Source organism: Eggerthella guodeyinii, from assembly GCF_009834925.2.
GTDB lineage: Bacteria > Actinomycetota > Coriobacteriia > Coriobacteriales > Eggerthellaceae > Eggerthella > Eggerthella guodeyinii.
Genome location: NZ_CP063310.1, coordinates 2,635,073 through 2,691,983, shown reverse-complemented (window position 1 = coordinate 2,691,983; position 56,911 = coordinate 2,635,073). Strand labels below are relative to the sequence as shown.

Genomic DNA, 56,911 nt, shown 5'->3' with positions numbered 1-56,911 from the left:
CCTGAACGCGCTGCCCGGGCACAACGTGCACGTGGTCACCGTCAACGACTACCTGGCGAAGCGCGACAGCGAGTGGATGGGCCAGGTGTACCGGTTCCTCGGCATGGACGTGGGCCTCATCCAGAACGGCATGCGCCCCGACAAGAAGATCCCCGCGTACAAGGCCGACGTCACGTACGGCACGAACTCGGAGTTCGGCTTCGACTACCTGCGCGACAACATGGTGACGCGCGCCGAGTCCCGCGTGCAGCGCGGCCACCACTTCGCCATCGTCGACGAGGTGGACTCCATCCTCATCGACGAGGCCCGCACGCCGCTCATCATCTCGGGCGCGGGCACGCAGGCGGCCGAGACGTACAACAAGTTCGCCCGCGTCATGGTGGGCCTCACGCCCGAGCTCGACTTCGACATGGACGAGGCGAAGAAGACCATCAACGCCACCGAGAGCGGCCTGGAGAAGATCGAGGCCATGCTCGGCATCGACGACATCTACGCCGACCCGTCCGGCCAGCTGCCGAACCACCTGCAGCAGGCTTTGAAGGCGCAGTTCCTGTTCCACCGCGACGTGGACTACGTCGTGGTGAACGGCGAGGTGAAGATCGTCGACGAGTTCACCGGCCGCATCATGGAAGGCCGCCGCTACTCCGAGGGCCTGCACCAGGCGCTCGAGGCGAAAGAGCGCGTGCTCGTGCGCGAGGAGAACCAGACGCTGGCCACCATCACGCTGCAGAACTACTTCCGCCTGTACGAGAAGCTCTCCGGCATGACCGGCACGGCCATGACCGAGGACGCCGAGTTCCGCGAGATCTACAAGCTGCCGGTCGTGGCCATCCCGCCGAACCGCCCGGTGGCGCGCAAGGACGAGGACGATCTCATCTACCGCACGGTGGAGGCGAAGTTCAACGCCGTGGCCGACGACGTGGCCGAGCGCAACCGTGCCGGCCAGCCCTGCCTCATCGGCACGGTGTCCATCGAGAGCTCCGAGAAGCTGTCGCGTTTGCTCGACAAGCGCGGCATCAAGCACGAGACCCTCAACGCGAAGAACCACGAGCGCGAGGCGCACATCATCGCGCAGGCCGGCCGCGTGGGCGCCGTCACCATCGCCACGAACATGGCGGGCCGCGGCACCGACATCCTCTTGGGCGGCAACCCCGACGTGCTGGCCGACGACGTGCTGCGCGAGCGCGGGTTCGACCCCGAGCTGCAGGAGGGCGACGAGGTGGAGGAGGGCCATGCGCCCGCTCCCTCCGCGGCCGATCGCGCCTCGGCGCTCGCCGAGGCGAAGCGCGTGTGCGGCGAGGAGCACGACCAGGTCATCGACGCCGGCGGCCTCACGGTCATCGGCACCGAGCGCCACGAGTCGCGCCGTATCGACAACCAGTTGCGCGGCCGCGCCGGCCGCCAGGGCGACCCCGGCGTGACGCAGTTCTACCTGTCGCTCGAAGACGACCTCATGCGCCTGTTCGGCGGCAACCGCATGGACTCCATCGCCCGCATGATGGAGAAGACCGACATGCCTGAGGACATGCCCATCCAGGCCGGCATGGTGTCGAAGGCCATCGAAGGCGCCCAGCGCCAGGTGGAGAGCATGCACTTCGCCGCCCGTAAGAACGTCCTCGAGTACGACGACGTCATGAACCTGCAGCGCGTCGCCATCTACAGCGAGCGCAACGCCATCCTCGACGGCAAGGACATGGACGAGCGCATCCCCGAGATCGTCAACGACGCGGTGGAGGCCGTCGTCGAGGAGAACTGCCCGGCCAAGGTGCCGAGCGACGACTGGGACGCCAAGGCCGTGGAGCTGTGGGCCGCGAACATGACGGGCCGCGACGACTTCAGCGTGGCCGAGGTCGATCACGACGACGACCCTGCGGTGCTGTCCGAAGCGCTGGAGGAGTATCTGGAGAACGTGTTCGCCGAAAAGTCCGAACAGCTGGGCGAACCGGTGATGAAGATGCTGGAAGGCCAGGTCATGCTGCGCATGATCGACACGCGCTGGATGGCCCACCTCCAGGAGATGGACTACCTCAAGGCCGGCATCGGTCTGCGCGCGTTCGGCCAGCGCGACCCGCTCGTCGAGTATAAGAACGAGGCCTACAACGCGTTCCAGAGCCTGACCGCGGGCATGTACGAGGACTACCTGCGCACGCTCTTGCGCCTGCAGGTGGCCGTGAAGCAGGAGCAGCCGGCGCTGGTCGAGGAGAAGAGCCCGCTCGACGGCAAGGTGAGCTACTCGTCTCCCGAGCAGGCGCTCGAGCAGACGGGCGTCGGCGCCGCGCGCAAGCAGGCGGCCGCGTCGGCGGCGTCGCCGAGCGGCGCCCCGGCGGCCCCGCCCAAGCCGGCGGCCGCGAAGCCCCAGACGTACACGAAGGACAAGGACGATCCCTTCGCCAACGTGGGACGCAACGACCCGTGCCCCTGCGGCTCGGGCCTCAAGTACAAGAAGTGCCACGGACGAGATCAATAAGGAATCATGGCTGACAGAGACGAAAAAGACTTGGAGCAGGTAGCGCAGCGCGTCGAGGCGGCGCACGGCTACCTGCACATCGAAGAGCGCGCGGTCGAGCTGGCGAAGCTCGACGAGGAGATCGCGCGTCCCGGCTTCTGGGACGACGCGACGCACGCGCAGAGCGTGTCGAAGCAGGCCAGCGTGCTGCGCGACACCATCGCCGAGTACCAGGAGGCGGCCGCGCTGCTCGAGGACGCGCGCGCCGCGTTCGACCTCGCGTCCGAGGACGAGCTGTTCGCCGAGGAGGCCTCCGCAGCCCTCGACAAGCTCGACGGGCTGCTCGACGCGCTCGAGATCAACTCGTGGTTCTCGGAGCGCTTCGACGGCGGCGACGCCATCCTCACGGTGCATCCCGGCTCCGGCGGCCTCGAGGCCCAGGACTGGACCGACATGCTCTACCGCATGTACGTGCGCTACGCCGAGAAGAAGGACTGGAAGGTCACCGTGCTCGACGTGGTGCCCGGCGAGGGCATCGGGCTGGACAAGGCCACCATCCAGATCGAGGGCCGCAACGCCTTCGGCATGCTCAAGAGCGAGAACGGCGTGCACCGCCTCGTGCGCATCAGCCCCACCGACGACAAGAAGCGCCGCCATACCACGTTCGCGGGCGTGGAGGTGCTGCCGGTGCTGCCCGACGACATCGAGGTGGACCTCAACCCCGCCGACGTGCGCGTGGACGTGTACCGTTCGAGCGGCCCCGGCGGCCAGTGCGTCAACACCACCGACTCGGCCGTGCGCCTCACGCACATCCCCACGAACATCGTGGTGACGTGCCAGAACGAGAAATCCCAGCTGCAGAACAAGGAAGCGGCGTTCCGCGTGCTCAAGGCGAAGCTCTACGAGCGCGAGGAGCAGAAGCGCCAGGAAGAGCTGGCCGAGCTGCGCGGCGACCGCATGGACAACACGTTCGGCAGCCAGATCCGCAACTACGTGCTGTACCCCTACCAGATGGTGAAGGACGTACGCAGCGGCATCGAGACCGGCAACGTCGACGCCGTGCTGGGCGGGGAGTTGGACGAGTTCGTGATCGGCTACCACCGTTGGCGAGTGTCGCAATGACGACCGCTTGAGGCGGCGCATCTTGCCTTTCAGAACCCGAGGGCTTTCGCACGCGGCCCACCAGGCCGCTTAGCTCAAGCCCTCGGAACCTTCAAGGCAATCTGCACCACCTCAAGCGGCCTGCGGTTCACTGTATTGAAAGGGCGAAAGGAAACAGCATGACCGAACTTGAACGGCGGGCGAACGAGATGCGCTCCGACATCGTGCGCATGATCGCGGAAGCGGGCAGTGGGCATCCGGGCGGATCGCTGTCGAGCGCCGACATCCTCGCGGCGCTCTACTTCGGCGGCGTGCTCGAGCACGATCCCGCGCGTCCCGACTGGGACGAGCGCGACCGCTTCATCCTGGCGAAGGGCCATGCGGCTCCGGCGCTGTACGCGGTGCTCGCGAGCGCGGGGTACTTCCCGCGCGAGGAGCTGCTCACGCTGCGCAAGCTGGGCACGCGCCTGCAGGGCCACCCCGACTCGAGCCTCGTGCCCGGCGTCGAGGTGTCCACGGGCTCGCTCGGCCAGGGGCTGTCCGTCGCGGCGGGCGCCGCGGCCGGCCTCAAGCTTGACGGCAAGGAGCAGACCGTGTTCGCCCTGCTCGGCGACGGCGAATGCCAGGAGGGCCAGGTGTGGGAGGCCGCCATGTTCGCGGCGCACCGGGGCCTCGACAACCTCGTGGCCGTCGTGGACCGCAACTGCCTGCAGATCGACGGCAACACGGCCGACGTGTGCGACCCGGGCGACCTCGTGGCGAAGTTCCAGGCCTTCGGCTGGGAGGCGGGCGAGGTGGACGGCCACGACATCCCCGCGCTCGTGGAGGCGCTCGCGGCGGCGAAAGCGGCCCGCGACGGCAGGCCCCACGTGCTGATCGCGCGCACGGTGAAGGGCAAGGGCGTGTCGTTCATGGAGAATCAGGCGGGTTGGCACGGCAAGGCGCCGAACGCCGAGCAGACGAAGACCGCGCTGGCCGAGCTGGCGGCGCTGAGCGGAGAGGAGCCCAGCCGTGGTTAAGCTGGCAAACGAAACGGAGTCCCAGGTCAAGCGCGCCACGCGCGCCGCGTACGGCGTCACGCTGGCCGAGCTGGCGAACGAGGGCCTGCCCGTGGTGGCCGTGGACGCCGATCTGACGGGCTCCACCACCACGAAGAAGCTCGCCGACGCGGGCTTCGCCGACCGCCTGTTCAACTGCGGCATCGCCGAGCAGAACATGGTGGACGTGGCCGCCGGCCTCGCCGCGACCGGCCACATCGCCTACACCGGCTCGTTCGCCGTGTTCGGCACGGGCCGCGCCTACGACCAGATCCGCAACACCGTGTGCTACAGCAACCTCGACGTGAAGGTGGCCCCCACGCACGCCGGCATCTCCGTCGGCCCCGACGGCGGCAGCCACCAGATGCTCGAGGACGTCTCGCTCATGCGCGGGCTCCCGAACATGCGCGTGCTCGTGCCGGCCGACTACGCCGCCGCCCGCGCCGCCATCCGCCTCGCGGCGAGCACGCCGGGCCCCGTGTACGTGCGCATGGGCCGCGCGTCGGTGCCGGCCGTCTACGCCGACGGGGTGGAGCTTGAGCTCGGGCGCGCCTACGTGCTGCGCGAGGGCGCGGACGCCACCATCGTCGCCTGCGGCGTCGAGGTGGAGCAGGCGCTCAAGGCCGCCGAGGCGCTGGCCGCCGAGGGCATCGAGGCGGAGGTCATCGACGCGTTCAGCGTGAAGCCGCTCGACGAGGACACCGTCCTCGCGTCGGTGGGGAAGACGGGCCGCGCGGTGGTCGCCGAGGAGCACAGCGTGTACGGCGGCCTCGGGTCGGCCGTGGCCGAGGCGCTCGCGCGCACGAATCCGGCCCCGGTCGAGTTCGTGGGCATGCGCGATCAGTTCGGCAAATCGGGCGAGTTCGAGGAGCTGCTGGACTACTTCAACCTGGGGTCGAGGGCGATTGTCGAAGCTGTGAAGAAGGTCATGGCCCGATAGTGCTTCTGTTAGAATCTATCCGTCTCAGTACCCTACTATTCGAACGGAGCACTCTGTGACGAACGACATCAGCCAAGGGGTTCCTGCGCGTCCCGTGCGACGCAGCGGCGCCCACGCGGCGCCCGCGCGGCAGACCGCGTCGCAGCTTTCTGCGTCGCTGCCGGTGCTGGAAGTCGATGACATTCCCCAGCAAACAGGCACGCCGGTCATCACGTTTGACCACGTGACCAAGGTATATCCCGCCCAGCCCAACAAGCCGGCGCTCAACGACATATCGCTGCAGATCTACGCGGGCGAGTTCATCTTCCTCGTGGGCCATTCCGGTTCCGGCAAGTCCACGTTCATCCGCATGCTCATCCGCGAGGTGAAGCCCTCGCAGGGCCACATCTACGTCGCCGACGAGGACCTGACCACCATGCGCAACTGGCGCGTGCCCTACCTGCGCCGCAACATCGGCTGCGTGTTCCAGGACTTCAAGCTCCTGCCGAACAAGACCGTGTTCGAGAACGTCGCGTTCGCGCTCGAGGTCATCGGCAAGAGCCGCCACGTCATCAAGACGCAGGTGCCCGAGGTGCTGCGCCTCGTCGGCCTGCAGGACAAGCTCAACAAGCGCCCCGACCAGCTGTCCGGCGGCGAGCAGCAGCGCGTGTCCATCGCGCGCGCCATCGTGAACCGCCCGCCGCTGCTCGTGTGCGACGAGCCCACCGGCAACCTCGACCCGCAGACGTCCCGCGGCATCATGGACCTGCTCGAGCGCATCAACCGCACGGGCACCACGGTGCTCGTCGCGACGCACGACCGCGAGATGGTGGACAACATGCGCCGGCGCGTCATCGCGCTCGACCGCGGACACCTCACCCGCGACCAGGATCGGGGGGTGTACGGTTTCGATGTCTAGTTTCTTCTACTTTATCAAGGAGTCCGCCAAGGGCTTCACGCGCAACCTGTCGACGGCGTTGGGGTCCATCGTGACCATCTTCCTGTCGCTGCTCATCATCGGCGTGTTCCTCGTCGGCGGCTTCGTCATCGAGAAGCTCGTGTCGTCGGTGGAGAACGAGGTGTCCATCACGGCCTACGTGGCCGACGACGCCTCCGACGCCGACATCCAGACGGTCGAGAACTTCATCGAGGGGCTCGACGGCGTGGCGTCGGTGGGCTTCACGAGCAAGGAGCAGGCGCTCGAGAAGTTCCGCGAGACGTCGACGTCCGACATCATCGACACGCTCGACGGCCAGAACCCGTTGCCGCGCTCGATCGACGTGGAGCTGTCCGACCCGCAGCTGGTGGAGCAGGTGGCGTCCGCGATCCGCGGCAACACCACGTACCAGCAGATCATCGGGTACGATACGGTCGAGCAGTCGCTCAAGTACGGCCAGCAGACGGTCGATCGCCTGTTCACGCTCACGAACTACGTGCGCTACATCGGCATCGCGCTCGTGGCGCTGCTCATCTTCATCGCGATGGTGTTCATCAACAACACCATCCGCCTGGCCATCCTGGCGCGCCGCAAGGAGATCGCCATCATGCGCCTCGTGGGCGCGTCGAACGGCTTCATCCGCGGGCCCTTCCTCATGGAAGGCGCGCTGCACGCCATCATCGGCTCGCTTTTGGCGGTGGGCTGCCTGGAACTCGTGCGCACGCTCGCGCTGCCGAAGCTGCAGAGCGCGCTCATGTTCCTCAACTTCGACCTGAGCCTGAACACCTTCCTGTTCATCTATGCCGTGCTCATCGGCGCGGGCCTGTTCATCGGCCTGCTCGGCTCGGCGTTCGCCATGCGCCGCTACCTCAAGGTCTAACGTGTTGAACGGTCATGGCCAAGCATACTGACACTTCGCAACTTGCGGCGTCCGCGCGTCGAGCGCGGGCCCGCAGCATGCGCCTCATCAAGGCGTGCATCGTCATCATCGTCGTGGGCGTCGCCTTCGTCGCGGGTTTCACCGCGCGAGGCGACGCTTCGCTGCTTGAATCGCTCGGCTTCACGTCGCTCGTGGTGGACGTCGACCGCAACCCGGGCTCCACGACGTCGGGCGACACCTACGACTCCCTCGGCGCGCGCGTGGAGGAGGTCGAGGGCATCATCGAGAACGACAGCCTCGACTCCTACGATCTGGGCATGGCCACGACCAACGTGCTGAACGCCCTGTCCGACACCACCGAGGACGATTACCTGCGCTACTACGACCCCGCGCGCTACGCGGCGCTGTTGCAGGACAGCGCCGAGCAATCGGCGGGCATCGGCGTGCTGTTCTCCGAGTACAAGGGCCGCGCCTACGCGGCCGACGTGTTCGAGGGCTCGGCCGCCCAGATGGCCGACGTGCGCAGCGGCGACTTCGTGGTGGCCATCGACGGCGACCGCGGGCACGAGTGGACCACGAACGAGGTGACCTCCGCGCTCAAGCGCGAGGAGGGCGACAGCGTCGTCATCACGTGGCGGCGCGCCGAGACCCTCGACGACGAGGGCGGCGAGGAGTTCACCACGACGCTCGTGTGCTCGAACTACGCGGTGAAGAACGTGGAGACCGAGCTTTCCGACACGGTGGGCTACATCAAGCTCAAGCAGATCACGCAGAACGCGGCCGACCTCGTGAAGAGCGCCGTGACCGATCTCGAGGCGCAGGGCGCCACGTCGTTCGTGCTCGACATCCGCGACAACCCCGGCGGCTTCCTCACGCAGTCGGTGGACACCGCCAGCCTGTTCGTGAAGAGCGGCACCATCGTGAAGATCCAGACGAAGGCGGAGGAGACGTCCAAGACCTCCTCGCGCCCCTACGTGACCGAGAAGCCCCTCGTCGTGCTCGTGAACGGCAAGACGGCCGCCTCGGCCGAGGTGCTGGCGGCGGCGCTGCAGGACAACCAGCGCGCCACGCTCGTGGGCTCGACGACGCTCGGCAAGGGGTCGGTGCAGGTGACGCGCGACCTGAGCTTCGGCGGCGCGCTGCGCTACACGGCGGCGTACTACAAGAGCCCGCTCGGCCACGACATCGACGGCGTGGGCGTCACGCCCGACGTGATGGTGGGCCTGGCCGACGGCGAGGACAACCAGAAGGCGCTCGCGATCGAAACCGCCCAGTCCCTCGTGAAGAGCTAGCCGTGGCGCGGACGCGTTCCCATACGCGCCGGCACCCCCGCAGCAATCCACGGGGCGTGCTCAGCGTGCGCGGAGGCGGTTTCGGCTTCGTGCAGACGGCCGAAGGGGAGTTCTTCGTACCGGAATCCAAGATGGCGGGCGCCTTCGACGGCGACCTCGTGGAGGTGGCGCCGCTGCCCGTCCAGGGCGGGCGCGCTAAGCAGCCGCACGAGCGCAAGGGCGACCTCCGCGCGGGTGAGAAGCCGGCGGCTCGCGTGCTGCGCGTCGTCGACCGCGCCCACGACACGCTCGTGGGACGCTACGAGGTGGCCGAGCCGTTCGGCGTGGTCGTGCCCGAGGACGTGCGCATCCCCTACGACATCTTCACGATGCGCGCCGACAATCCCGACATCGAAGACGGGTCGCTCGTGCGCGTGCGCATCACGACGTTCCCCTCGCGCTCCACGGCGGCCACGGGCGTGATCGAGGACGTGCTCGGGCGCGCCGACGACGAGCGCGCCGCGGTGGACGTTGTGATCGCCCGGCACAAGCTGGAAACCGCGTTCTCGGAGGGGGCGCTCGCCGAAGCGTGCGACGCCGTGCTCGACGAGGACGGCGCGCTGGCGTCCGGGTACCGCGACCTGCGGGATCGCTTCACGTTCACCATCGACCCGGCCGACGCCCGCGATTTCGACGACGCGGTCAGCCTGGAGCCCGTGGAGGCCGATGCGGCCCCGGAGCAGGCGGCGGGGGAGCGGGGCACCGGCATCCGCATCGTGGACGAGCGCGGGTTCGGGGCGGCGACGTGGCGTCTCGGCGTGCACATCGCCGACGTGTCGCACTACGTGGGGTGGAACTCCTCGCTCGACCTCGACGCGCGCAGGCGCGCCACGAGCGTGTACCTCGTGGACCGCGTGATCCCCATGCTGCCCGACGAGCTGTCGGGCGATCTGTGCTCGCTCAAGCCCGACGAGGCGCGACGCACGATGACCGCCGATATGTACCTCGACGACCAGGCGCGTCTCGTGGCGTACGAGCTGTACCCGGCGATCATTCGCTCGCATGCGCGCCTGGCCTACGAAGAGGCGCAGGCGCTGCTCGACGAGCCCGCCGACGACGGGCTGTCGCGGCGGCTCGCGACGCTCTCGCGCCTGGCGAAGCGGCGGTTCGCCGCGCGCGAGAAGGCGGGCGGGCTCGACTTCGACTCGGTCGAGGCGCGCGTGCGCCTCGACGACGAAGGCCGCCCGACGGGCATCGACCTGCGCACGAAGACCGACGCCACCTCGCTCATCGAGGAGGCCATGATCCTCGCGAACGAGACGGTGGCCCTGCACCTGCGCGACGCGAAGTTCCCCAGCCTGTACCGCATCCACGAGCAGCCTTCGGCCGACAGTCTGGCGGCGCTCGTGCCGGTGTTCCAGGAGTTCGCGTGGTTCGGCGACATCGACCAGGCGGACTTCGTCGCGGGCGAGGCGCACGTCGTCCAGCGCGTGCTCGAGGCGAGCGCCGGCCGGCCCGAGGGCGAGCTCGTCTCGTCGCTCGTGCTGCGCTCGATGAAGCGCGCCGTGTACCGCCCCGCCTGCGCGCCGCACTACGGCTTGGCGAGCGATGCCTATACGCATTTCACGTCGCCCATCAGGCGCTATCCCGACCTCGTGGTGCACCGTATGCTCAAGGCCCTCATCGGCGGCCGTCCGGAGAAGTTCGACCAGGAGACATCGGCGCTCGCGTGGATCGCCGAGCACTCCTCCGACATGGAGCGGGTCGCGGAGAAGGCCGCGCGCGAGTCGCAGGAGCTCAAGATGATCGAGTACCTCGAGCAGTTCATAGGCCGTACGTTCTCCGCGGTGGTGTCGGGCGTGGCGACGTACGGCGTGTACGTGCGCCTCGACAACACGGCCGAGGGGCTCGTCCCGTGCAAGAACCTCGGGAGCGAGTACTTCGCGCTCGACCCGGTGCAGCACCGCTTGACCGGGCAGGACACAGGCACGACGTACCGGCTGGGACAGCGGCTGCCCGTCGTGCTGACGGCGGCCGACCCGCGTGCGCGGCGCCTGGATTTCCGTCCCGCCCGCCCCGAGCGATAGCGGGCCGTGCGATGGGACGCGTGCGCGACGTCTTCGAGGCCATGGGCCGCGAGGTGCGCAAGAACAAGGGGTCGTTCACCGTGTACGTGGTGCTGCGCCTCATCGTGATCGCCTGCGCCGCGGGGGCGCTCGCGTTCGGCAACTACGAGGCGTTCTTCCTGTGCCTGCTCACGCTCGTGCTGCTCTTCGTGCCGACGTTCGTCGAGGTGAACTTCAGCATCTCCATCCCCGAGACGCTCGAGGTGGTCATCGCCCTGTTCATCTTCGCCGCCGAGATACTGGGCGAGCTGTTCCACTTCTACACCATCTTCCCGTTCTGGGACACGCTGCTGCACACGTTCAACGGCTTTCTGGCGGCGGCCATCGGCCTCGCCCTCGTGTCCATCCTCAACCGCTCCGAGCGCATCGCGTTCTCGCTGTCGCCGTTCTTCTGCGTGGTGGTGGCGTTCTGCTTCTCCATGACCATCGGGGTGCTGTGGGAGTTCTTCGAGTTCGGCATGGACCAGGTGTTCGGGCTCGACATGCAGAAGGACAGCGTGGTGACGAGCATCTCGAGCACGCTGCTCGACCCGTCCGGCTCGCAGCGCCCGCAGCGCATCGACGGCATCGCGTCGGTGGAGGTGAACGGCCAGGAGCTGGGCGTGGGCGGGTACCTGGACATCGGCTTGGCCGACACGATGAGCGACCTGTTCGTGAACTTCGTCGGCGCGCTCGCGTTCTCCGTCATCGGGTACCGCTACCTTAAGAGCAAGGGGCAGGGCCGGTTCGTGCGGCGCTTCGTGCCCACGCCCGCCCCGCACGACGACGCCGACGACGCCGAAGTCGCCGCCGTTGCTGCCGACGGCAAGATACTTTGATTATCTAACTAATTGCGGTATGATGCGGGTGACGTGAAACGACGAGCGAGAAGGAGGGGAGAGGATGGACGGTTCCGCCACGGGCGCCGGCGCGGCGCGCAAGCGGCGCGAGGAGATCGACGACTTGCTGTCCGGCACGTTCAACTCCATCCTGCGCATCGAGGAGCAGTCGCTCGACAACCGCCTGACGCACGGCCTCACCATCACCGAGGTGCACACCATCGTGGCCATCGGCCTGCACGAGCGCAACCCCATGAACGTGGTGGCCGCGCGCCTGAACGTGACGCTGGCCACGCTGACCACGGCGGTGAGCAAGCTGGCGAACAAGGGCTTCGTGGAGCGCACGCGCGCCGAGGACGACCGGCGCAAGGTGCTCGTGTCGCTCACCAAGAAGGGCAAGCAGGTGCTGCGCGCGCACAACCTGTTCCACCACCAGATGATCGACGAGGCGCTGGCCGACCTCACCGAGGAGGAGGAGCGCGTGTTCGCCGGCGCGCTGTCCAAGGTGAAGGCGTTCTTCGACGCGCAGGCGTGAGGGGCGCGATGTTTCACGTGAAACATCGGTTCGCGCGAACGAATGTTTCACGTGAAACATTCGTGCCGGAACGCGGCCGATGCGCTGGCGCGCAGAAATCGTGGAGGGCGCTTGGGAGCCCTTGCAATCGAAGGCCCGCCACCATACCATTACTCCCGTAGAAATACTTTGATTATCAAACTAAATTGCACGACGCGAAAGGAACTGGCCATGGCTACCATCGACACCGTGAAGGACGTCCTCGTGGAGAACCTCGATCTCGAGGCCGACAAGATCACCGAGGAGGCCACGCTCGAGTCGCTCGGCATCGACTCCCTCGACATGGTCGAGCTCATCTGCGACCTCGAGGAGAAGTGCGACATCGAGTTCGGCGAGCCCGAGGGCATCGAGACGGTGGGCCAGCTGGTCGCGCACATCGACTCGCTGTAACACGCGTTGACCGGGCCCCGTACGGGGCCCGTTTTGCCGAAGCCCGCGCGGCGGGCGCATGGGATACGTTTTGAGGAGCTGAGCCGTGAAAACGAGGATTACGGAACTGCTGGGCATCGAGGTGCCCGTCGTGCAGGGCGCGATGGCGCGCATCGCCGACGCGAGCCTGGCCGGCGCGGTGAGCGAGGCCGGCGGCCTCGGCATCATCGCGTGCGGCGGCGCGCCGCTGGCGTGGGTGGAGGAGCAGGTGCGCATCGCCCGCTCGATGACCGACAAGCCCATCGGCGCGAACGTCATGCTCATGGATCCGAACGCGGGCGAGACGGCCGAGCTTCTGGCGAAGCTGCGCGTCGACGTCATCACGACGGGCGCGGGATCCCCTGCGAACTACATGCAGCTCTGGAAGGACGCCGGCATCAAGGTGGTGCCCGTGGTGGCGTCGAGCGCGCTGGCCGCGCGCATGGAGCGCCTCGGCGCCGACGCCGTGGTGGCCGAGGGTACCGAGGCCGGCGGCCACATCGGCGAGCTCACCACGATGGCGCTCATCCCCGCGGTATGCGACGCCGTGTCCATCCCCGTGATTGCCGCCGGCGGCATCGCCGACGGGCGCGGCATGGCCGCCGCCTTCGCGCTGGGCGCCGAGGGCGTGCAGGTGGGTACCCGCTTCCTCACGGTTGACGAGTGCACCATCGCCGACGCGTACAAGGACAAGGTCATCGCCGCCAAGGACGCCGACACCATCGTCACGGGCCGCGGCAGCGGGCATCCCGTGCGCTGCCTCAAGAACAAGTTCGCCCGCACCGTGCGCAAGCTCGAGGGCGACGTGGCGGCCAACGGCGACGAGCTGGAGGCCATGTACGCGGGCTCGCTCAAGCGCGCCGTCGACGGCGACGTGGACAACGGCACGATGATGGCGGGCCAGTCGGCGGCGCTCGTGCACGAGCGCGCGACGGCGGCCGAGGCGCTCGCCGCCCTGGTGGCCGAAGCCGAGGCGCTCGGATGCCGCGACTTGGCCGCGATGGCCGACGCGAACGCCCGCCGCGAGCGCGCGCAGTAGAGGGGACCGCCGATGATCGAGACGATCCCCGCGGGCGCGCCCGTCTTCCTGTTCTCGGGCCAGGGCTCGCAGAAGCCCGGCATGGGAGCCGACCTCATGGACATGCCCGAGGTGCGCGCGACGTTCGCCTGCGCCTCCGAGGTGCTGGGCTTCGACGTGGCCGACCTCGTGCTCAACGCCGATGCCGCCGAGCTCAACGACACGCGCAACGCCCAGCCGGCGCTGTGCGTGCTGTCGGTGGCCGTCGCCCGCGCGCTCATGGCGCGCGGCGTGCAGCCTGCGGCGGTGCTGGGCTTCTCGCTCGGCCAGGTGAGCGCGCTCGCCGTGTCGGGCATGCTGACCGATGAGGCCGTGTTCGCGCTCGTGAAGGTACGCTCCCAGCTCATGGCCGAGGCCGCCGCCGCGCATCCCGGCGCGATGAGCGCGCTGCTGAAGGCCGACGAGGACGGCGTGCAGGCGCTCTGCGAGCAGTGCGCCGAAGGCGACGTCCTCGTGCCGGCGAACTTCAACTGCCCGGGGCAGATCGTCATCGCGGGCACTCCGGCGGCCGTCGAGCGCGCCGAGGCGGCGTGGGCCGAGGCGGGGAAGCGCTCGTCGCGCCTGGCCACCTCGGGCGCGTTCCACAGCCCGCTCATGGCCTCGGCTGCCGAGGGGATGGCCGCCTACCTGGAGAGCGTCGAGTTCTCGGAGGCGCGCGTGCCGCTCGTCTGCAACGTCACGGCCCGCCCGCTGTCCGCCGCCGATGCGCGCGAGAACCTCGTGCGCCATCTCACGAGCCCCGTGCGCTTCGACGCGAGCGTAGCCGCGCTCGCGGCCGCCGGCGCCGACACGTTCGTCGAAGTGGGCAACGGATGCGTGCTGGCCAACCTCGTGAAGCGCATCGACAAGACCGCGACGCGCGCCTGCGTCCAGGACCGCGCGAGCTTCGACGCGCTCCTCGCCGCGCAGGCCGCGTCCGATTCCGAATAGGAGCCCTTTCTCCCATGACCAACGAAACCGAAAGCCCGCGCCGAAGCGCGGTCGTCACCGGCTCGAACCGCGGCATCGGCCGCGCCGTGGCCGAGGAGCTCGCGCGCGCGGGCTTCGACGTGTGCGTGAACTGCTCGAGCGAGCGCGGCCTCGACGAGGCCCGCGCCTTCGCCGCCGCCCTCGAGGCCGACTGCGGCGTGCGCGCCATCGCGGTGGCCGCCAACGTGGCCGACGCCGCGGAAGCCGCCGCGCTCGTCGATGCCGCCCACGAGGCGTTCGGCCGCGTCGACGTGCTCGTGAACAACGCGGGCATCACGCGCGACGGCCTCGTGGCCCGCATGAAGGAAGAGGACTTCGACGCGGTGATCGACGTGAACCTCAAGGGCACGTTCAACTGCTGCAAGGCCGCGGCGCAGCGCATGATGAAGCAGCGCTACGGGCGCATCGTGAACCTGTCGAGCGTCGTGGGCGTGGCCGGCAACGCGGGCCAGGCGAACTACGCCGCCTCGAAGGCCGGCGTCATCGGCCTCACGAAGTCCCTCGCCCGCGAGCTTGCCGCGCGCAACATCACGGCGAACGCGGTGGCCCCGGGCTTCATCGCCACGGACATGACCGACGCGCTGTCGGAGAAGCAGCGCGAGGCCATCGTGGGCCGCATCGCCTCGAAGCGCCTCGGCGACCCCGAGGACGTGGCGAAGCTCGTGCGCTTCCTGGCGAGCGAGGAGGCCGGCTACATCACCGGACAGGTTATCTGCATCGACGGAGGTATGTCGCTATGAGCGAGAACAGCATGAGCACGGGCGCCACGCGCCGTGCGGACGGCACGCATCGCGTGGTCATCACCGGCATGGGCGCGGTGTCGCCGGCCGGCGTGGGCGTGGAGGCGCTGTGGGACGCGGTCATGGGCCGCACGTGCTGCATCCGCCCCATCGAGCGCTTCGACACGACCGACTTCGACGTGCACATCGCCGCGGAAGTGCGCGATTTCGACGCCGCCGAGCACGGCATCTCGAAGAAGGAGGCGCGCCGGTTCGAGCGCTTCGTGCAGTACGCCATCGTCGCGTCCGACGAGGCGCTGGCGCAGTCGGGCCTCGACCTCGAGGCCGAGGACACCACGCGCATCGCGTGCGTGTTCGGCACGGGCATCGGCGGCATCGACGAGCTGCAGAGCGGTTTCTTCACGCTGGCCGAGAAGGGGCCGAAGCGCGTGAGCCCGCTGTTCATCCCCACGATGATCGGCAACATCGCGGCCGGCAACCTCTCCATCCGCTACGGCTTGCGCGGCGAGTGCCTGAACGTCGTGACCGCCTGCGCCACCGGCGCGCACTCCATCGGCGCGGCCGTGCGCGACATCCGCCACGGCTACATCGACGCGGCGCTGGCCGGCGGCTCGGAGGAGTCCGTGTCGCCCATCTGCCTGGCCGGGTTCTCGAACCTTGGCGCGCTGTCGAAGGCCGACGACCCCTCCCAGGCCTCGCTGCCGTTCGACGCGCGCCGCGCCGGCTTCGTGGCGGGCGAGGGCGCGGGCGCCGTGGTCGTCGAGTCGCTCGAGCACGCGCTCGGCCGCGGCGCGACGGTGCTCGCCGAGATCACGGGCTTCGGCTCCACCGGCGACGCCTACCATATGACGGCTCCCGAGCCCAGCGGCGAGGGCGTGGTGCGCGCCATGCGCCAGGCGCTTGAGGAGGGCGGCTTCTCGCCGGAGGACCTGGGGCATCTGAACGCCCACGGCACCGGCACGCCCGCCAACGACGCCACCGAGTCCAAGGCGCTGCTGGCGCTGTGCGGCGAGGAGGCCGGGCGCGCCGTGCCGGTCACGTCCGTGAAGGGCACGACGGGCCACACGCTGGGCGCCGCGGGCGCCATCGAGGCCATCGTTACGGCGCTGTCCGTGATGAACGACTGCGTGCCGCCCACGGCCGGCTTCTCCGAGGCCGACCCGGAGTGCCCGGTGAGCGTCGTCACGGAGGCGAAGACGGGGTACCCGCAGAAGGTGGCGCTGTCGAACTCGCTGGGCTTCGGCGGGCACAACGCAACGCTGGCGCTGTCGCCGTTCAAGGTTCCGACGGCCTAACGGCCATCGGAGCGAACCGACGCTGCGGGCGGTCGCAGCACCCGATCTCGCGGCGAGGCCGAGAGCTCGCGTACCGCAGTACGCTTCGCCCTCGCCCTCCCCACGATCTCGGGCACCGCACCCGCCCTCGCTGACGTACTACGCCAACCTGCGCGGCCGTTATGCGCCCTGCGGGCGCATGGCGCGCGAAGCGCGCACCGTTGAAAGGAGAACCATGGACATCGAGTACCCCTGCGGCAAGGACGTCGTCGAAGCGGTGCTGCCGCATCGCGACCCGTTCTGCTGGGTGAGCCGCGTCGTGTCGTGCGAGCCGGGCGTCGAGGTGACCGCCGAGCTCGACGTCGATCCCGAGCTGGCGCTGTTCGCGGGCCATTTCCCCGGCCATCCCGTGCTGCCAGGCGTCATCATCATGGAAGCGCTCGCGCAGGCGGCCTCGTTCTGCATCCTCGTGGAGCGCGGCGCCGAGGGGTCCATCGGCTTCCTCACCGGCATCGACGGCGCGAAGTTCCGCCGCCAGGTGGAGCCGGGCGAGACGCTTGTCCTCAAGGGGCGCATCGTGAAGTCCTCGTCGCGCCTGTGCGTGGCCGAGGTGGAGGCGAGCGTCGACGGGGCGGTGTGCGCGTCGGCTACGCAGAAGTACGTGCTGGCGAAAGCGGAAGCGTAAGAGCAAGAGGCGAGAGGTCGTTCGATGAAGAGTGCCAAGCAGAACTACATCACCATCGGCTCCGACGGCACCGTGCTGCCGCAGGGCGCCCCGCGCCCCGCGGCGCCGGCGCCGGAGTCGGCCGACGTGGCCTACCGCCTCACGCGCATGGCCGAGGAGGCCGCCGCCGGGCTGTCCGTCGCGCCGAACGCGCACGATGCGGCCGATGCGGCCGACTACACCGCCGTGCCGCGCGGCCTGGCGACCGCCGCCCCGCGCTCGCAGGGCGTGGCCGACGACGCGGGCGGCTTGCCCGTCGCGCTCGTGATGGCGCGTCCGAAGACGGCGAAGCGCCTGCTGCAGGCCGTGTCCGACGCTGGGTTCGCCTCGTGCGCCGTGTACACGCAGGACCACCGCAACGACAGTCACCTCAAGCTGGCCCAGCGCACGGTCAGCCTGGGCGAGAAGTACTCCGACGCGCTGTTCTGCAACGGCCACGCCGTGCTGACGGCCGTCGACGCCTGCGGCGCCTCGGTGGTGCTGCTGTGCGACGAGGCGCTGCCGCTGGCCGAGGTGGACAGCTTCCTCGCGCGCACGGCGGCGCACGGCGTGCGGGTGTTCCGCCCGCTCAGCAACGACGCGCCGCTGCTGGGTTGGGTGCTGTGCACCACCGACAAGCCCGCCATCGACGGCGACTCGTGGCGCGCGTGCCCGCACTGCGGCCTCAAGTTCGACGGCCCCAGCTTGGCGGCCGGCCACTACGTGTGCCCCACCTGCGGCGGGTATCTGCGCATGTCCTCGAGCGAGCGCATCGACGACTTGCTGGACGCCGACAGCTTCGTGGAGTGGAACCGCTCCGTCCCCGAGACCGACCCGCTCGGGTTCCCCGGCTACGCGGGCAAGCTGGAGGCGCAGCGCGCGAAGACGGGCCTCGAAGAGGGCGTGCGCACCGGCGTCGGCCGCATCGCCGGCCTGCGCGTGGCCATCGGCATCATGGAGTCGCAGTTCTTCATGGGCTCGATGGGCTCGGTGGTGGGCGAGAAGGTGGCGCGGCTCGTGGAGCGCGCGACCGACGAGCGCCTGCCCGTGGTGGTGTTCACCGCATCGGGTGGCGCGCGCATGCAGGAGGGCCTCGTGTCGCTCATGCAGATGGCGAAGGTGTCGTGCGCGATCGAGCGCCACGCCGAGGCGAAGCTGCCCTACATCTCGGTGCTCACCGACCCCACGACGGGCGGCGTGACCGCGTCGTTCGCCATGCAGGGCGACGTGATCCTGGCCGAGCCGCGCGCGCTCATCGGCTTCGCGGGCCAGCGCGTTATCAAGGACACCATCAAGCAGGAGCTTCCCGAGGGCTTCCAGACGGCCGAGTTCGCGCTTGAGCACGGCCTGATCGACGCCATCGTGGAGCGCGACGAGCTGCGCAGCACGCTGGCGCACCTGCTGGCGCTGCACCTGGCCACGGCCGTGGCGTCGCGCGACTTGCACGAGCCGGGCGACCGCGACATCCTCGTCAGCTACGAGGCGGTGCGCGAGAACCTGGCCAGCGGCACCGACACGTACAACACGGTGACGTACGGCGATTTGACCGTGGGCGGCCTGCCGTTCGCCGGGGCCGCCGGATCGGCCTCGCGCAAACTGCGCGGGCGCATCGCCGCCGTCACCGAGCGCTTCGACCATCGCGGATCCTCCATGCGCAAGCGCCTCGAGAAGGTGCTCAGCACGGGCGGCTTCGACGCGGAGGCCGGTGTGTCGCTGGAGGACGCGTCCGCCGCGGCGCGCGAGGTGAGCGCTCCCGCGTCGAACCGCGCGTGGGAGAGCGTGCAGCTGGCGCGCAACGTGCATCGCCCGACGGCGCTCGCCTACATCGACGCGTTCGTGGACGGCTTCATCGAGCTGCACGGCGACCGCATGTTCGGCGACGATGGCGCCATCGTGTGCGGCCTCGGCTGGATCGGCGGGCGCGCGGTGACGGTGATCGCCCAGGAGAAGGGCCGCGACCTGCGCGAGCGCATCGCCCGCAACTTCGGCTGCCCGCAGCCGGAGGGCTACCGCAAGTCCCTGCGCCTCATGCGCCAGGCCGAGAAGTTCGGCCGCCCCGTCGTGTGCCTCGTGGACACGCAGGGCGCGTTCTGCGGCATGGAGGCCGAGGAGCGCGGGCAGGGCAACGCCATCGCCGACAACCTGCTGGCGCTCGCCGGCCTGCGCGTGCCCGTGGTGAGCGTGCTGTTGGGCGAGGGCGGCTCGGGCGGCGCGCTGGCGCTGGCGCTGGCCGACCGCGTGGCCATGCAGGAGCACGCGGTGTACTCGGTGCTGTCGCCGGAGGGCTTCGCGTCCATCCTCTGGAAGGACCGCACGCGCGCTCCCGAGGCGGCCGCCGTCATGAAGATGAGCGCCGCGGAGGCGTGCGAGATGGGCATCGTGGACGCCGTGCTGCCCGAGGGCGCGGCCCCGGCGCACGAGAACCCCGAGCAGGCGGCCGAGGGCGTGCGCGCGTACGTGTGCGCCACCCTCGACGAGCTGTGCGGCGTGCCCGCGCACGAGCTGCTGCGCGCCCGCTACGAGCGCTTCGGCAAGTTCTAGGCCCGAGCCTTCGTCCCGCAGAAGCGCCCCGCCCTCCGGCGGGGCGCTTGTCGTTTGTCGCCCGCCGTCTCCCTCCCTTGCAAGGCTAACGATTGTTAGCTATACTGGCTCCCATAAAGCTAACGATCGTTAACCGATAGGAGGGACCCTCATGCTCGATCGGCTTGCGCGCGGGTTCGCGCTGTTCGTGAACTGGTTCGACGGGGTTTGCGCGGTCGTGTGCGGCGGCCTCATGATGGTTCTGGGGCTGACGGGCGCCGACAACGCGTTCATGCCGCTGTCGGTGTACGACGGCTTCCCGCTGCACGACGTGTTCTTCACGAGCCATTTCTGGCCGGGGCTCGCGCTCGTCCTCGTGAACGGCGTGCCCAATCTCGTCGCGCTCGCGTTGCGGTTCCGCGGCAAGCGGGCGGCGTCGTACGCGGCGGGCATGGCGGCGGGCGGGCTGCTCGTCGCCTGGACGCTCGTCGAGACGGCGTTCATGCCCAATCCTGTTACGACCGTCTACCTGGTCATCGGCGCTCTGCAGCTGGCGGCGAGCTGGCGCGCCCGCCGCGCGGAAGGCGCGCGCCCGTGACGGCGCGGCGCAACACGAAGGAGGCGGTGGCGAAAGCGGCTCTGCGGCTGTTCGCCGAGCACGGGTACGACGGCGTGAGCATGCGCGACATCGCGGCGGCGGTGGACGTCAAGCCCGCCTCGCTGTACAAGCACTTCTCCGGCAAGCAGGCGCTGTTCGACGCCGTGGTCGAGCGCATGGACGCCGCCTACGAGCGCTTCGCGGCCTCGCTCGGCACGCCGTCGGGCGAGGCCCCTCAGCTGGCGGGCGCGTACGCCGCCCTGCCGATCGGGGCGATCGCGGACATGGCCGAGGCGCAGTTCCGCTATTGGACGCAGGACGAGGAGGCCGTGCTGTACCGGCGCTTGCTCACGCGGGAGCAGTACCGCGATGCCGCCATGGGCGCGCTCTACCGCGGCCGTTTCGCCGACGGCCCCATCGCGTACCAGGCCGCGCTGTTCGACGGCATGGTGCAGGCCGGGGCATTCGCACCGGGCGACGGGCGGCTCATGGCGCTGGAGTTCTTCGCGCCGCTCATGACGCTCATGCAGATGCACGACGGCTGCGAGGACGACGCCGCCCGCGCCCGAGTGGCGTCCCTCGTGCGGGCGCACGTGGAGCGGTTCGGCCGCGCGCACGCCCCGGCCGCCTCCGGCGGGGCCCTGCGCTAGCGCCGCAAGACGCGCCCGGCGACTTTGAGCGCGACGGGCAGCAGCGGCGGCTGCACGCGCTTGCGCGCCGTCTCCAGCTCGTCGGGGATGGCGATGTGCTGCGGGCAGTGCTTCGCGCAGGCGCCGCAGCGGACGCAGTCGCTGACGAGGCGGGGACTGTCGCCGAACGCGCCCACGCCCGTCACGTAGAGCTTCACGCCCTCGAACCAGCTGTGGGCGAACGAGGCGTTGTAGGCGGCGAAGCACGCGGGGATGTTCACGCCTTTCGGGCAGGGCATGCAGTAGTTGCACCCGGTGCACGGCACCCGGTAGCTTTCGGCGAAGATGTCGCGCGCCCGCGCGACGGCCGCGTGCTCGTCCGCGCTCATGGAGCGGGGGAGCGCCCGGTCGGCGAGGGCCGCGTTCTCGACGAGCTGCTCCGAGGAGTTCATGCCCGAGAGCACGACGGTGACCTCGGGGCGGTCCCACACCCAGCGCAGCGCCCAGGCTGCGGGGCTCAACTGCGGACCGGCCGCAGCGAGCGCCTCGGTCGCCGCGCGCGGCAGGTTGGCGGCCAGCCGCCCGCCCAGCAGCGGCTCCATGACGATGACCGGCAGGCCCCTTTCCGCCGCCAGCTCGAGCCCGGCGGTTCCCGCCTGGTAGTGCTCGTTCAGGTAGTTGTACTGGATTTGGCAGAAGTCCCAATCGTAGGCGTCCAGCAGCCTACCGAAATCGGCTGCGGGGCCGTGGAACGAGAACCCGATGCGCCGCACGACGCCCGCCTTTTTCTGCGCCGCGACCCACTCCTCGATGCCGAGCGCGACGAGCCGCTCCCATTGCTCGAAGGCGGTCACGTTGTGCACGAGGTAGTAGTCCACGCGGTCGGTGCGCAGCCGTTCGAGTTGGATGCCGAGGTAGCGGTCGAAGTCGTCGCGCGACGAACACGCCAGGTGGGGCAGCTTCGTCGCCAGGTTGATGCGCTCGCGCAGGTCGGGATGCTTCGCGAAGACGGCGCCGAGCGCCTCCTCGTTGCCCCGGTACAGGTAGGCGGTGTCGAAGTAGTTCACGCCGGCGTCGACCGCCTCCAGCACGAGCCGCTCGGCCGTGTCCTGGTCGATGCGGCCCACGGCGTTCGCGGGGAAGCGCATGCAGCCGAAGCCGAGCGCCGACAGCTCGGCGCCGCTTTGGGGATCGATGCGGTAGCGCATGGGAGGCTCCTAACTCTCCAGCAGGTCGAGCAGCTCTTCTTGGCTGAGCGTCGCGAGCGACACGCCGCCTGCGCCGATCACCTGGTCGGCGAGGTCGGTCTTCGCGTCCTGCAGATGCAGGATGCGCTCCTCGATGGTGTCCTTCGCGATGACCTTGTGGACGCTCACCACCTGCGTCTGGCCGATGCGGTGCGCGCGATCGGTGGCCTGGTTCTGCGCGGCCGCGTTCCACCAGGGGTCGGCGTGCACCACCACCGACGCGCCCGTGAGGTTGAGCCCGGTGCCGCCCGCCTTGAGCGACACGAGGAACACGGGCGTGTCGTCGTCGTTGAACAGGTTCACCAGCTCGAGCCGGCGCTTCTTGGGCGTGGCGCCCGTGATGGTGAAGTAGGGCACGTCGTGCGCGTCCAGCACGTCGGCGATCAGCTGGAGGAAGCTTGTGAACTGCGAGAACACGAGCGTCTTCTCGCCGGCGTCCATGGCCGATTCCACGAGCTCGACGATGGCGTCCAGCTTCGCGGCGTGGCCGGCGTAGTTCTCGTACAAAAGGCGCGGGTCGCAGCATAGCTGGCGCAACTTCGTCAGCTCGGCGAGGATCTCCACCTTGCGCTCGCGGAACTGCCGGTTGTTGCGGTTGTTCTTCTGCAGCGTCAGCGCGTCGCGCAGCTGCTGCTCGTGGGCGGCGTACAGGCGCTGCTGCTCGCCTTCCATGGGGACGTACACCACCGATTCCAGCTTGTCGGGCAGGTCCTTCAGCACGTCGGCTTTCAGCCGGCGCAGCATGAAGGGGGCCACGAGCGAGCGCAGCCGCCGCGCGGCGTCCTCGTCGCCGCCGGTGATGTCCAGCTCGAAGTGCTCGCGGAAGCGCATGTAGGAGCCCAGCAGGCCCGGCATGAGGAAATCGAAGATGCTCCACAGCTCGCTCAGGCGGTTCTCCATCGGCGTGCCGGTGAGGGCGAAGCGATGGCGCGCCTGCACGCGCTTCGCGGCGCGCGCCGTCTTGGTGGCGTGGTTCTTGACGTACTGCGCCTCGTCGAGCGCGCAGCAGTAGAACGTGCGCTCGGCGACGTCGTCCGCATCGATGCGCAGCAGGTCGTACGAGGTGATCAGCACGTCGCAGCAGCGCCCGTCGCGCGCGAGCTCGCTTTCGCGCGTGCGCCGGTCGCAGGCCTCGGCGCGGATGCGCATCCGCTCGCGCTTGGTGCCCACCGCGGCGCGCACGTCGAGATCGGGGGCGAAGCGCTCGAATTCGGCCACCCAGTTGTACACGAGCGACGCGGGGCAGACGATGAGGCTGGGGCCCACGACCCGCGCCTCGCTTCGCCGCGCCAGCAGGAACGCGATGAGCTGCACCGACTTGCCGAGGCCCATCTCGTCGGCCAGGATGCCGCCGAGATCGCGGTCGGCGAGCGCGCTCATCCAGCGCAGGCCCTCGGCCTGGTAGGGGCGCAGCGTGGCGGCCAGCTGCTCCGGCACCGCGCACGGCGCGCCCTCGATGGCGCGGAAGCTTTCGAGGTAGCGCGTGAAGGAACGGTTGCGCTGCGCGTCGTCGAACTGCTCGTCCAGGTAGAACGCGTGGTAGGCGGGCAGCTCCACCTGGCCCGCGGCCAGCTGCTTGGGCGTGAAGCCGAAGTCGTCCACGAGGTGGTCCAGCTGCGCCAGGTCGTACTCGGCCAGGTTGAGGTACGCGCCGCTCTTCAGGCGGTGGTAGCGCTTGCGCCGCCGGTAGCTCGCCAGCAGCGCGGCCACCTCGGCCGGGGGCAGGTCGTCGGCCGACACGGTGAGGTTGATGAGGTTGCCGGCCAGCGAGATGCCCACCGACAGGCGCGGCTTCTTGTCGGCGAGCAGGCGGTCGAACGCGGGCGTGGTGAACGCCTCCCCGAGCGCCTGGAACTCCACGAGCCCGCCGAACACGAGGTCGGCCACGGCCGACTCGTCGCCCAGCTTGATGGCCGGAGGCGCCTCGAACGTGTCGAAGTATTGCTTGACCAGGTTCTTCGCCCGCCCCTCCAGCCGCTCGTCGCGCAGGGGCCCTGCCTCGTCGTCGGGCGCGGCGTCGAACAGCGGGTAGCGGCGGGTGCCGTACACGGCGTGCGCGGTGCACGTGACGTCGTGGTCGGTCTTGTCGAAGTAGAATTCCAGCTTGCACGGCACGGGGCGGAACAGCTCGATTTCGGGCGGCGTTTCCACGTGGAGGCGCTGCTCGATGGCGGGCAGCACGGTGGCGCAGAACAGCGGCATGTCGGCGAGGCTGACGAACAGGCGCGCATCGTCGCTGTCGTAGGCGGTGCGCAGGAAGCCCGCCGTGCGCGCGAAGTCGGCCGAGCAGCGGTAGAACGCGTCGCCCTGCCACAGGTACATGCGATCGCCTTGGGCGACGAACGGCAGCTCGTCGGGCTGGACGATGGCGTAACCGTCCTCGTCGGTGCGCTCCACGCGGACGTCGATGTCGGGGTCGGCGCTGACGACGTGGGCGTGCGTGAGGGAGCGCGTCCCGCAGTCGGTGCCCTCGACGGTGAACGGCCGGCCGTCCAGGAGGTCCAGCAGCTCGATGAGCTCGTAGTCCGACAGGTCGAGGTCGCGCCCGATCTCGTCGCGCCCGCGATAGCGCCAGAACGCGCTGCCGGTCGCCTGCTCGCGCAGGGCGACCGCGCGGTCGAGGAAGCGCTCGATTGGGCGCGCCCGCTCGGCGAGCAGGGCCGGAACGTGGGTGAACGCGAGCTTCTTGCCGTAGGAGAACCGCTCGCCGCGGCGCATGCGCCCCACGAAGTCCGAGATGCTCTTCATGACGTAGCCGCCTTGCGGCCCGACGATCCTGAAATGCGCCGACCACGACCGGTAGCCGTACACGATGGTGGGCTCCAGGTCGATGCCGCCGGCTTCCTCCGCCTCGGCGGCGGCCCTGCTGCGCTCCATGAACTCGAGCAGGCCCGTGGACGTCGTGGGCGCGCGATGGGCGCGGTAGCCCATGAACTTCTCGGGCGCGGACAGGTACGACAGCGCCAGCGCCGCGCAGTGCTTGCACATGCCGTCGTGCTCGCGGTAGGCGGGGCAGGTGCACGCGTAGTCGACGACGGCGCCCTCGGCCTCGTCGAACGTGACGGAGGTGCGGTAGCGGTCGTTCCATCCGCTGCTGCTGGCCACGAACGCCGACAACGTGGTCTCGGGCGGGTTGTAGCGCACCTGCTTCGTGAGGATGTTCCTATCCGAGGCGGCGATGGACTGCGCCCGCGCCAGGGTGCGCGCCGGGCACTGCCGGCTGATGTCGTCTTCGGATAGCATGCGCTGGGGTGTCCTCCTCGGGGGTACGTTTCAGAACATTTGTACCATGGTATCAGACTTTTCGCGCCGCGGGTCCCGCATTCGCGGAAGGCGGGTGTTCCCTCCATGATTTCGAGGTGCTATGCTGGGCGCAATCGCTCCTCGCAGGGAGGAATGCGGGCGGAATTCGCGGGTGACGGACGGGTGGTGCCATGCGCGCGCATGCGGTGGAAGCGGTGGAACCTGCGCTCTCTCGGCAGGGGCGGGAGCAGGGGCAGGACCAGGGGGTGCGCGGGCTGGCCATCGCCACGTTCGCCTTCATCGCCGTGTTCGCGGCCTCGGCCGTGCCCATCCCCCTGTACTCGGAATACAAGGGCGCGATCGGCCTCACCGACGCCGACATCTCCGCCACCATGCTCATGTACCTGTTCGGCGTGATCCTGACGCTGTTCCTCTCGGGGTCGCTGTCCGATGCGGCCGGCCGCCGCCCGCTGGCCGCCGCGTCGCTGCTGCTGGCCATGCTGGGATGCTTCATGTTCCTGCGCGCTGACGACCCGCTCATCGTGCTGGCGGCGCGCGCCGTGCAGGGGGTGTCGTGCGGCTTGGCCATGAGCGCCATCTCGGCCCTCGTCGTGGATTCGGCGGTGGGTCGCTACGAGGGGTTCGGCCTCGCGGTGGCCGGCTGCGGCGCGCTGCTGGGCGTGATGGCGGGCTCGCTTGCCGTGGGTTTCCTGTCGCTTGCCACGACGCGGCACGAGCTGATCTACTGGATCATGATCGCCCTGCTCGCGCTCGGTGTGATTCTTGTTCCCGCTGCGCCCGAGACGGTGCTGCGGCGCACGCCGCTGCGCACCGCGTGCAAGCCGGTGATCGGGGTGGACGCGAAGCTGCGCGGCGTGCTGCCCATCGCCGCGTGCGCCTACGTCGCCTCGTGGGGCGTGGGCACGTTCTTCCAGTCGTTCAGCTCGCCGGTGGCGGTGGAATGCTTCGACTCGAGCGACCCGTTCGTGGCGTCGGCCATCCTCGCGCTGTCGATGGCCCCCAGCGCGCTGGGGGCGCCGCTCGAGGCGCGCATGCCGTCGGGCGTGTCGCTGCGCGTGTCGATGGCGGCGCTCCTCGCGTTCACCTGCGCGATGTGCGCGGCCATGGCGGCCGGGGCGCTGGGGCCGTTCCTCGTGCTGGTGGCGCTGTTCGGCCTGTCCACGGGCATGTGCCTGTCGGGCAGCCTGCGCCTCTTGTTCGCCCGGGCCGACATGCGCAGCACGGCGACGGTGGTGTCCACCATCAACCTGCTGGGCTACACGGGGTCGGCCCTGTTGAGCGGCATGATGGGCGCGCTCGTGGGCGTGACGACGCTCGTGGGCGTGCTCGCGGCGCTGGCCGGGTTCGCGGCCCTCGCCGCCGCGGTGGTGTTCGTGCGCACGCGCTAGCGCGGTGGGTGCGCGGGTTTTGCTATACTGGCGCTCTCAGAGTGATTCCGTGACGAAACGAGGATGAGCCATGCCGATAGCCGTGAGCGCGTGCCTGCTGGGCGAACCGTGCCGCTACGACGGGGAATCGCGTCCCTGCGAGGCCGTGCTGCAGCTGCGCGCGACGCACGAGCTCGTGAGCGTGTGCCCCGAGACGCTCGGAGGGCTGCCCGTTCCGCGCACGCCCTGCGAGATCGTCGCCGCCGAGCGCGCGCTGCGCGTGGTGGACGCGGACGGGGGCGACGCCACGGACGCGTTTCTGGCCGGGGCCGCCAAAACGGTGGAGCTGGTGCAGGAGCGAGGCTGCACGCTGGCCGTTCTCAAGGCGAAGAGCCCCTCGTGCGGATGCGGCCTCGTGTACGACGGCACGTTCACGGGCGCGCTCGTGCCCGGGTACGGCGTGGCGGCGCGGGCGCTGCGCGAGGCGGGGGTGCGCACGCTCGACGAGGTGCAGCTCGCGGCTTGCCTTGAGGCTGGCGAGGCGCGGCGCCCGGGCCAGGCGCCGGCCGTGCTGGCGGCGACGTCGGCGGAGTGCCCGGTTCTTGAAACGGAGCGTCTCGTGCTGCGCCCGCTGACGTCCGACGACATCGACGACGTGTTCGCCTACTGCAGCGATCCCGCCGTCGGCCCCGACGCCGGGTGGGCGCCGCACCGCACGCGCGAGGACGCGCGCGTGTTCGTGGAGGTGATCGCGCGCGAGCCGCACGTGTTCGGCGTCTTCGAGAAGGGTTCAGCGGGGGAGGGCGCCGGTGCCGGCGCCGTGGGGCCGTGCATCGGGTCGATCGGGCTCATCCGCGACCCGCAGCGACGCAACGTCGACTGCCTCATGCTGGGCTACGCGCTCGCACGGGGCGCATGGGGTCGCGGCTACATGACCGAGGCGTCGGACGAGGTGCTGCGCTACGGCTTCGAAGAACTGGGGCTCGGCCTGATCACGTGCACGCACTACCCGTTCAACGAGCGCTCCGGCCGCGTGATCGAGAAGTCGGGGTTCGTCCACGAGGGCACCCTCCACGGCGCCGAGGCCGCGCCGGACGGCCTCGCGCAGGACTTCGAGCTGTACTACCTGCCCCGCGAGCGCTGGGCGTCGATGTCGACCGCTGCCAGCTTGTCGACGAGCTTGCGGTAGACACGCTCGGCGATCCACGGCTCGCTGGACAGCGCGCACGCCTCGTCGAGGCTTACCCAGCGCACGCCGCTGTTCTCGTCCGGCTTGACGCGCAGCGGCTCGTCCGGCGAGGCCACGGCCAGGTACGTCACGTTGAGATGCAGGTGCGAGCTCACGTACCGCCCGCGCTTCTCGTGCCCGTCCACGGTGAGCACCTCGAGCGAGAAGATGTTCCCCGGCCCGCACGGCACGATCCGCGCGCCGGCGACGCCCGTCTCCTCCTCGAGTTCCCTGAGCGCGACGTGCGCCAGGTCGCGCTCGCCGTCGGCGTGCCCGCCGATCCAGCTCCACGAGCCGTAGGTGTTGTGGAACACCATGAGCGTCCTAGTCGCGGTCGGGTCGACCGTCCAGATCGAGCACGTCATATGCGCGAGCGAGTCGCGGTCGAACACGTGCGGATCGGTTTCGAGCCGCTGGAGGATGATCGCGCGATCAGAAGCCTCCTGCTGGTTGAAGGGTAGGTACGCGCGTATGTCGTCGATGAGGGGCATTTTCGAATAGTTAAACATGTTGACCTTTGCACATGTCCTCGATGTAAAGCATAATCTCGATACATTTATCAAAATACGAACGAAGCGAAGCCATTGTGATTCCGCTATCTCTGCCGTGTGCGACCGAATGTCGAATGCTCATTACCGAGTCGAGCGCGTCTTGTCTGCCTTCTTGTATCGAGAAATCATCAAGAGAAGTAGCCCAATTTTTGTCGAATTTTGACACTATTGTTCGTAGCTTGTTGTAGTTTGGATTGCTTCTCATTCCAACAATGCTAGATTTTACGAAACTAGCTGTTTTTGGATTTGCGCACCCATCAACGTAGTTTGAGAATATTTCTTCAACGCACTCTTCCATGAACCCCGATACCAAGACCGCAAGATATCTCGCCCAGTGTGCATAGAGTTCTTGATTGTGAGCTGAAGCATCGTTTACTTTTTCAAACAGACTTTCGAGGCGTTGGTATTTGCTATTTAGTGCGAACGAGTTAAACATTACATATCCATAAAGAAGTTCGAAGCGATGCCCGCCCTAATCAGTACCTGCTTCTCATCAGAAGTTGCTTTCGATATAGCTTCTCGATATTCCTCATTTACCATTAAGCGGGAATATGCATCAGCTACAGCTTCTGCATCTGGAGACAGCCCATTTGCGAGTGCTGTCGACAAGCCGATCATGCAGGAATCAAATGCAGCTGCATTAAAATTCTTTTCAGGCCTGAAAGCGCTTTTACCGATTGCTTTGTCGAATAGTTCTATTGAACTTGTGAATGCCTTTTCGTAGTCTAGGAACTCTTCCCTGTACTGATTTCTACCGCAAAACTTGTTTATGAATTCCTTCATAGGTTTTGAGTAAGGGAGTGCATTGTCGAATAAGGCTAAAAAACGGATTATTAATTCCTGATCCTTTAGTCTGATGCTTTCTCTGCCATATATGTTTCTCCAAGATGGGTTTTCGTTTATTCCGTGTACGAAATCAATAAACGGTCCGTGGTAGAGAGCAACTCTGATCTCCTGATCTGAAAGCCGAGATCCTCCACTGTTCAAACGTTCGAATACGTGGAACAGACTCGTATCGTCATCGCCTGGAGCCAGTTGCTTTACGATTGTTGCGTGAATGATGGATGTGTCTAATCGAATGCGATCTCTTTCTTCAAGATCTTGATAGGTTCTTCCCTCATATGCCTCTTGCACCCTAGTAAGAGCAAAAACTTTCTGAGTTTTATTCCCCTCTTGGGGATTGAAAAAACCATCATAAAAAAATTGTAAGCTCTTGAGGCGCTGCTGGCCATCAATCACAAGTTGTCTATTGTCTTTGTCTTGAGCGAGGAATATTCCGGGAACTGGGAGTCCTAATAGCAGCGACTCGATAAACCTAGACGCATCCGAAATGGTCCAGACGTAATTCCGTTGAAAGGCTGGAATAAGAATGGCACCGCGGTTTAGCCTATTTACGAGAGATTCCACTTCGGGATCCGATCCGTAGCTACTCACGTCGTACGTTATGGGCGAAATGGAACCGTCGTCTTCGATGTCATCAATTTCGTCTAATGATGCGTAATTGCTTTCAGCCACTTTGATCCTCCAGGGCTCAGTCTATGAGTAAATTATTAATAAATGAATAGTATCACGATAGCTCGATGGTTACTCCACCACCAAATCCGCGAACTCGAACGTCGTGCAGTCCACCAGCCCTCGGTTCGTCAGCCTCAACTCGGGGAGGCAGGCAAGCGGTATCAGGGCCATCGTCATGAACGGCGACGGCATGGTGCAGCCGATCTCGGCCCAAGTCTTCTCAAGACGGTGCACCTTCTCGCTCATCGTCACGGCGTCGAGCGCGTCCATGAGGCCGGCGATGGGCAGCTCCACGAGCCCCAGCACCTCGCCGTCGGCGACCACGGCCATGCCGCCGCCGCACGCGGCCAGCGTGTTCGCGGCCAGGGCCATGTCCTCGTCGTTCGTGCCCACCACCAGCAGGTTGTGCGCGTCGTGCGCCACGGTGGACGCCATCGCGCCGCGCTTGATGCCGAAGCCCTTCACGAAGCCGTAACCGCACGTGCCCGTCTCGTGATGGCGCTCGAACACGAACGTCTTGAGCACGTCCTGCTCGGGGTCGGATTCCAGCCGGCCGTCGACTGCCGGCAGATCGACGTGCGCCTCGAACGTGCCCACCTTCCCGGGGATGACCTCGATCGCGCGCACGCGCACGCGCTCGCCGTCGACGACGCCCTCGGGCGCGGGCACCGCGAACGACGCGGGCGTCAGCTCCTTGCCGAGGTGCATCGAGTGCGTCACCCAGTCGGGGAACTGGAACGGCGGCAGGTCGAACAGGGCGCGCCCGTTCTCGGCCACCACGTCGCCGTCGATGAGCACGCGGGTGACCTGCAGGCTTTCCAGGTCGTCCAGGAACACGATGTCGGCGCACTTGCCGGGGGTGATGGAGCCCAGGTCGTGGTCCATCTGGAAGCACTGGGCGCAGTTGATGGTGACCATCTGGATGGCGGTCACGGCGTCGATCCCCAGACCGACGGCAACCCGCACGATATGGTCGAGGTGCCCGTCGGCCACCAGCGTGTGCGGATGCGTGTCGTCGCTGACGAGGTTGGCGAAGCGCGTGTCGATGTCGTGCGCGACGACGGCCTCGGCCAGCACCGGCAGATCCTTCCAGGCCGAGCCGAAGCGCAGCTGCGCGTACATGCCGAGGCGCATCTTCGCCAACGCATCCTGCGCGCGCGTGGACTCGTGGCAGCAGCGAACGCCCGAGGCGATGTAGGCGTTCAGGCCGCGGTCGGTTTCGGGCATGGAGTAATGGCCGGTCACGATTTTGCCGGCGCGTAGCGTCGCTCCCACCTCGCCGTGCGCGTGGTCGGTGCTGCCCAGGATGCCGGGGAAGTTCATCATCTCGCCGAGGCCCACGACGTTCGGCCACGCCATCGTCTCGGCGACGTCGTCGGGTCCGATGAACGAGCCGGTGTCCTCGAAGCCGGGCACGGCGGGCACGCACGAGGGGGTGGTGATCATGGCCTTGAGCGGCGTGCGCTGCGCGTCCTCGGCCATCACCTGCACGCCTTCGAGCCCCAGCACATTGCAGATCTCGTGCGGATCCCAGTAGATGCCGACGGTGCCGTGCGGCACGACGGCGCGCGCGTATTCGCCTACGCCCATCATCGAAGACTCCACGTGGATGTGCCCGTCGAGGAACCCGGGCGCGATGTACTGCCCCTCCGCGTCGATGACCTGCGTGTTCTCGCCGATGCAGTGGTCGGCCTGCCCGAGGTAGGCGATGCGGCCCTCGGCGATGGCCACGTCCACGTCCTCCTGGATCTCGGCCGTGCACACGTTCACGAGCTTCGCCCCCCTGATCACCGTGTCGGCGGGCGCGAGCCCCTGGGCCACGGCGGAAAGGGTTTTCGAGCATTCCCACAGCGGTTTCTTGCAGAACTGGTTGATCATGCCTTGCTCCTTCGGTGGACGGCGCCGCAATGCCGGCGCGGGGCTGATACGGCCATTATCGGCCTCCCCGCCGCCCTCGTCCACGAGGCGTCGGGAGACTTCAAGCGGAATGCGCAATCGCGCCCCGTCAACGCGCCGGGCGGCCTCGGGTGTATACTGCGATGCGCACCGAACCGCACCGCACCCACGCCTCGAAAGGACCGTCCATGCTGGCTTCAACGCTTCGCCACGCCGCCGACCACGACTACCGCTCCGCGCGCTTCCAGGCCGCCTACGCCTTCCTGGCGCAGGAGGATCTGGCCGCCTTGCCGCTCGGCCGCGTCGACATCGACGGGGACGCCGTGTTCGCCAACGTGCAGGAATACGACACCGTCCCGGCCGCGGAGAAGGACATGGAGGCGCATCGCCGCTACTTCGACGTGCAGTTCGTCGTGGCGGGCGAGGAGGTCATGGAGTACGCGCCGCTCGAGGGGCTCGCGGAAGCCCAGCCCTTCGACGAGGACGCCGACTTCGGGCTGTACGTCGCGCCGGAGCGCCCCAGCTCCGTCGTGCTGCGCGCGGGCGACGTGGCCGTGCTCGCGCCCGAGGACGCCCACAAGCCGGGATGCGCGCTCGACGCGCCGGGCCGCGTGCGCAAGATCGTCGTCAAGGTGCTTGCATAGCCGCATGGAACCCCAGGTCGCAGACGCCCCGTCGTTCTACCTGTACGTGCTCGAGTGCGCCGACGGCACGTGGTACACGGGCTACACCGTGGACGTCGCCGAACGCGTGCGCGCGCACAACGCCGGCGCGGGCGCGAAGTACACGCGCAGCCGCCTGCCCGTGCGCCTGCTCGTGCAGGCGGCGTACGCGACGAAGCACGAGGCCATGAGCGCCGAGTACCGCTTCAAGCGCCTCACGCGCCGCCAGAAGGAGCGCCTCGTGCGCCGCGCCGCGCGCGAGCCGTTCGAGCAGGTCCTGCGCGCCCTCATGCCCGCCGCCGACGGAGGCGCGGCCGCGCCCTCCGACCCGGCCGCCGACGCGGGAGAGGTCTCCGCGTGAAGGTGGCGGTGTTCGGCTACAGCGGCGCGGGGAAGTCCACGCTGTCGCGGCGCCTCGGCGAGCTGTACGGGGCCGCCGTGCTCCACCTCGACGCGGTGGGCTGGCAGGAAGGGTGGGTGCATCGCGACCACGACGAGATGCGCGCCATCGTGCGGGCGTTCTTGGACGAGCACGAGTCGTGGGTCGTCGACGGGAACTGGAAGCGCGCCGACTGCGGCCGGCGCTACGAGGAAGCCGACCTCATCGTGTTCCTCGACTTCCCTCGACGGCGCTGCCTCGTCCGCGCGCTCAAGCGGTATCGCTCCCATCGCGGGCGAGCGCGCGACGACATGGCCGCGGGCTGCCCCGAGAAGTTCGACCGCGCATTCTTCTGGTGGCTCATGCGCGACGGGCGCACGCCCGCGATCAGGGAGGGCTACCGCGCCGTCCTCGACGCCCACGGCGACAAAACCGTGGTGGCGCGCACGCCGCGCGACGTGGACGCCCTGCTCGAACGGTTGACGGAGGAAGCGCGATGAGCCCCGACCGTCGCGACGGCTCCGACGGCAACGCCGGCAACAACGCCGTCGCGCGCATCGCGCGGCTGCTGGAGCTCGAGCGCGACCGGTGGCAGCCGCATCGCGCGCTCGAGCTGCTGTCGTTCGTGCTGGGCGATCGCGCGCAGGTGGGCGACGCGTCCCGCTACATCTTCGCGTACGCGCGCCATCGGGGCTACGACCTGCCGCCGTACCCGCTGGCAGGGTGCGGGGAGATCCGCGCGTTCTTCGCCGACGAGGGCGTGCGCAACGTGCCCGAATGGTACGAGCGGAAGCTCGGCGTGGGCGGGCGCGCCTACGCCGAGCTTCCGTCGCAGACCGTCGTCGTGGTGCGCGATCGCGCCAACCGGCGCAAGGCGTTCTTCCTCGACGGCATCCGCTACCGCAACGCCGCCGCGTTCGAGAACCTCGCCGACAGCGGCTTCGCCCGCACGCTCGACGAGCCCGAGCTGGACGCCCTGCTCGGCCGGATGCTCGCGTTCCTCGCGCCCGCCGCCGCGCCCGACGCCGCCCGCGCTCCCGAAGCGCCCGACACCAGCGGCCCCTTCCGCGGCTCCTCGCGGGCGTTCTAGGCCTCGGCCAGGGCTTCCAGCAGCTGGCGCATCTCGACGCTGTCCTTGAGCGCGAAGCGGGCGCGGGTGGGCCCGCCGCCTATCTTGATGGTCCACGCGTCGGCCGGCGCGGCCTCGAACACGTCCTCGTCGGTGCGGTCGTCGCCGGCGGCCAGCAGGAAGCCGTACGCGGGATCGCGGAACCAGCGGTGGGCGGCGTGGCCCTTGTCCACGCCGCGCGGCTTCACCTCGATCACCTTGTTGCCGTCCATGAGCGCGATGCCGCGGTCGGCCAGGCCGTCGGCCAGCGCATTCTTGATCTCGATGACGCGCCGTTCGGCCAGCTCCTGGCTGCACATGCGGTAGTGCCACACGAGCGAGTAGTCCTTCTCCTCCAGCAGCGAGCCGGGCGTGCGGTCGACGAAGTCGGCCAGCACGGGGCGGATGGCGTCCTTCCAGCTGTTGTCGAGCGGCTCCTGCAGCGTCCAGGCGCGCCCGGCTCCGGAGGCGCGGGCGGCGAACCACACGCCGTGCTCGGCCACGAGGTCGATGGGCAGCGCTCCCAGCCACGCCTCGAGCGTGGCGTGGTCGCGCCCCGACACCACCACCACGTCGTTGTCCGCGCGTCCGCCCAGGCGCGCCAGCACGTCGAGCAGCCGCTCGTCGGGCGCGACGCGCGCGGGGTCGTCGGAGAACGGCATGAGCGTGCCGTCGTAGTCGAGCAGGAGCGCGCGCCGTCCCGCCCCGCGAAACGCGTCGAGCAGCTTGCCGGCGGACGTGGGGCCCAGGAGGTGGGCGCTCATGCCGGCCTGGCGGCGCTTGACGTCGGCCACGGCGTCGAGGAACTCGCGCGCCCACTTCTTCGACGTGTAGCGCGCGAGGCGCTGCTGCATGGGCGCGTTGCGCTTCCGCTGCTCGTCGGCGGGCATGGTGAGCGCCCGCTGCATGGCCCGGACGATGCCCGCGCGGTCGAACGGGTTCACGCACAGCGCCTCGTGCAGCTCGTAGGACGCGCCGGCCATCTCCGACAGCACCAGCACGCCGCCGTTGCCGTCGTGGCAGGCCAGGTACTCCTTGCACACGAGGTTCATGCCGTCGCGCAGCGGCGTGACCAGCATGACGTCGCTCGCGGCGTACAGGCTGACCAGCTGCTCGAACGGCAGGGCGCGGTAGTAGTAGTCCACGGGCGTCCAGTCCATCGTGGAGTGCTTGCCGTTCACAAGGCCCACCAGCTCGTCGATGCGCTTCTTGAGCGCGCGGTACGACGCCACGTTCTCGCGCGACGGCACGGTGACCAGCATGAGCACGACGCGCCCCTTCCATTCGGGGTATCGGTCGAGGAAGGCGTCGAACGCCTCGATGCGCTCGGGGATGCCCTTCGAGTAATCGAGCCGCTCCACCGACAGCATCACCTTGCAGCCCTCGTGGCCCTTCTCGGCCGCGAGCGTCTCCATGGACGCGCGCACCTCGGGCGTGCGCGCGGCGTCGCGGTAGCGCGCGTAGTCGATGCCGAGGGGGAACGCGTCCACCTGCACGACGCGCCCGTCCACCGTGAGGGTGCCGCTCGTGTTCTCGATGCCCGCCACGCGCCGGCAGCTCGACAGGAAGTGGCGCACGTAGTCGTAGGCGTGGAAGCCGATGAGGTCGGCCCCCAGCACGCCGCGCACGATCTCGTCGCGCCACGGCAGCGTGCGGAACGTCTCGTAGTCGGGGAAGGGGATGTGCAGGAAGAACCCGATGGACGCCTCGGGCAGCGCCTCGCGCAGCATCGACGGCAGCAGCATGAGGTGGTAGTCCTGGATCCACAGCGTGTCGCCGGGCCGCGCTTCGGCCAGCACCGCTTCGCAGAACCGCTCGTTCACGCGCCGGTAGGCTTCCCATTCCTCCTCGTCGAAGCGGGTGAACTGGGGAAAGCCGTGGAACAGCGGCCAGATGGCCGAGTTGGAGAAGCCCTCGTAGTACGCCTCGGCGTCGTGGTCGTCGAGGAAGACGGGGCGGCAGGCGCGCTCTTCGAACGCCGCGGCCAGCCGCGCGCGCTCCTCGTCGCCCAGACACGCGTCGGCGTCGGCCCAGCCGATCCAGAGGTTGCCGTCCTGCTCGTGCAGCGGTCCCAGGCCCGTCGCCAGGCCGCCCACGCTGCGCTCGAGCTCGAAACCGCCCTCGCCGTCGTCCTCGAAGCGGTAGGGCAGGCGGTTCGACACGATGATGAGCCGCCCGGTGCCGGGCGCGGCGTCGCGGCGCGCGGTCGGTTGCGGGCGGGCGGGGGCGTTCGCCTCCCAAGGGTCGTCGATGCGCATGAGGGGCAAGGGAAGCGGCGTGTCGCGACGGAGCGTCGCCGCGGTGCGGTGAGTGTTTGGCATGGAGGTCCACCTTTGCTGTCTTTCCTGCCATTGTAGGGAAGCGACGGGCCCGCTCCCGAAGCGGTTGCATCCTTGTTTCGCGCCCGTCAGGTCGTCGTGAACGCGCCCTTTTCTCGCACGATCGCGCAGCGCGCGCGGCCGCCTTGGGGTATCATGCGAACAGTGCGAAAACCACGACCCCCGAAGGAAGGATATGCAGACCTACATCGCCCACTACGTCTCTCCCGCAGCCGCCGACGTGCGCGGCACGGGGCTTTTCGAGTTCGAGAGCGACTCGCGCGCCAACACGAAGGGCAACCTGCGCGACGCGCGCCTCAAGATGCTGGAGCTGTACGGCAAGGACGCCGTGTCGTGGACCATCGACAGCGTGGAGCGGAAGAAGGCGTCCGTCGCCTCGCAGGACGGCCAGCTGGCCCTGGACTTCCGCCCGCCGAAGCCCGAGCGCAAGCGCGCGAAGAAGAAGGAGTACTGGTAGGCCCCTCCTTCCGGACGCCGGCGCGCCTCCGGCCCCGGGCCCTCGTGGTGCTCCGGTGACGGCCTCGCGTCAACGCTGCGATGAGGTGGCCGCTCAGGCGTGCAGGGGCTATACTGTCACCCATACCAAACAACGCGCCGCGCGCCCGTGCGCGGCCTCGCCCAGAACAGGGAGCGCTATGAAGAACAAGCAGGTGAAATTCCTCAAGCAACTGCTCGAGACCCCGTCGGCCACCGGCACCGAGATCGCCGTGGCCGAGCTCGTGCGCGAGCGTCTGGCCGGCACGGCCGACGAGATCCAAACCGACGTCATGGGCTCGGTCCATGCGCGGCTGTCGGGCACGGGCGTGGCCCCGTCGCTCATGCTGTCCGCGCACATGGACGAGATCGGCCTCATGGTCACCTACATCTCCGACGAGGGTTTCCTGTCCGTGTCGTCCGTCGGCGGCGTGGACGCGGCCATCCTGCCGGGCATGCGTGTGGACGTGCACGCGTCGAACTCCTACGAGCCGCTGCGCGGCGTGGTGGGCCGCAAGCCCATCCACCTCATCGAGCCCGACGAGCGCAAGAGCGTCACGCCCATCGACAAGCTGGTCATCGACCTGGGCCTGCCGGCCAAGCGCGTGAAGAAGCTCGTCATGGTGGGCGACGTCATCACGTTCGGCGTGGGCTTCGAGCGCTTCGGCAAGAACATGGCCGTCTCGCGCGCCTTCGACGACAAGGCGGGCGTGTGGATCGCTGCGCGCGTGCTCGAGACGCTCGCGAAGGAGGGCCGCGCGCCCGGCGACTTCATCGTGGCCGCCACCGTGCAGGAGGAGATCGGCACGCGCGGCGCCATCACGTCCACGTACGGCCTGAACCCCGACGTGGCCATCGCGTTCGACGTGACGCACGCCACCGACTACCCCGGCATCGACAAGACGAAGTACGGCAAGATCGTCTGCGGCGAGGGCCCCGTCATCGCGCGCGGCCCCAACATCAACCCGGCCGTGTTCGAGCGCCTCGTGGCGGCGGCCGAGGCCGAGGGCCTGCCGTACCAGATCGAGGCCGAGCCCGGCGTCACCGGCACCGACGCCCGCTCCATCCAGATCACCCGCGGCGGCATCCCCACCGGCCTCGTGTCGGTGGCCCTGCGCTACATGCACACGCCCACCGAGGTGGTGTGCCTCGACGACCTGGACGCCACGGTGAAGCTGCTCGCCCGCTTCGCGCGCGACCTGGGCGAGGACGCCTGCTTCGTGCCGGGCATGGGCGACGCGGTGACCGAGGACGAAGACGAAGGCGAATCCGCGGCGCAGGAGCGGTTCGACGAGACGGGCGTGGAGTAGAGGTACGGCCGTGAAACGCGAAGAGAAAACCATCGCCAAGAACAAGAAGGCGTTCCACGAATACGAGATACTCGAGACGCTTGAGGCGGGCATCGAGCTGACGGGCACCGAAGTGCGCTCGCTGCGCGACAACCACTGCCAGCTCACCGACTGCTTCGCGCTCATCCGCGACGGCGAGGTGTGGCTGCACAACGTGCACATTCCGCCGTACCTGAACGGCAACATCGCCAACCCCGACCCCGACCGCAAGCGCAAGCTGCTGCTGCACAAGAAGCAGATCCGCCAGCTGCAGGAGCAGGTCAAGGAGAAGGGCATGGCGCTCGTGCCCGTGAAGATGTACTTCAAGGACAACTCGCTCGTGAAGGTGGAGCTGGCCGTGGCGCGCGGCAAGAAGCTCTACGACAAGCGCGCGACCATGGCGGCGCGCGATTCCCGCCGCGAGGTGGAGCGCGCGCTCAAGGAGCGCAGCCGTTACTAGGCTGCGGCAACGATTAGACGCGAAGGAGGCCATCATGGGCTTGGACGAGGAACTGGAAACCATCGAGGACGGCGCCGAGACGGAAGCCGAGCAGATCGACGAGGAAACCGAGCTCGAGGACGTCGAGGAGTTCCAGGACGACGAGGAGTTCGATCCGACCGACGACGAGACCGACCTCGAGGACGCCTACGAGGGCTTCTTCGCCGAGGAAGGCCCCGACGGCGAGGGCGAGACGTCGCTTTCCGGCGATGACGGGGGCCTCGCGGCCGTCGCGTCGCAGGCGGCGGGCATCGACCTGTCCGAGGAGGGTTTCCATATCGTCGACGGCGACGCGGCCGACGAGGAGGCGCAGCTCTACGAAGAGGGCTCTCTCGACTCCTACGACGCCGACGCGCTGCGCGAGGACGGCGACGCGACCGCCGGCGCGGTGTCCGAGATCACGGAGGCCAATGCCCTCGAGGAGCTCGAGGACGGCCAGGACGACGACGTGCAGGACGTCGCCATCATCGAGCCGAGCGCCGAGGACGACGGCTACGAGCTGGTGGAGCTCGAACTCGACGATGACGACATCGTGCGCTACATCGAGGACGAGGACGGCGACGTCATCGGGTTCGTGCTCATGGAGGACGGCGAAGAGGCGGAGTACTACTACGTCGAGGACGACGAGGAAGAGGCCGAGGAGGACAACCCCTACGACCTCGGCATCACGAAGGAGGGCGTGGCCGAGGCCACGAGCGACATGAACGCCATCTACAAGGACGGCATCGCCGTGGCCGCCGAGCTCAAGGGCGCCTTCGACGACATCAAGAGCGCGCTCGACTTCACGTCCTTCCTGAAGAAGTAGCCCAAGCGCACCCCGAGAACGCGAAAGGGCCCCGCCGGCGCGCAGCCGACGGGGCCCTTCCCATGCCGGGCCCGCTTACGCGGCCGAGCCGTACACCTCTTCGCGGGTGAAGTAGCCGCTGTCGATGAGCGTCCTGTCGAGGTTCTCCTTCGTCACCACGTTGCCGGTGATGAGGCTGGAATCCACGCCCTCGGTCGTTCCGTTGTCGAATTTGGCGTTCGCGTTCGGGGCCTGCCCCTCCGCCATGCGGCACGCCTCGTCGACGGCGGTGGTGGCGAGCTCCTTCAAATCCATGTACACGGTCATGGCCTGCGTGCCGTTCACGATGCGCTGGGCGGCATCGAGCTCGGCGTCCATTCCCGTGATGACCACGGGGTCGGTCACGCCCAGATCGGACAGCGCCTCGGCGCACGCGCTGGCGATCTTGTCGTTGGGGGCGAGGATGGCGTCGACGTGGTTCCCGTTGGCGCTGACGGCCTCCATCACCATCTGCTTGGCCGCATCGGCCGACCAGCCCTCCACGGCCTCGTCGAGGAGGACGTCGATGGAGCCCTTGAGGGGGTCGATGTAGCGCATGGAGCCTTCGTAGAGCAGCGTCGCGTTGTTGTCCTGCGGGTCGCCGCGCAGGATGATGTAATCGCCCTCGTACACCATCTCGGACAGGAACTTGCCCATGAGCTGGCCGATCCGACCGCTGTCGTAGCCCACGAACAGGTCCACGTGGCTGCCGAGCGCCGCGCGCGCGTAGCTGATCACCTTGACGCCCTTCTCCTGGGCGTAGGCGCTCACCTCTTCCATGTCGTTCACGTTGCGCGGGGTGATGATGAGCACGTCTACGCCGCCGTCGACGAGGTCCTTGCAATCCTGCTGCCAGGTGGTGGGCTCGTCGGTCTTGTTGAGGCGCGTCTCGATGTCGGCGCCCAGCTCGGCGGCGCGCTCTTCCATGTAGGACAGCTCCTGCGGCCATCGTGCGGCATCGCCGACGCCGAACACGACGCCGATCTTCACCGGGCCGTCGCCGCCTCCGGACGACGAAGAGCCTTCGGGCGCCGTGCACGCCGCGAGGAGAGCGACGAGCATGAGCGCGCATGCGCACGCGGCCAACTGCTTTTTCATAGGGTTCCTTTCCGATACTGCGGCTCGAAGGTCTCTTCGTCCTGGGGTTTCGCGAAGTAATAGCCCTGCGCAACGGAGCACCCGAAGCGCTTCATGAGCGCCACGTGCTCGGCGGTTTCCACGCCTTCGACCACGACGCTGATGCGCAGGCGGGCCGCCATGCGCGCGACGGAGTCGAAGATGATGGCCTGGCGCTTGCTGTCGGAGGTTTCCTGCAGGAAGCCCTGGTCGATTTTCAGCACGTCGATGGGGATGTCCTTGAGCATGTTGAGCGACGAGTACCCCGATCCGAAGTCGTCCATGGCGATGGCAAGCCCCATCTCGTGCAGCTGCGCGGTGAACGCGGCGATGACGTCGTTGTTGTCGAAGATGACGCTTTCGGTGATCTCCACCTCCAGGTAGCGCGCGGGCACGCCCTGTTCCTGCAGCTTGGCGTCCACCTTGCTCAGGAAGTCGCGATCGAGCAGGTGGAGACGCGAGAAGTTCACCGATATGGGCGCGCAGTCGACGCCCTCGTCGAGGTTGCCCCTGATGAAGCGCAGCACCTTGTCGAGCACGGTCATGTCCACTTCCACGATGAGGCCCGATTGCTCGCAGAGGGGGATGAAGGCTCCCGGCGCGACGAGCGTGCCGTCCTCCTTCTTCCAGCGGACGAGCGCCTCGGCTCCGACGATCCTCCCCGTGTTCACGTCGATCTTCGGCTGGTAGTAGGGGACCAGCTCGTCGCGTTCGAGCGCCTGCTCGACGGAGCGCTTCATCTGCTCGTTGCGCGCCACCAGCTCGTCGTGCTCGCTCGAGTACACGCCCACCTTCGTGCGCAGCGAGCCCTTCGAAGCCCGTGCCGCGGTGTTCGCCTTGTCCACCATGAGGTTCGCGCTCTCGGCGGCGTCCGTGATGGGGTAGAGGCCGGCCGACAGGTAGATGGCCACGTCGGAACGGGCGCGCACCGCGTCCATGAGCGCGTTGATGCGCGTCTCGGCAGGGTCTTCCAGCAGCGCGACGAAGTGGTCGCTCGACACGCGCGCGAGGTGCTCGTGCTGCGTCAGCAGCTCGCCGACGGTCCGGTCGATGGTGCGCAGCACGCGATCGCCGAACGCGAAGCCGTAGAAGGAGTTCAGGTACTTGAAGTTGTCGATGTCGAACGCCAGCAGCCCGAAGCGTTTCTCGGGGTGGGCGCGCAGCGTGTCCTCGAGGTCGACGACGAACTTGTTGTAGGTGTCGCCGCCGGTCACCGGATCGACGAAGGCGATCGTCTCGAGCGCGTCCTGCTGCCGTTTCTTGTAGGAGAGGAACAGGAACATGCTGGCGGCGAAGATGAGCACCACCACGAACAGCACGACGTAGAAGATGCTGATCACGTTGCCCGCGTTGGGGGACGCCGTGCTCGTGGGCACCGTCGAAACGAGGAACCAGTCGTGCACGTTCTCGATGGGCGTGTACGCCGAGAAGTACCGCACGCCGTCGATCTCGGTTTCCATGAATCCCGAGGTGTTGTTCTGCAGGTCGGCCTGCAGCTGCTGCGAGGCCTCCTGGTTGCCCTGCGAGTACAGGGTGCGGAAATAGTTCTCCGACTCCTGATTGTACGTGCTCTGGGTCGAGCTGACCAAGATGTAGCCCTCGCCGTTGACGATGTAGAGCGATCCCTGATCCGAGAACAGCGACACGGAGCACAGCTCGTACATCTGGTCGGGCGTGAAGATGCGCTGCACCGTGCCCACCACCTCGCCGCCGAGGCGCAGCGGCACGCTGATCACGAACATCTCGTCGCCGCTGATGCGCGAGATGGTGCGATCCGAGATGTTCTGCTCGCCCTGCATCGCGAGCTGGAAGTACGAGCGTCCGGCGACGTCGACGGTGGAGCCGTCGGGGAAGAGGGCCGTGCCGTCGCGCGTGGCCATGAACAGGGTGTCGTCGGGGTTGGAGCCCAGGTACGAGGCGAACGCCTGCGCGAGGCGCTCCTCGTCGGTGCCGGTTTGGACGGCCAGCCGCTCCGCCATCTGGTTGGCGACGAGGTCGAGGTTGTTCACTTCGACCTGCAGCTTGCTGACGATGACGTCCTTGTTCTGCGTGACGATCTCGGTCAGATTGATCTTGACGTCGGAGTTCAGGAGGTTCTGGACGTAGCCCATGAGCGCCACGACCGCTGCAAGCAGCAGGGCTATGACGAGCAGCGCCGCCAAGCGCGGCATGCTTTTGAAAATACCCCCACGCTTCATGTGCTTGCCTTCGACAACGGGTGGACCGGAGCGCTCCGACAAGCATGCTCGGCGTAAGCTGTAGCAATTCTCGCCGATAGCGTCAAGGAAAGCAAGATCGTTTTTCGCGCAGGCCCGCAGCGCAAAAGGGCCCCGTCGGCACGCTGCCGACGGGGCCCTGTCATTGAGTGGTGGAGCAGCAGTATATAGATTGGAACGTTATTTCTGCCGAGCTAAACGACCTGTATGAAATATTGAGTGCAGAGCGCGACCGTGAGTTTTCCCAGGTTAATGGCTACCAACGACCGTAATTCTTACTACCTATCCCAAATGGAACGGGTACGGCGTGTGGAGATGGTAAGGGATATGAGGGGCTTAAAGTCGAGATAAGAAGAATCTTGGGATTGTAGCGAGCTTAACGTGGAACTAAGCAAAGCAAAGGGACGGCTGGGTGACGTTCCCCGCCGTCCCCTTTCATAATGGGAGCCGTCTCAGTGCATAACAAGGGGTGATGGCAAGAGGAACGCGATGAGGAAGCCAATGAGGATAATCGTTGCGTACATACCAAAGCCCCACCGTTTTTCACTCTTGGAGCCGTGCAGCCTTACGGCTGCGATGTTTATACCCGTAGCGATGGTGGCAAGAAATGCGCCGCCTACGACCGTGAGGTAAAAGCCGAACCCCACATAGGAATTGTTCGCAGAAACACCGGCGATATGCATGAGGCCGAAAACCAACGAAAGCGCAGCAAAGACCGCCTCTATAGCCGCTGCATTTTTGCTGGGGGTTCTCAAGTAGTAGAAGAAGAACCCAGCGGCGGTTGAGAGGACGGCGAGCAATTGCACCGCCGCGATGATGTATGCGTCGGTGGAAATTGCGTAGTGCAGGAACATGGATAGAGCGAAATAACCAGCCACAAGAAAGGCAGCTACGTTCACGACTAGGCCGCCCATGGGGGTCTTTCGCGGTGCGATTGGAGGTGCGGCTACCGGTTTATTGACCGGTGCGGTTTCGGCGGGGGCGGCACCCGCCTTCGCGCCGCATCCGTCGCAGAACTTCGCATCGTCGTTCAGCTTCTTACCGCAGTTTTGACAATACATCAGACTATCCTCCCTACAGTTCGCGGGCGATGTTGGTGCCCGTGTCCAGCTCGAAGCGCTTGCGAATGCCGCCGGTCAGCTCAACGGTCGCCACGGTGCCGTCGATGGACACCGACGCTATGTCGCCGTCGTAGCCCGACCATCCGGAGAGGGTCGCGTAGACCTCTCGCATGCCGTCCTCGAAGACGATGGCGCGGGTGGCGGGGTCGGTCTTGCCGTTATATGCGTACATCACAGGCTCCCTTCGCTCGGCTGGGCGTTCTTCGCGTTCTCCCGCGCCGCCTCCCTCACCGCGTCGGCGAGTTCTTCCAGCTCGATGACCTTGCGCGCGCCCAGGGCGACGAGCTGGGGAAGCTTGATGTTCGCCTGCGCGCCGCGCTCGTTCAGCTTCGAGGTCGGCAGCACGTAGAACTCCCATTGCGATAGGTCGAGCGGGTTGGGGTTCACCATGTCCTGGATGGTGCAGTTCTCAAGGGCGAATACGTACACGTCGGCCTGGCGGCGCACCGCTTCTTCATAGGTGTTGTCTTCCGGGTTCCATGCGCGCGACGGGCGCGTGCTGAACGAAGGGATGGAAAGCGCTTTCTGCCCCCATACTTGAATGTACGCGGAGGTCTTCACCTCTACCTTGACCCGTTCGGCCTCCCACAGTATGTCGTAGGCCCCCCACTCCTCGCTGGTGCCGCCCGCGCATTCGAGCGCGAGGCTCACGAGGTACTCCGCGAACTTGCCACGCTCGGCGTTGCTGTTCAGCTCGGAGTGCACCCAGCGCCAGTAGTCCTGCACGCAGGCTATCCTCCTGCCCTCGCATAGGATGGGTTCGCCGCCGGTCTTCGGCGTGCACCGTATGACGGGGTACTTGATTTTCTCTGCCATGCATCCTCCTTCGTCGGGGCGGCTCTATGAGAGCACGCGCTATGGGAGGATACTTCAATCGGAATCGTTCGGCGATTCAAGGAGAAGAGCATCCACCCCTGGTCGCCAAACCTCAAAATGAACCTCGCAATGAGATAACACCCTGATTGGAGCAGATGCCCTTCTTCATGGGTGTTCATCAACGAACAACCGCCCGGCGTGGACGGCGTGCAAGGTTCTTATGACTTGCACGTAGCGCAAGTTTTTTGAGGTTTGGCGACTATGAATTGTACCGATGCTCGCACTCAATAGCAAATTGTTCTATTCTAAATAAATATTTAGAGGAGGGGCAAATGAGCCATTCATATGACGAGTTGCGGTCGTTGTCGGACGATGAGCTAATCAAAGCTCATGATGATCTGGCGAAATCGACATTGGTAGGCATCTCTTACTATTTGGAGGAGCTGGCCAGAAGGGATGCCGGAAAAATCAACGCGTCTATGTTGAGGTTCACGAGGTGGATAACGGCGATGACCGCAGTAATGCTGTTCGCAACAATTGCCAATATCGTAGTTGCCGTACTCAAGTGATTGCGCGCTGTTCAGGAATATGGCGATGTGCGGAAGAACCTGCCTGTTTTTTGGAAGTGAGCAATATGATTATTGATTGGGAATTCGTCGTGTCCACCATATCGGCCATTGGCACTGCCGCAGCTGCGATTTTTGCCGCTGTTGCAGTGAGCCAATCACGCAAGCAACTGGAGGCGAACAACAAACAAAGCCTTTTCGGAACGCGAGTTGAGCGATGGGTTAAGGTGTCCAATCTTTTGGAGCTATTCGACGCTAACAAGGGCATGGTCAAGGTCGGAAATGAACCCGTATTTACAGTTGATACGTATTTCGCATGGCTTACCAACAACTCGTGGCTGGAGGAAACGGCAGCGGCGCTGGAGAAGCCACTTGAGGGTGCGGGCCATAAGGTTCTTCTAACGAAAATCGAGAGCCTCAAATGTCTTTCGATGGAGATGGGCTACTTATTCGAGGGCGATGCTGCAAAAGCGCTCAGCGGCTTCGTGTCCTCCTATGCGGAATTGTTGCACGCGCTGTATCGTTATCAAATCCTTCTCGGCCATATGAGGGAGGCGGCCGACCGGCTCGGGGTTGGCTGGGAGAAAGCCTCTGAGAGCGTAGGTGAACCATCCCATCGTGCTGAGTTGTCATCTGCCATTGAAGACGCAGCCAGGGCTTACGATGCTTTCGTAGCCGCAGGAGGCAGAAAAGCAATCGAAGCGCAAATAAAACTGCATCGGTAGCAAAGAGAATGTTTCATAACGAGTTCTGTTAGATACTTACCGCGCATTGCCAGACTATCGAATCGGCACACCATTCTGTATCCTTCGATATGGAGGTGCGCGCATGAGCGGAAAGAAATCTACAGCGGCAGAAGTTGAGATGCGGACGGCCAAGGTGGCCGAGCTGCTCGTTAATGGGTGGAATCGCACGCGTATATGCGAATATGCGCGGGAAACGGCACAGTGGGGCGTGAGCGACGGGCAGATAGACCGTTATATCGCCACGGCTCGGGAGCGCATTCAGACCGACTGCACTCAAGACCTCAAGATGAACTACGCGCTCGCCAACGCCCGCCTGGAAGCCATCTACAGCCGGGCCATAGAGGCCGGTGACCTCCGGCTCGCCCTGAGCGTCGTGAAGGAGCAGAAGACACTACAGGGCCTCGATGCCGAAGCCGCTGCACAGATATATAGCGAAGAAGATAACGACGCTCTCAGCGCTGTCTTGCAAGCATACGCGGAAGAGCTATGCGCCGATTTACCCCAGAGCGTGTTCGAGCGATCTTGACAGCTCGTCATAGCTGCGACGTTCTCCAATCAACCCTATCTCCCAATTAGATAACCCCAGATGAGTCTATCCAACTCTAGATAATTTTGCTTTTCCAAAAATGGGGTTCAAGTTTCTTAAGTTCTCGCTTATCTTTGTTGCAAAAAAGATATCTTCATGTATAGTTTCAATTGTAAAGCGTTCATACATATACATTTAGGAGGTACGATCAATGGACGTAAACAGTGAAAACGAAGCTCTGAGACTGATTGAAGATGTTCCGATTCCGGCTTACATGGACGATGCGTATCTGATGTTCGACAACAGCATTGTTCGGCAGGCAACCAACTTCGAAGAGGCTGTCAACGCCGGGCCGTTTCCCGTCTCGGCCACCGGCTTGAGCTACCAACAGGTCAACTGGCTGACGAAGGACGGGCTGCTCGGCGCGTCGGAGAAGGCCGGGGAGCGCGGGTGGAGGAAGTTCCAGTTCCGGGAAATCGTGTATCTTCGCGTTCTGAGCGAGCTGCGGAGCTTCGGCGTGGGCAACGACGCGCTGCACGGTCTGCACCAGCTCTTCTACAGAACGCCCAATGCAGCCGACGAAATCATCCTAGCCTGCCTCAAGGCGAGCGAGGCGACGCTGCTCTTCTATGCGGACGGTACCGGCTTCGTGTTGTCGCCTGAGAGGCTTTTCGAAGCAGAGAGAACGGATGACGAGGCTGTGAAGCGCTCGGCCATACGCGTGGTCGTGAGTCGCTGCGTGCGCGAAGCCCTTGAACTCATCGGCTTGGAGCCGGCGGAGACGATTCACACGCTCGGCAAGATGATTCAGCTTATCCCGCTCTCGCGGAAGGAGCGGGCCGTGGTGGACGCGCTCAGGAACGGCGACTATACGGAGATAACCGTCACGAAGCGCAACGGCGAGCCGTCGGTCATTTACGCCGAGAACAACAGGAAGGAGGACGTGACGAACGATGTACTCGTGCCGATGCTGATGAGGAGCTTCGCCAACATCAACGTGAAGCGACGCGACGGCAAGACCGTGAGCGTGAGTGTCCGAGATACTATCAAGCTTTAGGAGGCATGCTGAAAAACGCCAAGGTCGCTGGGCCAAGGGAACGGCAGGCCGCTTTGACGGGTACGTTGACAAGCACAGTCGTTTTGCCAAGGAGCACTTGGGGAACGGCGCATATAAGGAGCGCTGTTCGCCATGTGTCGAACCCCGGAGGAGCGAATCGAACGGGTGGCATCCCTGCTGCCCAAAAGTTTAACCGACGATGAGAAGAAGGAGGCCGCCAGGGAGCTTAACGCGCTTGCACTCCTGTTAGCAGAAATGAGGGGTTGCAGCAGATGAACGCAATCATATACGTTCGGTCGTCCGCACCATATCAGAATGTTCGAGCGGCTGATATGTACTTTCAGGAAAAAGCGTGCCAGGGATACGCCGAACGCCACGGGTTCAACGTAACCGCGATTATCAAGGAAACCGATATGGAAAGGAGGTGGTGCCATCGGACGGATAAACTGGCGGGCTTTTGCGCCGCATATCGAGAGGAAGCGAATGCCCTTCTGGCATGCAGCGCGGATGGCCTTGCAGATGACATAACGGCCTGCGAAGAGCTTGACGGATTGGAGGTTATATCGGTGCCCAAGCTCTGCGAAGCCGACCGGATTGGTCGATTCCTCGATGCTGTAGAGGCTTACAAATCGAGTATTGCCATCGCGGAGAAGTAACAGACTAGAAGGAGGCAAATAATGAAAGCAATTATTTACACACGCGTATCTACGACGGAGCAAGCGGACGAGGGCGGGAGCCTGGCATCACAAGAGCGGATATGTCGGAGCTTCGCCAACCGTAGCGGCTACGAGGTGGCAAAGGTGTTTGAAGAGAGGGGCGTGAGCGCGAAGGCCGCCGAACGCCCCCGTCTTCAAGAGATGAAGGAATATTGCGCTGAACATTGTGGAGATGTTGATGCGCTTCTCATCTACAAGGTCGACCGCCTCGCACGCAACGCGAGAGACTACACGGCACTCAGAGAGTACTTCAACGGCCTTGATATTGAGATTATAAGCGTAACTGAGCCGTTTAAAAACGACCCTGCGGGACGTTTTATGGAAAACATGCTAGCAATCGCCGCGCAGTTCGAAAACGAGCAGCGCGCAGAACGCTGCAAGGGCGGCATGGTCGAGGCTGTCAAGGAGGGCCGTTGGGTGTGGCTTGCGCCGTTCGGTTACAGGAACACGCGCGTCAACGGCAAGAAGAACATCGCGCCAGAGAACAACCTGTTGCGTGTGGAACTTCTCAGGGAAGCATGGAGCTTGATTGATTGCGGGCACACCGTTTCCGATGCGCTGCGAATCGTCACGGCTAAGGGATTGGTGGGAGTGAGCGGTTCGCCGCTCTCCTTCGCCGTCTTTTCAAAGATGTTCCGCAAGAAGGTTTACATGGGCGTTATCGAAACCGACCTGGTGCCCTATGACGTCAAAAGCGACTCTATCGTTCCCATCGTTGACGAAGACCTGTGGTGGCGAGTGTACGACCGGCTTGAGGGGCGCAAGGTCAACCCCTCGAAGTACTGCATGATTAACCCCTTGTATCCGCTCAGAGGCTTGCTGAGATGCCCGGAGGGCCATCGCATGACCGGAAGCGCTCCGACCGGGAGTAGCGGCAAAAGATACCCCAAATACCATTGCCCGCGTTGCAAGGGCAAGCATGCGTCTTATGGCGTGGCGAAGGTCGATGCGGAGTTCAAAGACTATGCTGATGCGCTGAGCTTCGACACATCGTTCTCAGATGCTCTGGCGGAGGCGGTGCGTCTCAACTACGAAGAGGAGACGGTGCTGACCGACAAGCGGCGCAAGTCGCTTGAAAGGGAGCTTGGCGAGCTGGAAGACTACGACATGGAAGTGGTGCGCAAGAACTTACGAGGCAAGATACCGGATGACAGCATGCAGCGCATGCTCGAAGCGAACGACCGCAGGCGCGCCGAAATCAACGAGGAGCTGCGAGAGCTGGCGCAGGACGCGCCTATCTCGGATACGGTTATCGAGTACGGCCTGAACGCGCTGTCGCATCTCGGCGGCACGTGGGTGACTATCGAGAACATCGCCGTCCGACAGCGATTCCAAGAGTGGATTTTTCCGGAAGGTGTGACCTACGATGGCAAAACTTTTGGAACTCCACGTTTGCCCAGGTGTTTGCAAATAAATCGGGGGGATAATCCCCCCGATGTACCAGTGGTGGAGGCGCGGAGAATCGAACTCCGGTCCATACTACCTTCTCCATGAGGCTCTACAAGCTTAGTCCGTGGTCGGGATTCGGATGCGGCCGGCCCGCGGACAAGCGAGACGCATCCTAGCCGGTTCGATCTTTGCCTGAGCCATACCGGCTACGTGCTCAAGCGCATTCCCCTGAGTTGATGCCGGACCGAGGGGCGGGGAAGTCCCAAGGCCGACAGCCGGGCGCTATTAAGCAGCCATGGCGAGCGCCGGAGCGCTCTGAGTGTTGTTCTTGCCAATTAAATTGACGGTACCCCTGTTTAACGTGGCGAGGAGACCACGACCTGCTCCTCATTTCAAACGTACCATGTCGAAACCAGTCGCCCCCAGAAGAAGTGCGGGGTCGAAGGCCCACCTTGTCAATGTTCCCACGGCTTCGCCGCGAACATCCATTCTATCGGCGCATGCGCGTTTGTCAAGGACGATCGCGCCGTTGCGGCCAAAGCGACGCTCAACCGCCGGTTGAGCGAACTTGCGAACGTCTCATGCGCGCGCCGTGTCGAAATTGTGACAATCGCAGCCCAGCCGGAAAGCGAACCGTTTTGTTACAGGAGAATTACCCTCGGCTTGCTACAATAAAAGGACGACCCAGACCTATGAGAGTGATTATGAGCGAAAACAAGTCTGACAAGCCGTCGCGCGGCCGTCATGCCGCCGGCGCTCCCCATAGCGGCGACAGCGCGCCGCACCAGCAGGTTCCTCCCGTGCAGCCCACGGCCGCCATGCCGCCGGTTGCGCAGCCGCCGCGCGCGACGGGGCAGCAGCCCCCGATGCGCTACGCGTCCGACCAGGTGTTCCAACCGCTCGGCTCCATGCGGCCGGTCGATATGGGCCAGGGTCCCGTGCGCGAGCGCAAGCACAAGCCCCTCAAGATCCTCGGCATCACGCTCGGCGCGATCGTCGCGCTGCTGCTGATCGCGTACGCGGGCGTGGCGCTGTACTTCACCGACCGCTTCATGCCGAACTCCAGCATCGGCGACATCAACGTGTCGCTCATGAGCGCGGGCGATGCCGAGAAGGTGCTGGCCGACTCCATCAAGGATTACGAGCTGTCCATCGACGGGCAGGGCTTCTCGCTGAAGCTGAGCGCCACCGACGCGGGGCTTTCCATCGACGAGGGCAAGGTCGTGAAGGACATGCTGTCCGACATGAACCCGTGGGCGTGGCCGTTCGAGTTGCAGAAGGATCACGACGAGACGGCGAAGCTCGTGGCCACGTACAACGGCACCGGCCTTGAGGACGCCATCCGCACCGCGGTGGCGACGTTCAACGAGAGCGCCACGCAGCCCACGAACGCCGCCATCGACTTCGACGAGGCGCAGGCGGCCTTCGTCGTGCAGCCCGAGGCCGTGGGCACGGCGCTCGACGCCGACGCGGTGATCAAGGCGGCCGACGACGCGGTGGCCGGCCTCGACCCGCAGGTGAAGCTCACCTCCGAGCAGCTGCTCAAGCCGACGGTGCTCTCCACCGACCCCAAGCTCACCGCGGCGGCCGACTCGGCCAACACCATGGTCAAGGCTGACCTCGAGCTGTTGATGGCCGGCACGGTGGCGGGCACGGTGGACGCGAGCCTCATCTCCCAATGGGTGACGCTTGCCGACGACCTCACGGTGACGCTCGACGAAGGCGCGCTCACGGCGTGGGTCGACGAGCTCGCGGCCGCCTGCAACACCATCGGCACGCAGCGCACCTACACGCGCCCCGACGGCAAGGTGGTCACGGTCGCCGGCGGCACGTACGGCTGGGAAGTGGACAAGGACGCCCTGCTCGCGCTCGTGAAGGACGGCGTGGCGAACGGCACGGCGAACACCGTGGACATCCCGTGCACGCAGACGGGCGACGCGTACAACGGCGCGGGCAGCCAGGACTGGGGCAGCCGCTACATGGACGTGGACCTGTCCGAGCAGCACGCGCGCCTCTACGACGCGTCGGGCGCCGTCATCTGGGAGTCCGACATCATCACGGGCAAGCCCGACGGCGAGCACGATACCCCCACGGGCGTCTACATGGTGAACAACAAGGAAAGCCCGTCGAAGCTTATCGGCTACAACGGCAACGAGAAGATCTACGAGACCGAGGTGCAGTACTGGATGCCGTTCGTGGGCAACTACATCGGCTTCCACGACGCCGACTGGCAGGCGGCGTTCGGCGGCACGCTGTACGCCGACGGCGCGGGCAGCCACGGCTGCGTGAACCTGCCGCCGTCGAAGGCGGCCGAGCTGTACGGCCTGCTCTCGTCCGGCGACACGGTGGTGTCGCACTGGTAGGATCGCCGCTCCAACCTCATGCAACGGGCCCGCATCGCGCGGGCCTGTTTCGTTCTGCGTCCCTCGCGGCCGTCCCGACGGGGGCCGTACCCGTCGGGGACGGCCTCACACCACGGTGAGGTCGGCCACGACGAGGGGCATGGCGCGCGCCAGGTCGTCGGGCGCCATCTCGATCTGGCAGCCGATGCGCCCGCCCGAGAACGCGATGCGCTCGTGGAGCTGGCACGTCTCGTCGATGGCGGTGGGGAAGGCCTTGAGCATGGCCAGCGGCGAGCAGCCGCCGTGCACGTAGCCGGTCAGGCCCAGCAGCTCGCGCGAGCGGATCATGGCCACGGCCTTCTCGCCCACGGCCGCAGCGGCCTTCTTGAGATCGAGCTCGCAGGCCACGGGGATCATGAACACGTAGTGCTCGCCCGACTTCCCCTGGGTGACGAGGGTCTTGAACACGGTGTCGGGATCCAGTTCGAGGATGCGCGCCACCTCCACGCCCGAAAGCGCCTCGGGGCAGTCGAAGAAGCGCGCCCGATAGGGCGTTCCCGCCGCGTCGAGCACGCGCATCGCGTTCGTCTTGCGATCGTGTTCCCTGGCCATGGTTCCCTCGCGCGCGGTTAGCGGATGAAGTTCGTCATGATCTTGCGCTCCGCCTCGGGCGCGGGCACGGAGGCGGTCGCCTGCAGCATCCAGGCCATGTTCGTGCCGAGGCCGCGCATGATCTGCATGCCCTCGGCGTCCTCGCGCACCTGCTCGGCGCTCTGGCCGTGCACCATGGGCCAGTAGGTGGACGTCACCACGGGCATGCAGCAGATCTGGAAGTACTTGTTGACCTGGTCGATGGCCGGGGTGGTGCCGGCGCGGCGCGCGGAGGCCACGGCGGCCGCCGGCTTGAAGCGCAGCGCCTTCGAGGCGGCGTAGAACATGCGGTCGAGCACGGCCAGCAGCGCGCCGTTCGCTCCCGCGTAGAACACCGGCGTGCCCACGACGAGGCCGTCGGCCGCCACGGCCTTCTCGATGAGGCCGTTCACCACGTCGTCGTCGAAGATGCAGCGGTTGTCGCCGCGCTTGGAGCAGCCGCCGCACCCCAGGCAGCCGCGCACCGGGTTGCGCCCGATCCAGGCGATCTCGGTTTCGACGCCCTGCGCCTCCAGCGCGCCGGCCACCTCGCTGAGCGCGGTGTACGTGCAGCGCTTCTCGTTCGGGCTTCCGTTGATCAGCAGAACCTTCATAAGCCTCTCCTCTCGTCTGGCTTCTTTCGCTCGTGCATCAGGTTAGCAGAAACTATGACCGGTGGGTGTCGAATGCAAACAACGAACGAACCCTGCGGTATACTGGGACGATGGAAAGCAACGAGACAACGATCGCGCCGCCCGATGCCGGCGGCGCCGCAACCTTCGACAACGCGCCCATCGGCGTGTTCGACTCCGGTTTCGGCGGTCTCACCGTGGCGCGCGAGATCGCCAAGGAGCTGCCGCGCGAGTCCATCGTGTACCTGGGCGACTCGGCGCGCTGCCCCTACGGGCCGCGCAGCCTCGACGAGGTGGACGGCTTCGTGCAACAGATCGGCGCATGGCTCGTCGAACGCGGCGTGAAGCTCGTCGTCATCGCATGCAACACGGCCACCGCGGCTGGGTTGTCCCATGCGCAGCAGACGTTTCCCGTGCCGGTCATCGGCGTGGTGGAGCCCGGCGCTCGCGCCGCGGCCCACGCCACGAAGAACCGTCGCGTGGGCGTGATCGCCACGAAGGCCACGGTGGAGTCGGACGCTTACACGAAGGCCATCCGCAACCTCGACGCCGGCATCACCGTGTTCTCCACGGCCACGCCGCGCTTCGTGGAAATCGCCGAGCAGGGCCTGCGCATGGCCGAGGGCCCCATCGAGGACTTCACGTCGCTCGTGTCCACCGTGTACATCCGCCCGGCGTTCCAGGAGATCGCCCAGGAGTATCTCGAGCCGCTGCGCCGCTGCGACATCGACACGCTCGTGCTGGGGTGCACGCACTTCCCGCTGCTCAAGGCGCTCATCGGCGGCGTGGTGGGACGCGATGTGACGCTGATCTCCTCGGCGCAGGAGGCGGCGCACGACGTGGCGCACATCCTTTCGCGTCGCGGCGCGCTGGCCTCGGACGACCACGAGCCGTGCTACGACTTCTACACGACGGGAGAGGACGTGGAGGAATTCCGCAGCTTCGGCGCGCGCGTGTTCCGCACGGACATCGACCGGGTCGGCCGCGTCTCGTTCCCGTCGTAGCGCATACCATCCAAGGAGAAGGAGCCCCATCGCATGAAGACCATCGTCATCGCCAGCAACAACGCGCACAAGGCCGAGGAGATCGCCACGGCGCTCGCGTTCCCCGGTTGGGAGTTCCGCACGCTGCGCGAGCTGGGGCTCGATTCCGACCCGGCCGAGGACGCCGACTCGTTCGAGGGCAACGCGCGCATCAAGGCGCAGGCGGCCCGCGCGGCGAGCGGCGGCAAGGCCGTGCTCGCGGACGATTCCGGGCTAGCCGTGGACGCGCTCGACGGCGCGCCCGGCGTGTACTCGGCGCGCTACGCCGGCGAGGATGCCACGGACGCCGACAACAACGCCAAGCTGCTCGAGGCGCTGGCCGACGTGCCCGACGAGGAGCGCACGGGGCGCTTCGTGTGCACGCTCGTGTTCATCGACGAGGACGGCGCCGAGACGGTCGCGCACGGCACCGTCGAGGGGCGCATCGGGCGCGAGGAGCGCGGCGCGCACGGCTTCGGCTACGACCCGCTGTTCCTGCCCGACGTGTTCGACGACGGCCGCACCCTGGCCGAGGCGCTGCCCGAGGAGAAGAACGCCGTGTCCCATCGCGGCAACGCCCTGCGCGAGCTGCGCGCGAAATTGGAGAAGTAGCCCGGTTCGGTTCGTCTCGCGCGGGTAAGACTTCTGGTATACTGGCTTCTGCTGTTTCGGCGTCGGGATGTGGCGCAGTTTGGTAGCGCGCCTGCTTTGGGAGCAGGATGTCGCAGGTTCGAATCCTGTCATCCCGACCATTTTTTCCTCGACCATCATCCTGAGAAGCCCGCATGCGCTCGGCTTTGCCGAGCCGAAGAGCGGCGCGACGGGTTCTCGGCCCAAGCTTTGCATGACGCCCTCCCTCGGCGCGCAGGGCACCGAGGGAGGGTCCGAAAGCGCGTCTCGCCTAAAGCCCCTTGGCGGCGTTGATCCCCGCGCAACGGCCGGACGTGTAGGCGAAGGACGTGCCGGTCGACGGCTTATGCGCGTCCCGTCCCTGGATGCTGCACAGCATCTGCCCCGCGGCGTACAATCCGGGAATGGGGGTTCCCGTCCAATCCAGCGCTTGCAGTTCCCCGTTGGCGACCAGGCCCCCGTAACTGTGGGCGTACCTGAGATTCAGCTTGACGATGCAGTAAGGGCCCTCGCCTATGGCGGCGGCGATGGAGCGTCCGAACGCGGAATCGGTGCCCGTCGGGGCGTCCGCGTTGAAGGAGTCGATGGTCGCCTTCAGGTTCGCTCCGTCGATCTTCGCCTTGGAGGCCACGTCTTCCACCGTGTCCGCGGTGACGACGAAAGGCAGCCCCTCCCCGTCCTTCGCAAGCCATTTCTCCCACGTCTCGGAAGAGAACACGCCGCCGACCTCCCTGGTCGCCGCGGTGTAGAAGACGTCGTACGACGCCTTGTCCATGAAAAGGTACGCGGTGGCGTCGGGGAGGGTTTGGTACGCTTTGATCTGCGCGCCGCTCGGCCCCGTTTCGTCCATCACCCGGTTCCCGTCGGGCCCGACGACGATTCCCGAGCCGTTCTGGAAGGTGCTCAGCATCACGGAGAACAGCTGCGTCCCGATGCCCGGCGACGTTTCGAGGCCGCCGCTGTCGATGGGCACGTTGTCGAGGTCTTTCAGCATCGTCCCCGCATGGAGGGCCATGTCGAGGCCTTTTCCGTCGGAGGATTCCGCTCCGTAGTAGATGACGTTCTTCAGCGGTTCGTAGGGGAGCATGTCGCGATCGGCCCCGAAGCCTCCCGCGGCGAGGATCACCGCTTTCGCGTTGATGCGGTATTCCGCCCCCTTCGCGTCCTTGGCGACGACGCCCACGACCGCGCCTTCTTCCTTGACGAGCTCCGTGGCGGTGGTTTCGAGCATCAGCTCGATCGCGGTGCCGCCGAGCTTGTCCGTCAAGGTTTGGACGGTGCCCGGTCCGCCGCCGATGGGATACATGATCCTCGCGACGGGGTAAGGCGGGAAGAACAGCACGTCTTCTGCGAACTTCACCCCCATGTCGGATGCCAGCCAGTCGTAGGTGGCCCCGTTGTTCTCCGCGTACGTCTCGGCCATGGCGATGATGTTGGGATCCTCGAGGTCTTTCGTGTAGCTGGCGAGAATCTGCTCGGGGCTATCGTCGACGCCCGCGTCCTTCTGCATCTGGGAGCCGGCGATGTTGGTGGCGGTGGAGCCCAGGGTGGCGCCGCCGGTCATGGGCGTCGCCTCGAGCAAGATCACGCTCGCCCCGGCTTCGTCGGCCGAGAGGGCCGCGCACAACCCGGCGCCACCGGCTCCGACGACCACGATGTCGGCCGACTTTTCTTGGCC

General features: G+C 66.5%; 52 protein-coding genes, 1 tRNA gene and 1 other RNA gene (2 of these 54 cut by a window edge). 38 read left to right on the top strand and 16 right to left on the bottom strand.

The features are described 5' to 3' along the window. The 19 genes from secA to GS424_RS11290 all read left to right on the top strand — a co-directional run. Window positions 1-2,467, top strand: the 3' portion of a protein-coding gene (gene secA, locus GS424_RS11380; protein ID WP_160943335.1) for a preprotein translocase subunit SecA. 347 nt of this gene lie to the left of the window's left edge; the window shows 2,467 of its 2,814 coding nt (coding positions 348-2,814); its start codon lies off the left edge, out of view; it ends in the stop codon at window positions 2,465-2,467. A 6-nt stretch (window positions 2,468-2,473) separates the two neighbouring features. Next, entirely contained in the window at window positions 2,474-3,568 is a 1,095-nt protein-coding gene (gene prfB, locus GS424_RS11375; protein ID WP_160943336.1) for a peptide chain release factor 2, read from the top strand. Window positions 3,569-3,726: 158 nt separating this feature from the next. Continuing rightward, complete coding sequence (locus GS424_RS11370; RefSeq protein WP_160943337.1) at window positions 3,727-4,566, top strand: transketolase; 840 nt, start codon at window positions 3,727-3,729, stop codon at window positions 4,564-4,566. Continuing rightward, entirely contained in the window at window positions 4,559-5,524 is a 966-nt protein-coding gene (locus GS424_RS11365) for a transketolase family protein (protein ID WP_160943338.1), read from the top strand. Before GS424_RS11370 ends, GS424_RS11365 begins: the two co-directional genes overlap by 8 nt. 55 nt (window positions 5,525-5,579) lie before the next feature. Further along, window positions 5,580-6,422 carry a cell division ATP-binding protein FtsE gene (gene ftsE / locus GS424_RS11360; protein ID WP_160943339.1) on the top strand — a complete coding sequence of 281 codons (843 nt, stop codon included), beginning with the start codon at window positions 5,580-5,582 and terminating at the stop codon, window positions 6,420-6,422. Further along, window positions 6,415-7,320: a permease-like cell division protein FtsX gene (gene ftsX / locus GS424_RS11355; protein WP_160943340.1), complete on the top strand. Its 906-nt coding sequence runs from the start codon at window positions 6,415-6,417 to the stop codon at window positions 7,318-7,320. Before ftsE ends, ftsX begins: the two co-directional genes overlap by 8 nt. 14 nt (window positions 7,321-7,334) lie before the next feature. After that, window positions 7,335-8,612, top strand: coding sequence for a S41 family peptidase (locus tag GS424_RS11350; RefSeq protein WP_160943341.1), 1,278 nt, complete (start codon window positions 7,335-7,337; stop codon window positions 8,610-8,612). Window positions 8,613-8,614: 2 nt separating this feature from the next. Beyond that, window positions 8,615-10,678: a ribonuclease R gene (gene rnr / locus GS424_RS11345; protein ID WP_160943342.1), complete on the top strand. Its 2,064-nt coding sequence runs from the start codon at window positions 8,615-8,617 to the stop codon at window positions 10,676-10,678. An 11-nt stretch (window positions 10,679-10,689) separates the two neighbouring features. Then, complete coding sequence (locus GS424_RS11340) at window positions 10,690-11,535, top strand: DUF2238 domain-containing protein (protein ID WP_160943343.1); 846 nt, start codon at window positions 10,690-10,692, stop codon at window positions 11,533-11,535. Window positions 11,536-11,599: 64 nt separating this feature from the next. Beyond that, a complete protein-coding gene (locus GS424_RS11335) occupies window positions 11,600-12,070 on the top strand; it encodes a MarR family winged helix-turn-helix transcriptional regulator (protein WP_154334422.1) in 471 nt (156 codons plus the stop codon). A 210-nt stretch (window positions 12,071-12,280) separates the two neighbouring features. Further along, complete coding sequence (locus GS424_RS11330) at window positions 12,281-12,499, top strand: acyl carrier protein (RefSeq protein WP_154334421.1); 219 nt, start codon at window positions 12,281-12,283, stop codon at window positions 12,497-12,499. Between the two features lie 85 nt (window positions 12,500-12,584). Then, the gene (locus tag GS424_RS11325) at window positions 12,585-13,556 is read left to right on the top strand and encodes a nitronate monooxygenase (protein WP_160943344.1); all 972 of its coding nucleotides are present in this window, start codon (window positions 12,585-12,587) and stop codon (window positions 13,554-13,556) included. Between the two features lie 12 nt (window positions 13,557-13,568). After that, complete coding sequence (gene fabD, locus GS424_RS11320) at window positions 13,569-14,525, top strand: ACP S-malonyltransferase (protein ID WP_160943345.1); 957 nt, start codon at window positions 13,569-13,571, stop codon at window positions 14,523-14,525. 14 nt (window positions 14,526-14,539) lie between these two features. Next, window positions 14,540-15,304: a 3-oxoacyl-[acyl-carrier-protein] reductase gene (gene fabG, locus GS424_RS11315; protein ID WP_154334419.1), complete on the top strand. Its 765-nt coding sequence runs from the start codon at window positions 14,540-14,542 to the stop codon at window positions 15,302-15,304. Further along, window positions 15,301-16,599, top strand: coding sequence for a beta-ketoacyl-ACP synthase II (fabF, locus tag GS424_RS11310; RefSeq protein ID WP_160943346.1), 1,299 nt, complete (start codon window positions 15,301-15,303; stop codon window positions 16,597-16,599). Before fabG ends, fabF begins: the two co-directional genes overlap by 4 nt. A 214-nt stretch (window positions 16,600-16,813) precedes the next feature. Further along, window positions 16,814-17,263 carry a 3-hydroxyacyl-ACP dehydratase FabZ gene (gene fabZ / locus GS424_RS11305; RefSeq protein WP_154334417.1) on the top strand — a complete coding sequence of 150 codons (450 nt, stop codon included), beginning with the start codon at window positions 16,814-16,816 and terminating at the stop codon, window positions 17,261-17,263. A gap of 24 nt (window positions 17,264-17,287) precedes the next feature. Next, window positions 17,288-19,822, top strand: a complete 2,535-nt coding sequence (locus tag GS424_RS11300) for an acetyl-CoA carboxylase carboxyltransferase subunit alpha (RefSeq protein WP_160943347.1) — start codon at window positions 17,288-17,290, stop codon at window positions 19,820-19,822. 151 nt (window positions 19,823-19,973) lie between these two features. Next, window positions 19,974-20,399, top strand: coding sequence for a hypothetical protein (locus tag GS424_RS11295; protein WP_160943348.1), 426 nt, complete (start codon window positions 19,974-19,976; stop codon window positions 20,397-20,399). Beyond that, entirely contained in the window at window positions 20,396-21,049 is a 654-nt protein-coding gene (locus GS424_RS11290) for a TetR/AcrR family transcriptional regulator (RefSeq protein ID WP_160943349.1), read from the top strand. Before GS424_RS11295 ends, GS424_RS11290 begins: the two co-directional genes overlap by 4 nt. Here the strand turns inward: GS424_RS11290 and GS424_RS11285 are convergent. Both GS424_RS11285 and GS424_RS11280 read right to left on the bottom strand, forming a co-directional pair. Continuing rightward, window positions 21,046-22,236: an aldo/keto reductase gene (locus GS424_RS11285; RefSeq protein WP_160943350.1), complete on the bottom strand. Its 1,191-nt coding sequence runs from the start codon at window positions 22,234-22,236 to the stop codon at window positions 21,046-21,048. The two genes, GS424_RS11290 and GS424_RS11285, sit on opposite strands and share 4 nt — an antisense overlap. 9 nt (window positions 22,237-22,245) lie before the next feature. Further along, window positions 22,246-25,518, bottom strand: coding sequence for a DEAD/DEAH box helicase (locus tag GS424_RS11280; RefSeq protein WP_160943351.1), 3,273 nt, complete (start codon window positions 25,516-25,518; stop codon window positions 22,246-22,248). 191 nt (window positions 25,519-25,709) lie between these two features. Between GS424_RS11280 and GS424_RS11275 the strand changes: the two genes are divergently transcribed. Together GS424_RS11275 and GS424_RS11270 are read left to right on the top strand one after the other, a co-directional pair. Beyond that, a complete protein-coding gene (locus GS424_RS11275; protein WP_160943352.1) occupies window positions 25,710-26,927 on the top strand; it encodes an MFS transporter in 1,218 nt (405 codons plus the stop codon). A 70-nt stretch (window positions 26,928-26,997) separates the two neighbouring features. After that, a complete protein-coding gene (locus GS424_RS11270) occupies window positions 26,998-28,095 on the top strand; it encodes a GNAT family N-acetyltransferase (protein ID WP_160943353.1) in 1,098 nt (365 codons plus the stop codon). On the opposite strand, the gene GS424_RS11265 is transcribed toward GS424_RS11270, so the two are convergent. The 4 genes from GS424_RS11265 to ade form a co-directional block, all read right to left on the bottom strand. Beyond that, on the bottom strand, window positions 28,029-28,643 hold the full coding sequence (locus tag GS424_RS11265; protein WP_244977522.1) for an NUDIX hydrolase: 615 nt from the start codon (window positions 28,641-28,643) through the stop codon (window positions 28,029-28,031). The genes GS424_RS11270 and GS424_RS11265 overlap by 67 nt on opposite strands. Continuing rightward, window positions 28,636-29,121, bottom strand: a complete 486-nt coding sequence (locus tag GS424_RS11260) for a HEPN domain-containing protein (protein ID WP_160943354.1) — start codon at window positions 29,119-29,121, stop codon at window positions 28,636-28,638. The genes GS424_RS11265 and GS424_RS11260 overlap by 8 nt, the downstream gene beginning before the upstream one ends. Then, window positions 29,121-30,200 (bottom strand): DUF262 domain-containing protein, encoded by a 1,080-nt coding sequence (locus GS424_RS11255; RefSeq protein ID WP_160943355.1) that lies wholly within the window; start codon window positions 30,198-30,200, stop codon window positions 29,121-29,123. Before GS424_RS11255 ends, GS424_RS11260 begins: the two co-directional genes overlap by 1 nt. A gap of 69 nt (window positions 30,201-30,269) precedes the next feature. Continuing rightward, window positions 30,270-32,078, bottom strand: coding sequence for an adenine deaminase (gene ade / locus GS424_RS11250; protein WP_160943356.1), 1,809 nt, complete (start codon window positions 32,076-32,078; stop codon window positions 30,270-30,272). Window positions 32,079-32,284: 206 nt separating this feature from the next. On the opposite strand from ade, the gene GS424_RS11245 reads away from it, so the two are divergent. The 4 genes from GS424_RS11245 to GS424_RS11230 are packed head-to-tail and all read left to right on the top strand — an operon-like array spanning window position 32,285 to window position 34,227. Further along, window positions 32,285-32,740 carry a NanQ anomerase/TabA/YiaL family protein gene (locus GS424_RS11245; protein ID WP_160943357.1) on the top strand — a complete coding sequence of 152 codons (456 nt, stop codon included), beginning with the start codon at window positions 32,285-32,287 and terminating at the stop codon, window positions 32,738-32,740. A 4-nt stretch (window positions 32,741-32,744) separates the two neighbouring features. Next, window positions 32,745-33,119: a GIY-YIG nuclease family protein gene (locus GS424_RS11240; RefSeq protein ID WP_160943358.1), complete on the top strand. Its 375-nt coding sequence runs from the start codon at window positions 32,745-32,747 to the stop codon at window positions 33,117-33,119. Beyond that, window positions 33,116-33,637: a P-loop NTPase family protein gene (locus GS424_RS11235; protein ID WP_160943359.1), complete on the top strand. Its 522-nt coding sequence runs from the start codon at window positions 33,116-33,118 to the stop codon at window positions 33,635-33,637. The genes GS424_RS11240 and GS424_RS11235 overlap by 4 nt, the downstream gene beginning before the upstream one ends. Further along, window positions 33,634-34,227: a hypothetical protein gene (locus GS424_RS11230; protein WP_160943360.1), complete on the top strand. Its 594-nt coding sequence runs from the start codon at window positions 33,634-33,636 to the stop codon at window positions 34,225-34,227. The genes GS424_RS11235 and GS424_RS11230 overlap by 4 nt, the downstream gene beginning before the upstream one ends. On the opposite strand, the gene GS424_RS11225 is transcribed toward GS424_RS11230, so the two are convergent. After that, a complete protein-coding gene (locus tag GS424_RS11225) occupies window positions 34,224-36,566 on the bottom strand; it encodes a bifunctional alpha,alpha-trehalose-phosphate synthase (UDP-forming)/trehalose-phosphatase (RefSeq protein ID WP_160943361.1) in 2,343 nt (780 codons plus the stop codon). The genes GS424_RS11230 and GS424_RS11225 overlap by 4 nt on opposite strands. 193 nt (window positions 36,567-36,759) lie before the next feature. Here GS424_RS11225 and GS424_RS11220 point away from each other — a divergent pair, with 193 nt between their 5' ends. The 4 genes from GS424_RS11220 (at window position 36,760) to GS424_RS11205 (ending at window position 39,690) form a co-directional block, all read left to right on the top strand. Further along, window positions 36,760-37,041, top strand: coding sequence for a hypothetical protein (locus GS424_RS11220; protein WP_101722853.1), 282 nt, complete (start codon window positions 36,760-36,762; stop codon window positions 37,039-37,041). Window positions 37,042-37,219: 178 nt separating this feature from the next. Beyond that, window positions 37,220-38,368 carry a M42 family metallopeptidase gene (locus GS424_RS11215; protein ID WP_160943362.1) on the top strand — a complete coding sequence of 383 codons (1,149 nt, stop codon included), beginning with the start codon at window positions 37,220-37,222 and terminating at the stop codon, window positions 38,366-38,368. A 10-nt stretch (window positions 38,369-38,378) separates the two neighbouring features. Continuing rightward, window positions 38,379-38,846: an SsrA-binding protein SmpB gene (gene smpB / locus GS424_RS11210; RefSeq protein WP_009304171.1), complete on the top strand. Its 468-nt coding sequence runs from the start codon at window positions 38,379-38,381 to the stop codon at window positions 38,844-38,846. A gap of 34 nt (window positions 38,847-38,880) precedes the next feature. Further along, entirely contained in the window at window positions 38,881-39,690 is an 810-nt protein-coding gene (locus GS424_RS11205) for a hypothetical protein (RefSeq protein ID WP_160943363.1), read from the top strand. Between the two features lie 75 nt (window positions 39,691-39,765). On the opposite strand, the gene GS424_RS11200 is transcribed toward GS424_RS11205, so the two are convergent. The 5 genes from GS424_RS11200 to GS424_RS11180 form a co-directional block, all read right to left on the bottom strand. Beyond that, window positions 39,766-40,806, bottom strand: a complete 1,041-nt coding sequence (locus GS424_RS11200; RefSeq protein WP_160943364.1) for a sugar ABC transporter substrate-binding protein — start codon at window positions 40,804-40,806, stop codon at window positions 39,766-39,768. Then, a complete protein-coding gene (locus tag GS424_RS11195) occupies window positions 40,803-43,022 on the bottom strand; it encodes a bifunctional diguanylate cyclase/phosphodiesterase (RefSeq protein ID WP_218958855.1) in 2,220 nt (739 codons plus the stop codon). Before GS424_RS11195 ends, GS424_RS11200 begins: the two co-directional genes overlap by 4 nt. 470 nt (window positions 43,023-43,492) lie before the next feature. Beyond that, window positions 43,493-44,101 (bottom strand): zinc-ribbon domain-containing protein, encoded by a 609-nt coding sequence (locus tag GS424_RS11190; RefSeq protein WP_114534295.1) that lies wholly within the window; start codon window positions 44,099-44,101, stop codon window positions 43,493-43,495. A gap of 13 nt (window positions 44,102-44,114) precedes the next feature. Further along, window positions 44,115-44,333, bottom strand: coding sequence for a hypothetical protein (locus GS424_RS11185; protein WP_114534293.1), 219 nt, complete (start codon window positions 44,331-44,333; stop codon window positions 44,115-44,117). Further along, window positions 44,333-44,977 carry a hypothetical protein gene (locus GS424_RS11180; RefSeq protein WP_160943365.1) on the bottom strand — a complete coding sequence of 215 codons (645 nt, stop codon included), beginning with the start codon at window positions 44,975-44,977 and terminating at the stop codon, window positions 44,333-44,335. Before GS424_RS11180 ends, GS424_RS11185 begins: the two co-directional genes overlap by 1 nt. Before the next feature lie 496 nt (window positions 44,978-45,473). On the opposite strand from GS424_RS11180, the gene GS424_RS11175 reads away from it, so the two are divergent. The 5 genes from GS424_RS11175 to GS424_RS11155 all read left to right on the top strand — a co-directional run bounded on the left by GS424_RS11175 (window position 45,474) and on the right by GS424_RS11155 (window position 50,082). Further along, on the top strand, window positions 45,474-46,268 hold the full coding sequence (locus tag GS424_RS11175; RefSeq protein WP_147271061.1) for a hypothetical protein: 795 nt from the start codon (window positions 45,474-45,476) through the stop codon (window positions 46,266-46,268). A gap of 103 nt (window positions 46,269-46,371) precedes the next feature. Further along, on the top strand, window positions 46,372-46,815 hold the full coding sequence (locus tag GS424_RS11170) for a hypothetical protein (protein ID WP_114534285.1): 444 nt from the start codon (window positions 46,372-46,374) through the stop codon (window positions 46,813-46,815). Window positions 46,816-47,026: 211 nt separating this feature from the next. Beyond that, the gene (locus GS424_RS11165; RefSeq protein WP_114550788.1) at window positions 47,027-47,872 is read left to right on the top strand and encodes a hypothetical protein; all 846 of its coding nucleotides are present in this window, start codon (window positions 47,027-47,029) and stop codon (window positions 47,870-47,872) included. Window positions 47,873-48,144: 272 nt separating this feature from the next. Beyond that, the gene (locus GS424_RS11160; RefSeq protein WP_114550789.1) at window positions 48,145-48,528 is read left to right on the top strand and encodes a hypothetical protein; all 384 of its coding nucleotides are present in this window, start codon (window positions 48,145-48,147) and stop codon (window positions 48,526-48,528) included. A 21-nt stretch (window positions 48,529-48,549) separates the two neighbouring features. Continuing rightward, on the top strand, window positions 48,550-50,082 hold the full coding sequence (locus tag GS424_RS11155) for a recombinase family protein (protein ID WP_160943366.1): 1,533 nt from the start codon (window positions 48,550-48,552) through the stop codon (window positions 50,080-50,082). Here the strand turns inward: GS424_RS11155 and ssrA are convergent. After that, window positions 50,033-50,401, bottom strand: a transfer-messenger RNA (tmRNA) gene (gene ssrA, locus GS424_RS11150). The genes GS424_RS11155 and ssrA overlap by 50 nt on opposite strands. A gap of 280 nt (window positions 50,402-50,681) precedes the next feature. Here ssrA and GS424_RS11145 point away from each other — a divergent pair. Beyond that, a complete protein-coding gene (locus tag GS424_RS11145) occupies window positions 50,682-52,340 on the top strand; it encodes a L,D-transpeptidase family protein (protein WP_244977521.1) in 1,659 nt (552 codons plus the stop codon). 105 nt (window positions 52,341-52,445) lie between these two features. Here the strand turns inward: GS424_RS11145 and GS424_RS11140 are convergent, their stop codons facing one another. Continuing rightward, window positions 52,446-52,931, bottom strand: coding sequence for an aminoacyl-tRNA deacylase (locus GS424_RS11140; protein WP_154334396.1), 486 nt, complete (start codon window positions 52,929-52,931; stop codon window positions 52,446-52,448). A 17-nt stretch (window positions 52,932-52,948) separates the two neighbouring features. Beyond that, on the bottom strand, window positions 52,949-53,563 hold the full coding sequence (locus tag GS424_RS11135; protein WP_160943367.1) for a flavodoxin family protein: 615 nt from the start codon (window positions 53,561-53,563) through the stop codon (window positions 52,949-52,951). Window positions 53,564-53,673: 110 nt separating this feature from the next. On the opposite strand from GS424_RS11135, the gene murI reads away from it, so the two are divergent. From murI to GS424_RS11120, 3 genes are all read left to right on the top strand, one after another. Further along, complete coding sequence (gene murI, locus GS424_RS11130; RefSeq protein ID WP_160943368.1) at window positions 53,674-54,585, top strand: glutamate racemase; 912 nt, start codon at window positions 53,674-53,676, stop codon at window positions 54,583-54,585. Window positions 54,586-54,618: 33 nt separating this feature from the next. Then, a complete protein-coding gene (gene rdgB, locus GS424_RS11125) occupies window positions 54,619-55,215 on the top strand; it encodes an RdgB/HAM1 family non-canonical purine NTP pyrophosphatase (protein ID WP_160943369.1) in 597 nt (198 codons plus the stop codon). Window positions 55,216-55,278: 63 nt separating this feature from the next. Beyond that, window positions 55,279-55,355: transfer RNA gene (locus GS424_RS11120), tRNA-Pro, on the top strand. 149 nt (window positions 55,356-55,504) lie between these two features. On the opposite strand, the gene GS424_RS11115 is transcribed toward GS424_RS11120, so the two are convergent. After that, window positions 55,505-56,911, bottom strand: the 3' portion of a protein-coding gene (locus GS424_RS11115; protein WP_160943370.1) for an FAD-dependent oxidoreductase. Its footprint extends 147 nt past the window's final position; 1,407 of the gene's 1,554 nt are visible here — the last part of the coding sequence; its start codon lies beyond the right edge, outside the window — the gene reads right to left on this strand; its stop codon occupies window positions 55,505-55,507.

Bases quoted from the DNA above. Each gene is read 5' to 3' on its own strand.
- GS424_RS11245 (WP_160943357.1), top strand. From the start codon at position 32,285: ATGCTGGCTTCAACGCTTCGCCACGCCGCCGACCACGACTACCGCTCC.
- GS424_RS11145 (WP_244977521.1), top strand. From the start codon at position 50,682: ATGAGCGAAAACAAGTCTGACAAGCCGTCGCGCGGCCGTCATGCCGCC.
- GS424_RS11275 (WP_160943352.1), top strand. From the start codon at position 25,710: ATGCGCGCGCATGCGGTGGAAGCGGTGGAACCTGCGCTCTCTCGGCAG.
- GS424_RS11185 (WP_114534293.1), bottom strand. From the start codon at position 44,333: ATGTACGCATATAACGGCAAGACCGACCCCGCCACCCGCGCCATCGTC.
- GS424_RS11190 (WP_114534295.1), bottom strand. From the start codon at position 44,101: ATGTATTGTCAAAACTGCGGTAAGAAGCTGAACGACGATGCGAAGTTC.
- fabZ (WP_154334417.1), top strand. From the start codon at position 16,814: ATGGACATCGAGTACCCCTGCGGCAAGGACGTCGTCGAAGCGGTGCTG.
- GS424_RS11300 (WP_160943347.1), top strand. From the start codon at position 17,288: ATGAAGAGTGCCAAGCAGAACTACATCACCATCGGCTCCGACGGCACC.
- rdgB (WP_160943369.1), top strand. From the start codon at position 54,619: ATGAAGACCATCGTCATCGCCAGCAACAACGCGCACAAGGCCGAGGAG.
- GS424_RS11230 (WP_160943360.1), top strand. From the start codon at position 33,634: ATGAGCCCCGACCGTCGCGACGGCTCCGACGGCAACGCCGGCAACAAC.
- GS424_RS11260 (WP_160943354.1), bottom strand. From the start codon at position 29,121: ATGTTTAACTCGTTCGCACTAAATAGCAAATACCAACGCCTCGAAAGT.
- fabF (WP_160943346.1), top strand. From the start codon at position 15,301: ATGAGCGAGAACAGCATGAGCACGGGCGCCACGCGCCGTGCGGACGGC.
- prfB (WP_160943336.1), top strand. From the start codon at position 2,474: ATGGCTGACAGAGACGAAAAAGACTTGGAGCAGGTAGCGCAGCGCGTC.
- GS424_RS11340 (WP_160943343.1), top strand. From the start codon at position 10,690: ATGGGACGCGTGCGCGACGTCTTCGAGGCCATGGGCCGCGAGGTGCGC.
- GS424_RS11220 (WP_101722853.1), top strand. From the start codon at position 36,760: ATGCAGACCTACATCGCCCACTACGTCTCTCCCGCAGCCGCCGACGTG.
- GS424_RS11160 (WP_114550789.1), top strand. From the start codon at position 48,145: ATGAACGCAATCATATACGTTCGGTCGTCCGCACCATATCAGAATGTT.
- GS424_RS11240 (WP_160943358.1), top strand. From the start codon at position 32,745: ATGGAACCCCAGGTCGCAGACGCCCCGTCGTTCTACCTGTACGTGCTC.
- GS424_RS11205 (WP_160943363.1), top strand. From the start codon at position 38,881: ATGGGCTTGGACGAGGAACTGGAAACCATCGAGGACGGCGCCGAGACG.
- GS424_RS11140 (WP_154334396.1), bottom strand. From the start codon at position 52,931: ATGGCCAGGGAACACGATCGCAAGACGAACGCGATGCGCGTGCTCGAC.
- ftsX (WP_160943340.1), top strand. From the start codon at position 6,415: ATGTCTAGTTTCTTCTACTTTATCAAGGAGTCCGCCAAGGGCTTCACG.
- fabD (WP_160943345.1), top strand. From the start codon at position 13,569: ATGATCGAGACGATCCCCGCGGGCGCGCCCGTCTTCCTGTTCTCGGGC.
- GS424_RS11280 (WP_160943351.1), bottom strand. From the start codon at position 25,518: ATGCTATCCGAAGACGACATCAGCCGGCAGTGCCCGGCGCGCACCCTG.
- GS424_RS11135 (WP_160943367.1), bottom strand. From the start codon at position 53,563: ATGAAGGTTCTGCTGATCAACGGAAGCCCGAACGAGAAGCGCTGCACG.
- GS424_RS11330 (WP_154334421.1), top strand. From the start codon at position 12,281: ATGGCTACCATCGACACCGTGAAGGACGTCCTCGTGGAGAACCTCGAT.
- murI (WP_160943368.1), top strand. From the start codon at position 53,674: ATGGAAAGCAACGAGACAACGATCGCGCCGCCCGATGCCGGCGGCGCC.
- GS424_RS11295 (WP_160943348.1), top strand. From the start codon at position 19,974: ATGCTCGATCGGCTTGCGCGCGGGTTCGCGCTGTTCGTGAACTGGTTC.
- GS424_RS11335 (WP_154334422.1), top strand. From the start codon at position 11,600: ATGGACGGTTCCGCCACGGGCGCCGGCGCGGCGCGCAAGCGGCGCGAG.
- GS424_RS11225 (WP_160943361.1), bottom strand. From the start codon at position 36,566: ATGCCAAACACTCACCGCACCGCGGCGACGCTCCGTCGCGACACGCCG.
- GS424_RS11155 (WP_160943366.1), top strand. From the start codon at position 48,550: ATGAAAGCAATTATTTACACACGCGTATCTACGACGGAGCAAGCGGAC.
- GS424_RS11370 (WP_160943337.1), top strand. From the start codon at position 3,727: ATGACCGAACTTGAACGGCGGGCGAACGAGATGCGCTCCGACATCGTG.
- GS424_RS11200 (WP_160943364.1), bottom strand. From the start codon at position 40,806: ATGAAAAAGCAGTTGGCCGCGTGCGCATGCGCGCTCATGCTCGTCGCT.
- GS424_RS11170 (WP_114534285.1), top strand. From the start codon at position 46,372: ATGAGCGGAAAGAAATCTACAGCGGCAGAAGTTGAGATGCGGACGGCC.
- GS424_RS11270 (WP_160943353.1), top strand. From the start codon at position 26,998: ATGCCGATAGCCGTGAGCGCGTGCCTGCTGGGCGAACCGTGCCGCTAC.
- GS424_RS11285 (WP_160943350.1), bottom strand. From the start codon at position 22,236: ATGCGCTACCGCATCGATCCCCAAAGCGGCGCCGAGCTGTCGGCGCTC.
- GS424_RS11195 (WP_218958855.1), bottom strand. From the start codon at position 43,022: ATGAAGCGTGGGGGTATTTTCAAAAGCATGCCGCGCTTGGCGGCGCTG.
- ade (WP_160943356.1), bottom strand. From the start codon at position 32,078: ATGATCAACCAGTTCTGCAAGAAACCGCTGTGGGAATGCTCGAAAACC.
- GS424_RS11265 (WP_244977522.1), bottom strand. From the start codon at position 28,643: ATGTTTAACTATTCGAAAATGCCCCTCATCGACGACATACGCGCGTAC.
- fabG (WP_154334419.1), top strand. From the start codon at position 14,540: ATGACCAACGAAACCGAAAGCCCGCGCCGAAGCGCGGTCGTCACCGGC.
- GS424_RS11350 (WP_160943341.1), top strand. From the start codon at position 7,335: ATGGCCAAGCATACTGACACTTCGCAACTTGCGGCGTCCGCGCGTCGA.
- GS424_RS11165 (WP_114550788.1), top strand. From the start codon at position 47,027: ATGGACGTAAACAGTGAAAACGAAGCTCTGAGACTGATTGAAGATGTT.
- GS424_RS11180 (WP_160943365.1), bottom strand. From the start codon at position 44,977: ATGGCAGAGAAAATCAAGTACCCCGTCATACGGTGCACGCCGAAGACC.
- GS424_RS11215 (WP_160943362.1), top strand. From the start codon at position 37,220: ATGAAGAACAAGCAGGTGAAATTCCTCAAGCAACTGCTCGAGACCCCG.